Source organism: Streptomyces altiplanensis, assembly GCF_053591575.1.
Map to the genome: position 1 here is coordinate 1 of NZ_JBSFUB010000056.1, position 46,050 is coordinate 46,050.

The 46,050-nt window shown below is 68.9% G+C and carries 40 protein-coding genes; 16 read left to right on the forward strand and 24 right to left on the reverse strand.

Features of this window, described 5'->3' with window-relative positions; translation table 11 throughout:
• The first annotated feature begins 188 nt into the window (after positions 1 to 188).
• From ACWD0Y_RS22915 to ACWD0Y_RS22925, 3 genes are all read left to right on the forward strand, one after another.
• Positions 189 to 2,429 (forward strand): SUKH-4 family immunity protein, encoded by a 2,241-nt coding sequence (locus ACWD0Y_RS22915; protein WP_450262176.1) that lies wholly within the window; start codon positions 189 to 191, stop codon positions 2,427 to 2,429.
• 81 nt (positions 2,430 to 2,510) lie between these two features.
• On the forward strand, positions 2,511 to 4,424 hold the full coding sequence (locus tag ACWD0Y_RS22920) for an ATP-binding protein (protein WP_450262177.1): 1,914 nt from the start codon (positions 2,511 to 2,513) through the stop codon (positions 4,422 to 4,424).
• Positions 4,425 to 4,476: 52 nt separating this feature from the next.
• A complete protein-coding gene (locus tag ACWD0Y_RS22925) occupies positions 4,477 to 5,796 on the forward strand; it encodes an SUKH-4 family immunity protein (protein WP_450262178.1) in 1,320 nt (439 codons plus the stop codon).
• A 297-nt stretch (positions 5,797 to 6,093) separates the two neighbouring features.
• Here the strand turns inward: ACWD0Y_RS22925 and ACWD0Y_RS22930 are convergent, their stop codons facing one another.
• A complete protein-coding gene (locus ACWD0Y_RS22930) occupies positions 6,094 to 7,551 on the reverse strand; it encodes a purine-cytosine permease family protein (RefSeq protein WP_450262179.1) in 1,458 nt (485 codons plus the stop codon).
• 124 nt (positions 7,552 to 7,675) lie between these two features.
• Between ACWD0Y_RS22930 and ACWD0Y_RS22935 the strand changes: the two genes are divergently transcribed.
• Positions 7,676 to 8,320: a TetR/AcrR family transcriptional regulator gene (locus tag ACWD0Y_RS22935; RefSeq protein ID WP_450262180.1), complete on the forward strand. Its 645-nt coding sequence runs from the start codon at positions 7,676 to 7,678 to the stop codon at positions 8,318 to 8,320.
• A 108-nt stretch (positions 8,321 to 8,428) separates the two neighbouring features.
• Positions 8,429 to 10,054 carry an amidohydrolase gene (locus tag ACWD0Y_RS22940; RefSeq protein WP_450262181.1) on the forward strand — a complete coding sequence of 542 codons (1,626 nt, stop codon included), beginning with the start codon at positions 8,429 to 8,431 and terminating at the stop codon, positions 10,052 to 10,054.
• A 368-nt stretch (positions 10,055 to 10,422) separates the two neighbouring features.
• Here ACWD0Y_RS22940 and ACWD0Y_RS22945 read toward each other — a convergent pair whose 3' ends face one another.
• The 4 genes from ACWD0Y_RS22945 to ACWD0Y_RS22960 form a co-directional block, all read right to left on the reverse strand.
• Positions 10,423 to 10,854: a hypothetical protein gene (locus ACWD0Y_RS22945; RefSeq protein WP_450262182.1), complete on the reverse strand. Its 432-nt coding sequence runs from the start codon at positions 10,852 to 10,854 to the stop codon at positions 10,423 to 10,425.
• A gap of 542 nt (positions 10,855 to 11,396) precedes the next feature.
• The gene (locus ACWD0Y_RS22950) at positions 11,397 to 11,753 is read right to left on the reverse strand and encodes a hypothetical protein (protein WP_450262183.1); all 357 of its coding nucleotides are present in this window, start codon (positions 11,751 to 11,753) and stop codon (positions 11,397 to 11,399) included.
• Positions 11,754 to 12,307: 554 nt separating this feature from the next.
• The gene (locus ACWD0Y_RS22955) at positions 12,308 to 13,438 is read right to left on the reverse strand and encodes a S8 family peptidase (protein WP_450262184.1); all 1,131 of its coding nucleotides are present in this window, start codon (positions 13,436 to 13,438) and stop codon (positions 12,308 to 12,310) included.
• A gap of 50 nt (positions 13,439 to 13,488) precedes the next feature.
• On the reverse strand, positions 13,489 to 14,211 hold the full coding sequence (locus tag ACWD0Y_RS22960; RefSeq protein ID WP_450262185.1) for a hypothetical protein: 723 nt from the start codon (positions 14,209 to 14,211) through the stop codon (positions 13,489 to 13,491).
• An 855-nt stretch (positions 14,212 to 15,066) separates the two neighbouring features.
• On the opposite strand from ACWD0Y_RS22960, the gene ACWD0Y_RS22965 reads away from it, so the two are divergent.
• On the forward strand, positions 15,067 to 15,501 hold the full coding sequence (locus tag ACWD0Y_RS22965) for a VOC family protein (protein ID WP_450262186.1): 435 nt from the start codon (positions 15,067 to 15,069) through the stop codon (positions 15,499 to 15,501).
• 70 nt (positions 15,502 to 15,571) lie between these two features.
• On the opposite strand, the gene ACWD0Y_RS22970 is transcribed toward ACWD0Y_RS22965, so the two are convergent.
• The 6 genes from ACWD0Y_RS22970 to ACWD0Y_RS22995 all read right to left on the reverse strand — a co-directional run bounded on the left by ACWD0Y_RS22970 (position 15,572) and on the right by ACWD0Y_RS22995 (position 20,053).
• Positions 15,572 to 16,342: a transposase gene (locus tag ACWD0Y_RS22970; RefSeq protein WP_450262187.1), complete on the reverse strand. Its 771-nt coding sequence runs from the start codon at positions 16,340 to 16,342 to the stop codon at positions 15,572 to 15,574.
• A gap of 42 nt (positions 16,343 to 16,384) precedes the next feature.
• Positions 16,385 to 16,993 (reverse strand): hypothetical protein, encoded by a 609-nt coding sequence (locus tag ACWD0Y_RS22975; RefSeq protein ID WP_450262188.1) that lies wholly within the window; start codon positions 16,991 to 16,993, stop codon positions 16,385 to 16,387.
• A 123-nt stretch (positions 16,994 to 17,116) separates the two neighbouring features.
• On the reverse strand, positions 17,117 to 17,746 hold the full coding sequence (locus tag ACWD0Y_RS22980) for a hypothetical protein (RefSeq protein WP_450262189.1): 630 nt from the start codon (positions 17,744 to 17,746) through the stop codon (positions 17,117 to 17,119).
• The gene (locus ACWD0Y_RS22985) at positions 17,743 to 18,450 is read right to left on the reverse strand and encodes a hypothetical protein (protein WP_450262190.1); all 708 of its coding nucleotides are present in this window, start codon (positions 18,448 to 18,450) and stop codon (positions 17,743 to 17,745) included. Before ACWD0Y_RS22985 ends, ACWD0Y_RS22980 begins: the two co-directional genes overlap by 4 nt.
• A complete protein-coding gene (locus ACWD0Y_RS22990; protein WP_450262191.1) occupies positions 18,447 to 19,727 on the reverse strand; it encodes a putative T7SS-secreted protein in 1,281 nt (426 codons plus the stop codon). Before ACWD0Y_RS22990 ends, ACWD0Y_RS22985 begins: the two co-directional genes overlap by 4 nt.
• Positions 19,727 to 20,053, reverse strand: a complete 327-nt coding sequence (locus tag ACWD0Y_RS22995) for a hypothetical protein (RefSeq protein WP_450262192.1) — start codon at positions 20,051 to 20,053, stop codon at positions 19,727 to 19,729. Before ACWD0Y_RS22995 ends, ACWD0Y_RS22990 begins: the two co-directional genes overlap by 1 nt.
• Positions 20,054 to 20,533: 480 nt before the next feature.
• Between ACWD0Y_RS22995 and ACWD0Y_RS23000 the strand changes: the two genes are divergently transcribed.
• Entirely contained in the window at positions 20,534 to 21,037 is a 504-nt protein-coding gene (locus ACWD0Y_RS23000; RefSeq protein WP_450262193.1) for a transposase, read from the forward strand.
• A 78-nt stretch (positions 21,038 to 21,115) separates the two neighbouring features.
• On the opposite strand, the gene ACWD0Y_RS23005 is transcribed toward ACWD0Y_RS23000, so the two are convergent.
• From ACWD0Y_RS23005 to eccB, 11 genes are all read right to left on the reverse strand, one after another.
• Positions 21,116 to 21,748, reverse strand: coding sequence for a hypothetical protein (locus tag ACWD0Y_RS23005; RefSeq protein ID WP_450262194.1), 633 nt, complete (start codon positions 21,746 to 21,748; stop codon positions 21,116 to 21,118).
• A gap of 22 nt (positions 21,749 to 21,770) precedes the next feature.
• Positions 21,771 to 22,913: a hypothetical protein gene (locus tag ACWD0Y_RS23010; protein WP_450262195.1), complete on the reverse strand. Its 1,143-nt coding sequence runs from the start codon at positions 22,911 to 22,913 to the stop codon at positions 21,771 to 21,773.
• Between the two features lie 32 nt (positions 22,914 to 22,945).
• Entirely contained in the window at positions 22,946 to 24,157 is a 1,212-nt protein-coding gene (locus tag ACWD0Y_RS23015; protein WP_450262196.1) for a putative T7SS-secreted protein, read from the reverse strand.
• Between the two features lie 26 nt (positions 24,158 to 24,183).
• A complete protein-coding gene (locus ACWD0Y_RS23020) occupies positions 24,184 to 24,474 on the reverse strand; it encodes a hypothetical protein (protein ID WP_450262197.1) in 291 nt (96 codons plus the stop codon).
• A gap of 139 nt (positions 24,475 to 24,613) precedes the next feature.
• Positions 24,614 to 25,909, reverse strand: a complete 1,296-nt coding sequence (gene mycP / locus ACWD0Y_RS23025) for a type VII secretion-associated serine protease mycosin (RefSeq protein WP_450262198.1) — start codon at positions 25,907 to 25,909, stop codon at positions 24,614 to 24,616.
• A gap of 126 nt (positions 25,910 to 26,035) precedes the next feature.
• Positions 26,036 to 27,520 carry a hypothetical protein gene (locus ACWD0Y_RS23030; RefSeq protein ID WP_450262199.1) on the reverse strand — a complete coding sequence of 495 codons (1,485 nt, stop codon included), beginning with the start codon at positions 27,518 to 27,520 and terminating at the stop codon, positions 26,036 to 26,038.
• A gap of 41 nt (positions 27,521 to 27,561) precedes the next feature.
• A complete protein-coding gene (locus ACWD0Y_RS23035) occupies positions 27,562 to 27,909 on the reverse strand; it encodes a hypothetical protein (protein WP_450262200.1) in 348 nt (115 codons plus the stop codon).
• A 76-nt stretch (positions 27,910 to 27,985) separates the two neighbouring features.
• The gene (gene mycP / locus ACWD0Y_RS23040) at positions 27,986 to 29,266 is read right to left on the reverse strand and encodes a type VII secretion-associated serine protease mycosin (protein WP_450262201.1); all 1,281 of its coding nucleotides are present in this window, start codon (positions 29,264 to 29,266) and stop codon (positions 27,986 to 27,988) included.
• A gap of 196 nt (positions 29,267 to 29,462) precedes the next feature.
• Positions 29,463 to 29,747, reverse strand: a complete 285-nt coding sequence (locus ACWD0Y_RS23045; protein WP_093798736.1) for a WXG100 family type VII secretion target — start codon at positions 29,745 to 29,747, stop codon at positions 29,463 to 29,465.
• A gap of 47 nt (positions 29,748 to 29,794) precedes the next feature.
• Complete coding sequence (locus ACWD0Y_RS23050) at positions 29,795 to 30,106, reverse strand: WXG100 family type VII secretion target (protein ID WP_093798737.1); 312 nt, start codon at positions 30,104 to 30,106, stop codon at positions 29,795 to 29,797.
• A 205-nt stretch (positions 30,107 to 30,311) separates the two neighbouring features.
• Positions 30,312 to 31,904, reverse strand: a complete 1,593-nt coding sequence (gene eccB / locus ACWD0Y_RS23055; RefSeq protein ID WP_450262202.1) for a type VII secretion protein EccB — start codon at positions 31,902 to 31,904, stop codon at positions 30,312 to 30,314.
• Positions 31,905 to 32,215: 311 nt separating this feature from the next.
• Between eccB and eccE the strand changes: the two genes are divergently transcribed.
• The 4 genes from eccE to ACWD0Y_RS23075 all read left to right on the forward strand — a co-directional run bounded on the left by eccE (position 32,216) and on the right by ACWD0Y_RS23075 (position 37,711).
• Positions 32,216 to 33,541 carry a type VII secretion protein EccE gene (gene eccE, locus ACWD0Y_RS23060; protein WP_450262203.1) on the forward strand — a complete coding sequence of 442 codons (1,326 nt, stop codon included), beginning with the start codon at positions 32,216 to 32,218 and terminating at the stop codon, positions 33,539 to 33,541.
• Positions 33,541 to 34,380, forward strand: a complete 840-nt coding sequence (locus ACWD0Y_RS23065; protein ID WP_450262204.1) for a hypothetical protein — start codon at positions 33,541 to 33,543, stop codon at positions 34,378 to 34,380. The genes eccE and ACWD0Y_RS23065 overlap by 1 nt, the downstream gene beginning before the upstream one ends.
• A 205-nt stretch (positions 34,381 to 34,585) precedes the next feature.
• On the forward strand, positions 34,586 to 37,357 hold the full coding sequence (locus ACWD0Y_RS23070) for an SCO5717 family growth-regulating ATPase (RefSeq protein WP_450262205.1): 2,772 nt from the start codon (positions 34,586 to 34,588) through the stop codon (positions 37,355 to 37,357).
• Positions 37,358 to 37,477: 120 nt separating this feature from the next.
• Positions 37,478 to 37,711, forward strand: coding sequence for a DUF397 domain-containing protein (locus ACWD0Y_RS23075; RefSeq protein ID WP_093798743.1), 234 nt, complete (start codon positions 37,478 to 37,480; stop codon positions 37,709 to 37,711).
• 70 nt (positions 37,712 to 37,781) lie between these two features.
• Here ACWD0Y_RS23075 and ACWD0Y_RS23080 read toward each other — a convergent pair whose 3' ends face one another.
• A complete protein-coding gene (locus tag ACWD0Y_RS23080; protein ID WP_450262206.1) occupies positions 37,782 to 38,408 on the reverse strand; it encodes a hypothetical protein in 627 nt (208 codons plus the stop codon).
• Positions 38,409 to 38,762: 354 nt separating this feature from the next.
• Between ACWD0Y_RS23080 and ACWD0Y_RS23085 the strand changes: the two genes are divergently transcribed.
• The 5 genes from ACWD0Y_RS23085 to ACWD0Y_RS23105 all read left to right on the forward strand — a co-directional run bounded on the left by ACWD0Y_RS23085 (position 38,763) and on the right by ACWD0Y_RS23105 (position 44,763).
• A complete protein-coding gene (locus ACWD0Y_RS23085) occupies positions 38,763 to 40,616 on the forward strand; it encodes an ABC transporter substrate-binding protein (RefSeq protein WP_450262207.1) in 1,854 nt (617 codons plus the stop codon).
• Between the two features lie 3 nt (positions 40,617 to 40,619).
• Positions 40,620 to 41,690, forward strand: a complete 1,071-nt coding sequence (locus ACWD0Y_RS23090) for an ABC transporter permease (RefSeq protein ID WP_450262208.1) — start codon at positions 40,620 to 40,622, stop codon at positions 41,688 to 41,690.
• A complete protein-coding gene (locus tag ACWD0Y_RS23095; RefSeq protein WP_450262209.1) occupies positions 41,687 to 42,601 on the forward strand; it encodes an ABC transporter permease in 915 nt (304 codons plus the stop codon). Before ACWD0Y_RS23090 ends, ACWD0Y_RS23095 begins: the two co-directional genes overlap by 4 nt.
• Positions 42,598 to 43,590: an ABC transporter ATP-binding protein gene (locus tag ACWD0Y_RS23100; RefSeq protein ID WP_450262210.1), complete on the forward strand. Its 993-nt coding sequence runs from the start codon at positions 42,598 to 42,600 to the stop codon at positions 43,588 to 43,590. Before ACWD0Y_RS23095 ends, ACWD0Y_RS23100 begins: the two co-directional genes overlap by 4 nt.
• A 159-nt stretch (positions 43,591 to 43,749) precedes the next feature.
• Complete coding sequence (locus tag ACWD0Y_RS23105) at positions 43,750 to 44,763, forward strand: ABC transporter ATP-binding protein (protein WP_450262211.1); 1,014 nt, start codon at positions 43,750 to 43,752, stop codon at positions 44,761 to 44,763.
• Between the two features lie 18 nt (positions 44,764 to 44,781).
• Here ACWD0Y_RS23105 and ACWD0Y_RS23110 read toward each other — a convergent pair whose 3' ends face one another.
• Entirely contained in the window at positions 44,782 to 45,735 is a 954-nt protein-coding gene (locus ACWD0Y_RS23110) for a bifunctional riboflavin kinase/FAD synthetase (RefSeq protein ID WP_450262212.1), read from the reverse strand.
• Positions 45,736 to 46,050: the final 315 nt, after the last annotated feature.

Genomic DNA, 46,050 nt, shown 5'->3' on the forward strand with positions numbered 1-46,050 from the left:
CCGCAGCGACCTCATAGACGGCTGCCTCACCGAGACCGGCCTGGCCATCAGACCCACCTGAGCAACCCAACGACATCACGAGTTCAACCTCAGTATGTGAACCGGCTGAAGACCATCTGGGAAGGCAATGCCGTCTCCGGTCAGTAACGCCGCTGCACGCATCACCGCTCAGGGAAGGAATCGATCCAGTGCCCGAGATCAACGATGAGGACTGGATGCGCATCGAGGCCTGGCGGGAGCTGCCCGCTCGGGAGCGACGGGTGTTCTCGGTCGTCGGTCCAGCGCTGAGCGGCAAGACCGCTTATCTGCGAGCAGTGCACGACCGCTGGCCGAGCGCCGTCTTGATCGACTGCCGGGGCATGAGCGCCGACGCTGTGGCGACACGCATGCGAGACGAGTGCCGGGCCGCCCCTGCGGGCCGCCCCTGCGGCTTCCTCCTCGCCAATGTGCAGTACGCGGGCGAGGTACTGACGTCGACCGAGCCGGCTCGTGTGGCGGAGGTCCTGGCACCAGGATTCCGGCGGTTCGAAGGCCGTGAGGTATGGGTCATGGCGGAGTACGACTCCGAACGTGTGGCACCGCTTCCGTCGGGCGAGTACCAAGTGGTCCTGCCCGCGCCCCCTCCGGCCGAAGCAGCAGCCGAGGAACCCGAAGCGGCCCGCCGACTCGGAGCGCTGGCCGCCGCGGAACTCCGGCAGGTGCCACTGTCCGTCTGGAAGCTGCTCTGCGAGTCGAGTGGTACGCGGGAAACCGTGTCGGCCCTCCTCGCCTTCGCCGAGCAGCAGGCTGATGTTCTGGCCGTCGACGAGGTCCGGTCATCGGTCGCTTTCCGTTCCGACGCTCTGCTCCACGCATGGCGACGAAGGCAGCCCTGGGATTCCGCCGACCAGTCCCGGGTTGTCGGGGCACTGGTGTCCGCCGTGGAGGACGGTGGGCCAGGGCTCTGGGGTCGCAGTGGCCCAGTGGGGCAGTACGCCGCACATGCTCTCCCGCTTCATGCGGCGCTCGCCGGCGGTCTGCCCCGACTCCTGGAGGACGGCCGGATGTTGGCCCAGTGCACAGCTTCCGCCGTGCGCGAGGCCATCGCCGTCGCCTACCCCGATGGTGTGCCCTACGCGAGTGTGGCAGCCATGCTCCACTACCTGGAAGCACAGGGCATCACCCCCTCGTCGCAAGGCGAGTGGGTGGCTTGGCTTCATCACGCGGCACTCAGCTCGGGACGCCGGGAGCTGGCCGAACAGCTACTGGCTTCGGGGGTTCCGCTGCCGTGGCGGACAACATGGACCCACTGGCGTCCCATGGGAATCTTCGGCCAGGTTCCGGACCAGGCCGGTCGTGTCGACGAACTCGGCGTGACATCCGGTGAGTCGGGCCTGCGTGTCGTCACGGCCCGGGACATGACGACAGGCAAGAACGCTCACCCCAAGCACCGGTATGTCCGCCAGGAGTGGAATCCGGCAACCGGTGAGCCTGCCATCGCGCCGGTACATGTGCGGGCCTCCTTGGCCGAAGGCGGTCTTCCTTGGTACAACGCACGCCGGCTGCCGGGTTCCGATGCACCTGCCGCTGCCTTCGCTCGGCACACCGACAGTGGCTGGCAGCTGGATACGGACACGATCGCTCTTCCTCCCCGCTGCCCGTCCGCAGTGACACAGGGAGTGCATGTCGACGGCAGCTGGGTGCTTGCCGGCACCGCGGGCCTTTTCGCCGTGTCCGTGCAGGCGGCGGAGGGCTCCGGTCAAGCCGCGTACCGCAAGCAGCCCCTCGTCGCCGCGCACACCCGGTCCGCCCCATGGCCCCTGCCGCGGTCCGCGTCCGCTGCTCTGCGCGGCCGCGGGATGCGGGACTGGCTCGAGGAGACGTTCGGTCCTGACACCTGCCACCGGCTGACTGAGAATCAGCTTCCCCCGGGTCTCGGCGACCGTGACGCGCGCAGTTTCCTCCTCGAGACGGGCCTGCCCGAGATCAGCGACTTCCTGAACCTCGCCATCACCCCGCGGGACGACCGCCCGTTGCCCGAAGTGGCCTGGCCCGGCCGGGGGCGGGACGTACCCCGCCAGCGCCGTGCCAGGAGCGAGGCACCCAGCAACGGTCCGTTCTACGAGCTCGGTACCTGGATGTACTCCGGGCTGCTGCTCGACGGCAGCACCGGCCGCCTCTTCCGGGACACCACGGGTGGCTCGCCCGACCCCGTCGCCGGCAGCAGCCTCACGCAGTTCTTCGCCATGGTCCGGCTCTACGACGAGTTCCGCAGGACGCACTTCCCGTACGCCCCCGACCACAAGGACGCGCAGAGCAGCCTCACGGCGTGGTGCCGACAGATCGACGGCGTCGCCGCCCGGGCCGAGACCTGGACGCTCATTCTCGAAGGGTACGACTTCGAGGACAGCACGTGGGACTTGGCTTCCTACGGGGACGAGTGGGTCTGACACCCGAGCCGGGGCTCACCGGCCGGAAACATAGGATCACTGACGTATGCAGACGTGTCCGCACAGCGGAGGACGGGACCGATGACCGGCACTACCGACACCTACGCACCTCACCCCCACATAGGCGGCCGCACCGCAGCACTCCGTGCCCTCGCCGCCTGGCGGATGGAGTGGCCCGGTGCCCCGCGCGTCATCGTGGTAACCGGTGACTCCGGCAGCGGACGGTCACGGCTGCTCACTGGTTTCCTGATGTTGTGCGACCCGCAGTTCCGCAAGCGGCTGCCCCTGGACGAACTCGATCCATCGACCATTCCGCCCGATCTGTCAGCCCCGGCGGTGACCAGCACGCCTGGGCTCACGTCGGCTCAGATCCTGTGGCTGATCGCCGATCACTTCGACCTCGGCGCGAGCAGCACAGGAGATGTTTTCACCAGGCTGGCCGCCCTGGACGACGCCGTCACCGTCGTCGTCCCCGACGTCGACCGCGCCGGCCCGGTCCGGTCCGGCCGGGAGCCCGCCCGTGTAGTGCGGGACGTGCTCAAGCCATTGGCCACGACACCGACCGTGCGCCTTCTCACCGACGTGCCGCGTGGACTCGCCGCCGAGCTCGCGGAGGGCTTGCCGGCCGGAGTCGCGCAGATCATCGACCTCGACGCCCCTCAGTGGGCCGACCCCGAGGGTCTGGTGCTGCACGCCGATGCGGCCCTGAATCCTCAGTCCGGCGCCCCCGAGCTGCCGTTCACCGTCGACCCCGGGCAGCGTCGCCGGCTGGCCGAGGCCATCGGTCGGCGGGCCGGGACGAACCACCTCGTCGTCCAGCTGGCTGTGCACAGCATCCTGACGGCGCCCGACGGCTTCGACCCCACCGACGACCAGTACCTGCCGGCGTCCGTCGGCCAGGCCCTGGACCTGCACTCCCGCCGTCTCGGCAGTGACCCGCAGACGCTGCGGCTGATGCTCACCCCGCTGGCACTGGCCGAGGGCGCCGGGGTCCCGGTGGGGCTGTGGAGGCGACTCGCGGTCGCGGTCGCCGGGCCGGACCTGGCCGAGGCGATCGGGAACGGCATGACCCTCGTGGCGCCGTTCGTCGAACCTGTCGAAGAAGAGGACGGCCGTACGCTGCTGCGTCTGCTCCACCCGGCCATCGGGGACGAGATCCGCGCCGGGCTGGCAGGCGTCCGCACCGCCCAGTCCCAGATAGCCGTGGCACTGCTCGAGGCCGTACCGAACCAGGACTGGAGCCGAGCCGATCCCTACGTACGCGACCACATAGCGGGGCACACCCTCGAAGCCGGCATCCTTCCCCAACTCCTGACCGATCCAGGGCTCTTCGTCCACGCGGACCCGGTACGGCTGCGCGCGGCCATCGAGGCAGTCCCGACGGAAGAGCTCGGGCCCCCGGCCCTCACCTATCTCCGCACCGCTCCCCTGCTGACGCGTACCGAGGCCCCGGCCCAGTTGCGTGCCGCCCTGCTGGAGACCGCGTTCGTCGAGGACGGCCTGCCCGAATACGCCGCCGCGGTCCACCGGCTCGGCATCGACCTCCCGTGGCAGACCCTCTGGAACCTGCCGGTCCCGGGCATCCACGCGGTGACCATCGGGAGCATCCCGGCGTCCGGCGACGAACCGGCGGTCCCCGTCGCGGCACTCGCCGTCCCGGAGGGCACACCGGACGCGTACCCGGTCGGTGCGCGGGGCGGGTCCGCACTGCTCGTCCACAGCCTCGTCCAGCGGACACCCCTCGGCGACACGTCCCCCGAGCGGATACTGCGGCCTTCCGAGGAGGAGCGCGCCTCTGCTCCGCTCGCGCTCAGCGTGGGCGGGGACTACCTGCGGGTGTGGAGCCGCGCCGACGAGGAGGTCGTGGCCGCGCTGATCTCCGACGTCCCCTTCACCGGCGCCGACCTCTCCCCGGACGGCATCCTCCTCGTCGCCACCGAGCGTGGTGCGAAGGCCCTGCGGATCCTGGCGCAGACCCCACCGATAGCCTCGTAGAACCGACCCCACCCAGGCAGAACCGTTCCCGCCGACCCCGAAGGAGCCCCGCGTGACCACCCAGGAGCAGGCGCTCGCCACCGCCGACCGTTGGCTCAACCCCGACGGCGGCGAGGCGCCCCGCCGCGAGGTCAGGATGCGGGAGTTCGACCTGGGCTGGGTCGTGTGGGCCGCGCCCGCGCCGATGGAGCGGGACCCGCAGACCGGGGAGCGGCGGCCGCCGGCCGAGATCGGGGACGCGTGCGGGGTCGTGGACCGGCGTACCGGTGAGCTGACGGTCTGGCCTTCGGTGCCGGTCGACGAGGTCGTTCGGATGTACCGGCAGAAGCACGGCGGCGGTGCGGCCCCGGCGGAGGGCGCCCGTCCGGTGACCGGCCCGGGCAACACCGCCGTCTTCACCTACACCGACCCGGCCACCGGCGAGGAGACGACCCTCTTCCGCAACTCCGGCCCCGGGCTCCCGCCGTCCGAGTACCAGGCGGCGGGCGAGCTGCGGCGGATGGGCGTGCCCGACGAAAACGTCCTCGCGATCCACACCGACCTGCGCCCCAGCCTGCTGCCCGGCGGCTACACCGCCGAGCTCCTCAGCACCTTCCGCAACGCCAAGCTCTCCTGCACCCAGACGTACGGCGCCCGTCCCGAGGACCGCGCCGAGGGCATCGCCGGACTGGTCCAGCACGTCGAGATGATGCACCAGGTCGCCGGCCAACAGCCACCGCCCCGCCCGCACCGCGTCCCGGTCCCCGCACACGTGACGCCCGCCGGGCCGATGCGCGACGCGGCGCTCGGCCGGTACCTCGTCGAGGTCTTCGGCCAGGACGGGGTACTCCGCTACGACGCCGACGACGTCACCGGCAGCCCCCTGCCCGAGGCCGCCCGGGCGACGCTCACCTGGGCCGGTCTCCCCGCCGACCTGCCCCTCTTCTTCACCGCCGACCGGCCCGACAGCCCGCCCGCGGGCGGGCTGTTCACCGACATCGCCACCAACCTGCGCGAGCGCCGCAGCCCCGCCGACCCGGAGAAGGTCAACGCGCTGGCGCATCTCGCCCGTATCGGCTGGGACGGGGTGGCGGTCATCGCCGTGCAGTGCCGACCCGGCACGACGGAGCCCGACGGGCTCGGCGCCCTGTGGGCGATCGACCCCGTCAACGCGGCCGCCCGTTACGTCAACATCTCCGCCGCCGCCTTCGCCCGCTCCCTCGCACTCCTCGCCACCACCCGCCGCCGGATGCAGGGCATGGACCCGGTCGCGGCCGGCGCGGCGGTCGCGGCGTTCCAGGAACAGCTGGCCGCCATCGACGCCTCGGCGCCGGCGCACCGGAACACGTGGTGGTCCCTGATCGTCGAGCAGATGTGGCACGGGCTGTTCTGACCGGGCCCTGTACGCCGTCCCCGGGCTGAGGGCGGCGTACAGCATCGTGCGTGGGGCAGGCACTCCGCCCCACGCCCCACCGGACGCCCGGGCGGGTAACCGGGCTTCGGCAGCCCCTCCTGCCCGACGGCACGCTCGCACCCCTGCGGGCCGAGGAATTCGATCTCGGTTACGTCGTGTACGCCGTCCGTGTCGTGACCGCGCTCCCCCGGCTGCCCCCTCGGTCCGGAGGACCGTGCGGCCGCTCGCGCCTGCGCCCGTACGGCCGCTCATGCCTGCGCCCGTACGGGAGGCCGCTCATGCCTGCGCCCGTACGGCGCGCAGGGTGCCGGAGCTCCGCATCATGACCGCGTAGACGCCCGCGGCGACGACCATGCCGACGGGCAGGGAGAGGTCCACACCGCCCAGGGCGCCGGCGATCGGGCCCGAGTAGAGAGTGTTGACGCAGAGGGCTGCCGCGATCACACCCGCCGAGACGCCGGAGGCACCGGCCAGGTTGACGCCGCCCGTGTACCAGAACGGGCTCCGGGGTGTCTCGTCCGAAAGCGCGAGGCCGTCGTAGCGGCCCCGGCGCAGCAGGATGTCGGTCGCGTAGACGGCCGTCAGGGGGCCGATCAGGACGACGATCAGCTGCAGGGCGTTGCTGACGGTGTCGAGGAAGTGGGAGACGAGCAGGCCGTAGAGGGTCAGGGCGACGGCGACGGTTCCGTCGACGATCACGCTGAGGGAGCGGCGGATGCGGATGCCGACGGCCTGGAGGGCAAGGCCGGCGCTGTAGGCGGTCAGGGCGTTGACGGAGATCGTGCCGAGGACCAGGGCGAGCAGGAAGACCGGGGAGAGCCAGCCGGGCAGGATCTCCTCCAGCGCGGTCTGCGGGTCGGTCATGTCGACCGCGGTCGCGGCGAACGCGCCGAGGGAGCAGACGATGACGCTGGGCAGGAAGGCACCGAAGGCGGTCCAGCCGACGATCGCCTTCGGGGAGGTCGTACGGGGCAGGTAGCGGGAGAAGTCGGCGCTGGTGGTGTAGGACAGCGGGCCCGAGGCGACCATGGTGGTGCCGGCGATGAGGACCGCCCACAGGCCGGTGCCGGTCAGTGGCTCGGCGGGCCGGTACGAGAAGTCGGTGTGCCCGACCACGGGGAAGGCCACGACGGCGAAGGCGGCGGTCAGGGCCAGGGCGATCGGGAGGTAGAGCTTCATGATCATCGCGTGGCCGTAGACGCTGATGGCCAGGGTGAGCGCGGCGATGACCACGATGACGGCGACCTTGACGCCGGTGGTCGCGGTGATGCCGGTCTTCTCGACGAGGGCGAAGGCGGCGGTCGCGGCGGCGGCCAGGTTCAGGGCGAAGTAACAGACGGAGACCAGCCAGCCGCCGACCGCGTTGTTCACGCGGTTGCCGATGACGCCGTACAGAGCCCGGGTGATCACTTCGCTGGGGGCGCCCGCGACCGGGCCCGAGGTGGCGAGGACTCCGGTGAGCAGCCAGAACAGGTTGCCGGCCACGATCACGGCGACGGCCTGCCACAGGCTCAGGCCCATGAGTATCAGGCCGCCTCCGATCACCAGGCTGAGGTAGTTGACGTTGGCCGCCGCCCATACGGAGAAGAGTTCCCGGGGGTGGCCGTGGCGTTCCGTTTCGGGAATGCGGTCGATGCCGTGGACCTCGACGCGGCCCGCGCGGTCCGAGGCCGGCTGCGCCGTCTCGGCCGGGTGGTGCGTACCGGGGTGCGGTTCGGGAGTCGCGGACGCCATGGGGCCCTCCGGGTGCTGATCGTGCCCACGTGTCCTGCGGGCGGAGCGCTGCGGGCAGAGCACTGCGAGCAGGCGCTGCCCGCAGGTCTTGCTTATTGGTCGCACACTCAATAGCTTGTGGGGTATGCCGTCAAGCGTCCAGCGCAAAAGAATCCGAAAAGATCCGGCCGACCGGCGTGCGGAAATCGTCGCCGCGGCCGCCGGAATCGCCCTGACCGAGGGGCTGGAGTGCATCACCCTGCGGCGGATCGGCGAGGAACTCGACGTCCGCCCGGGGCTGATCAGCCACTACTTCCCCGCCGTGGAGGACCTGGTGGCCGAGGCGTTCGGCCACGCCGCGAGCGCCGAACTGGACGCCCTGATCCCGGCCGAGCGGACCGACGGCACCCCGACCCGGCACCTCGCCCGCTTCTTCGCGCACGCCACCGGGCAGGCGTACGACGACATCAGCCGGCTGTGGCTCAACGCCCGGCACCTCAGCCGCTACCGCCCGGCCCTGTCCGACCGGGTCGTCGTGCAGGAGGCCGCCTGGCGCGAACGCCTCGAAGAGCTCATCCGCGACGGTGTCGGGCGAGGCGAGTTCCGCACCGACGACCCCCTGGTCGCCGCCATCAGGATCCTGGTCGTCCTCGACGGCCTCGGCGCCCACGCCAACACCGACACCGGCAACCGCCCGCCGGCCATCCGGCGGATGGCCGTCAGTACCGCGGAACGTGAACTCGGCCTGCCGGACGGCACGCTCACCGCAGACGCCGCGGTCAGCGGCTAGCGGTCAGCGGCTAGCGGTCAGCGGCTAGCGGTCCACAGCCAGAACGACTCACACGGGCAGCACGCCGCCCCGCACCCACCGACGCCCGTCTCCAGCAAGGAGCCACCCATGCCGGCCCGCCTCGCCCTGCTCTCCGCCCGTCTGCTCGACCCGGCCACCGGTACGGTCCTGCCGCAGACCGGCCTGGCCGTGACCGACGGGCGGATCACCGCCCTGGGGGACGACCGGGAGATCCGCGCGCTCGCCGACGCCTCGACCACGGTGATCGACCTGAAGGGCGCCGTGGTGACCCCCGGCCTGACCGACGGCCACCTTCACCCCGTCTCGGGCGCCGAACTGACCCACGGCCTCGACCTGTCCGGCTGCACCGGCCTGGACGAGGTGCGCGAGGCGCTGGCCCGTGAGGTGCGCGCCCTCGCACCCGGCGCGTGGCTGCACGGCTGGGGCCTGGACCCGAACGTCTTCGGGAAGCGGCCCGTCGAGACCGCCCCCTTCGATGCTGTACTCGAGGGCGTCCCGGCCCTCCTCCTGCTCTTCGACGCGCACTCGATGCTGGCCAGCCGACGCGCCCTGGAACTCGCGGGCGTGGACGGGCCGCGGACCTTCGACCAGGCTTCGGCCGAGGTGGTCTGCGACGCTGCGGGCCGCCCGACCGGTCTGCTCCTGGAGGACGCGGCCTGCGAGCTCGTGGAGCGTGCCGCCCCACAGCCCACCCGTGAGGAACGCCGCGCCCGGCTCGTCGCCGCTCTGCGCGCCATGGCCGCGGCGGGCCTGACCGGCGGGCACGTCATGGATGCCAACGGCGACAGCCTCGCCTTCTTCTCCGAGCTGGACGCGGCCGGTGAACTGCCGTTGCGCCTGCGGGTCGCGCCCTGGTGCCAGCCGGGCACCGACTCCCAGGGGCTGCGCGCGCTGATCGAACAGCAGGGCACGGGCGGTGTGCTGTGGCGCGTCGACGGCGTCAAGATCTTCATGGACGGCACCGTCGACAACGGCACCGCCTGGCTGGAACGGCCCGACTGCCACGACGAGTCCACACACGCCTTCTGGCCCGACCCCCACGTCTACACGCGGATCATCGGCGAGCTGCACCGGGCCGGGGTGCCGACCGCCACCCACGCCATCGGTGACGCGGCCGTCCGCCACGTCCTCGACTCGGTCGAGAAGGCGCAGGCCGGCGGCGAGCGCGCGGTGCGGCACCGGATCGAGCACATCGAGACCGTGCCCGACGACACGGTCCGCCGCTTCGCCGGGCTCGGTGTGATCGCCTCCATGCAGCCCACCCACTGCTGCGACTTCACCCGCGCCGATCACACCGACAACTGGTCCCGCCGCCTCGGTGAGGAGCGTGCCTCCCGCGCCTGGCGCTGCCGCGACCTGTGGGACTCGGGTGCCACCGTCGTCCTCGGCTCCGACTGGCCCATCGCCCCCTACCCGCCGCTGGGCGTCATGGCCGGGGCCCGCCACCGCCGTCCGGCCCGCGACCTGACCCAGCCCCCGCACGGCCCGGAGCAGGCGCTCACCGCCCTGGAGGCCCTCCAGGCCATGACCGTCAACGCCGCCCACGCGGCCGGTGAGGAGCACGAGGCCGGCCGCCTCGCCGTCGGGTACCGCGCCGACCTCACGGTCTTCGCCGACAACCCCCTCACCACCCCCGCTCTCGACCTGCCCGACCTGCCGGTTCTCCTCACCGTCCTCGACGGCAACCCGACCCACCGCGACGCGAACCTGTAACGCACCGGGCCGGGCGGCCGGCAGGTCCGGGAGCAGCCTTGAACCGGACACGAGGTTGCCTCCGGCACGTCAGCCGCTCTCACCGGCGCATGCCCCATGCCCACACCCGGCCACGTCACCGGCCGCGTCCCTGGTCACGTCCCCGGCCGCAGGACATGGGCGGATCCGGATCCGGAGCCATCCCTTTCCGGCATCCGCCCACTGCCGGCCCGGCGGGCCACGATCAGGCGAGCGGGCTGCCTCCGTCGCAGGGCCCCGGACTCTCACGGAGGGGTGGCGCAGCGCGTGCTTGAGGTTGCGCCGCAGCATCGTCGTACACACCGGCGTGAGACGGGGAAGAGTGAAGAGCCCAGCGCGCGTAAGTGTGCTCAGTACAGCGAGAAGCCACCGCTGTGCCGCCCCTGGCTCTTCTTCCGGGGCTGCGAAGGCTCCCCCTCCGGGCGCTTCGGCCCGTTCGGATCCGAAGGAGAGCCGCCGCTCGCAGGCGCCTCCCCCTGCCTGATCTGCTCGCGCTCCTCGTCCGAGAGCGCCTCCCACTCGCCGCGCAGGGATGCCATGCCGCTGCCCAGGGCGCGCGCCGCCGAGGGGTCGTCCAGGGCGTTGCGCAGGGTGACGCGGCCCGAAAGCATCTTCTTCGCCGTGTCCTGCAGTTCCTTGCTTGCGCCACTGCTGTCGTCGGCCAGCTTGCGCAGTGCGGAGTTCAGAGAGCGGACCTGCTCCGGTTCGAGCGCTTCGTCCCACACGCCGCGGTCCGGGGAAGACCCTTGGGGATTACGGGAGTTCTGGGGGTTCTGGACCATCTCGCTTCTCCTCACTTCTCGTCACCCCAAGTATCTCCCGTCACCCGAAATCGCTACGGATACGGTCTGCTGCCGGCAACTGCCCGGCCGACGCCCCACCCAGCGGCACACAGGACAGGAGCAGGAGCAGTCACGGTGGAGGACACGGGTCAAGAGCCTCGGGCTGTCGGAGTACGACTGCCGGGCGCTGCCACCGACCCCGGTCCGGATGCGGCCCCGAGCCGTCCTTCCCTCCGCCCGCGTCCGCTGCCCGTCCGTCTCCGGCCGCAGCGGGAGCGTCCCCGACACCGCGCCGGGCACGCCACAGCGGCCGCGACTGGCATCCCGCACCCGGGGGAACGCGGCGGTGTCCGCCGGAATGCTCAGCGCGATGGTGGCCCGGGACGGCCTCGCAGCGACTTCCTCACCTGCGTCCTGGGAAGCAGCGCGGTACAGGCCGTACTCCGCAGCATGGCCTGAGCCTCCGCCGCTCCCACCGCCCGGGCCCCGCGTTCTCTATGACGTCCCCCTGCTCCACGTCGGGCAACCGGCCCGCTGGGACGCTACTGGCTCCGCACCAGTGTCAGCCCGTGCCCGCCGGGGAGAGCGAGGACGCCACCACGGGCAAGGCCGCCCGCGAACCAGGCCCCGCCCTCCGTCTCCCCCGACCAGCGCCGCCACCGGAACGGGGCGCGCGCCACCATCACCGGCGTCCAGTCGCCATCACCGTCTCCTGTCCTGACCTGCACAGGGATTCCCCCGCTCACCTTGCCCCGCCGAGCCCTGCGGACCGAGGTCTCGTACTCCCACGAACGGGTCCGCAGCACCGTGTCAATCGTGCGCAGGCACCGCAGCGACAGGGCGGAGAGCGCCGGCGGGCGCAGGCTGACAAGCATCAGGAGCAGGGCGACAGCGGCCACAGCATCCGTGGAACCACCCTTGGACACCCCCACCGCGACAAGCAACAGCGCCCACACGGCGGTCCAGGCAACACACCGGACGCGGGCTCGCCGCCATGCCTCCTGCAAGGCCGTTCGGGTTCCCGGATCGTCGAAGGCGCAGGCCGTTACGGGAACATGGGTTTGCTGCCTCGTGCGAGTCACTCCTTGGAAGGCACGTGGTGTCCCGGGGCGAGGGCAGGCAGCCAAGCCCTCGCGCCGGCCGCAGAACCGACGGCGAAGTAACTCGCCGCTCTTCACGCCACGCCATGTGGAGAAACTTTCGGGAATCGACCCTGAGCAGGAACGCCTGGAACACCTACCGAGACGGAAGGCAGCCACTATGGAGGCGGAGATCCCGCCCCACCAGACGGGAACCCTGCACATGAGCTTCTTCTGGGGGCCGTTCACGTCACTCGGCGACGGTCCCTTGCACCGGATGTGTCGGCCCGTGGGGCTTTGGGTGGCGGTGATCTCATCGACCACCGCCACCAAAGGCCCCACCGTGTACGTACCAGCGGGGATGCGGCGTCGGATCAGCTGGGAAAGGGGCCAGGGGGCGGTGGTGTCATGGCCGTCCCGGCATCAGACGTACGCCGGCCCAGCAACGCCAGCAGCAGACCGCCGATCGTCATGAGCAGGCCGACTCCCGCCACCCCGAGACCAAGCATCCACGGCCCCTGTTCCAGGTCGGGATGGGTGGTCTTCGGAGTGCCTACAGGGGTGGCGAAGTGCTGCTTGCCCTTGTGCTTCACCGGCAGGGTCCTGTCGACGGGCGGCGAGCCCGCGGCCTTCACCGCGGCGGCGGCGTCGATCTGCCCGAAGCCGAGCAGCGCGTTCGGCCCGCCGCCCGGGTGCCGGGCCGTGCTGGTGAGAATCGCCCGGACCTGCGCAGGTGTCAGTTCGCGGTGGTGGGAGAGCATCAGTGCCACGACACCGGACGCGAGAGCGGTCGCAGGCGAGGTGCCGTCGACCGGCCAGAAACCACCGGTGTTCTTCGCGCTGGTGATGTCCACGCCCGGGGCGGCCACCTCGTTGTACTCGTGCACGGTGGAGAAGTCTGCGCGGCCGCCACCCTGTTCCGTGGCCGCGACAGCGATGACGTTGGCGTAACCGGCCGGCGCGGAAGGCTGGTTGAGTTCGTCCCCGCTGTTGCCTGCCCCGGCGAGGAGCGGCACCCCATGGCTGACCGCGTAGCCGATCGCCGCGACTTCGTCCTCGTTCTTGAAATCGCCGACCTCACCGGTCCCCAGGGACAGCGAGATCACATCGGCGCCGTGGTCCACTGCGTACCGGATGCCTTTCGCGACCGGACTCACACCGCGTTGCAGGTCCTCGTAGCCGTCGCCCTCGTCCTTGTCGGAGTTCACCCGTACGGAGAGGATCTTGGCCTTGGGAGCGACCTTGAGGACGTCCGAAGCCATGGCAGTGCCGTGGTCTCCCCAGTCCGGGCTTGACGGTTCCATGCCGTCCTCGCGGAAGTCCGGGCCGGTGGTCACCCGCCCCTTGACCGCGGGGTGGTCGGCGACCACTCCGGTGTCCAGGACCGCCACGGTGATGCCTTCGCCCTGGCTGAGCTGATGTGCCGCCGGGAGGCTGAGCGCGTTGCTTTCCCAGCTCGCCGGCGTGCCGGCGGCGTGAGCGGGAGTCGCCGGCCATGCGCACACGAGCCCGCTCAACACGACGCCGGCAACGGCCGTCCTCGTACCGTGTCGCCTCACTTCGCGCCTCCCAGTTGCAGGTCGCCCATGTGCAGCTGGAACATTTTGACGAGGGCTTCGGCCTCTGCGGAGGCAGCTGTGCGGTCGCCGCGACCGTCGTAGTCGTCCTCGCCCCACTCCCCCGGAAGGTTTCCCGCGATCCGCCCGTCGGCCGACCCCGTGGTGACAGCGACGGCATACGGCATGTGCTCGCCCGGCGTTTGCGCCAGCGCGGCTCCGTTACGTCCGTCCTTCCAGCCCGCGGCAGGAGTCCCCGGAACGGCCAGCGGGACCACCGCTCCCTGCGTTCCCCTCAGGTCTTCGAAGTCCTGAGCCATCTCGGCCTTCTTCAGCTCTTCCCCGGGAAGCACGATCAGGGCGACTGTTGCCACCATGTCGCCCGTGAGGTCGACATAGGTGGAGCGCAACACCGCCTCGCAGCCCAGCCGTTTCGCCGTCTTCAGGGTCTTCCCGTCCAGACCCTTGCTGCACGAGGTTTCCGGGGAGATCGCGAGGCGGCGCCAGCTCGCGTACTTGGGGTTGGTGAGAACACCCATCCGGCCGTCACGCCCCCCGATCGTGTCAGGAAAGACATGGTCGGAGGGTTCGTCCCTCCAGATGACCTCGCCGTACTCACGATTGGCGATCGACTGCCGGCTGTTGCTGTGTATGTGCGCGGCCAGAGCGCCGCCGCCCACCAGGCCGAGCAGTCCGAAGACAGTGAGAAACGAGCCGGTCACTTTGCGGGCCGTACGACCGCCTCCGCCTGGAGAGCGGGGAGGAACCGGGGACATTCCAGGTGGCGCGACCGGTACGGGCGGCGGCTGGACCGCTCCTTGCCACTGCTGTTGCTGCCAGCCGCCCTGCTGGGGAGGCGGCCCGTAGTGGTTGGCGCTGCCCGGGCTTCCAGGCGGCGTCGGGTAGGACATGGGTTCCCTCTCACGTGTTTCTTACGGTGAGGGATACGGTGCGCGGCCCGGCCTCACGCAACAGAGTCGGCATTCCGGTCGGCCTGCAACGGAGTCATGCGCGCGAACTCACACGTAGGGACACACCCGCAACTTCCGGATGCACCCTCCCCGTTAGTCACACAACACCCTATGACCTCCCCTCAGGCGAGGCACACTCACCGCGTGCATCTTCCGTGCAGGCATGGTGATCGGGCCGCCCAGCCTTCCCCCGCCTCGCACTGGCATGTGCGGAATCCCGGAGCAGCCCCGCGCGAGGCCGAAACCACATCAGATCAAGCCGGGCGAGGAGCGGGGGCGGACGATGCCCGTCTCAGGACACGTCACGTGCACCGAAGACAGCGCGGAAACGCCCGCTTCCTCACGCCCTGTTCAACAACCGGTGATCCGAAGGAACGCCCCAGCCGCCCTACGGGTTGTCCCGCAACTGATCTTGGATGAAGGTGGTTGGTCAGGACTGGATCCTGGGGACCACCGAGGCGCCCCGCCGCCACGGTCGCGTCGTTCTCGTGGACTGTCCGGTTTGAGACCTGGTGTCCAAGGTGACCCAGGGCGCGACGGGTGGCGGGCGGATCCGCCTGGGGAAATGAGCGGCAGGGTCCCCCTGGTGCGCGGTACGGTGCGCCGATGTCAGCGATCAAGAAGTTCCAAGTCACCTTTGACTGCGCAGAACCTGAGCGTCTCGCTCGTTTCTGGTGCGAGGTGTTGGGGTACGTCGTACCGCCGCCACCGGAGGGGTTCACCACCTGGGACGATTTCAACCACACCCTGCCTCCTGAGAAGCAAGGTTCCTGGTTCGCCTGCAGTGATCCCTCAGGCGTGGGCCCCAGCCTGTACTTCCAGCGCGTCCCCGAAGGCAAGATCGTTAAGAATCGGGTGCATCTCGACGTCCGGGCCGGCACCGGGCTCGTGGGGGACGAGCGCCTCGCCGCGCTCGAAGCCGAGTGTGCACGACTGGTCGCGCTCGGCGCCACCCACGTGCAAACGCTGTATGCCGATGAGGAAAATGAGTCGTGCATCCCAATGCTGGACATCGAGGGCAACGAATTCTGTATCGACTGAGCACTCTCCGGGCCCGGGGATGTGAGGAGCCGCCTCCCTTGGGCCTCTCTGGTCTCGTATGGGGCGGGAGTTACCCCGTGAGGGCGAGGTTGTGCAGCCGGGCGATGCCGAGCATGGCGGTGTGAACGCCGTCGCCTTTCAGACGGGAGTCACGAAGGATCTTCCATGCCTTCATCCGCGCGAAGACGTGCTCGACGCGGACCCGGACCTGGCGGTGGGAGGTGTTGCGCTCCTCTTTCCAAGCTGGCAGTTCGGTCTGGCCGCGTTCACGGCGGTGCGGGATGAGCAGGCCGGTGCCCCGATAGCCGCCGTCCGCGATGACCGCGGCCCGGCCGACGGCGGCCTTCGCACCGGAAAGTTCCCACGCCTTGCAATCGTTGCGGTTGCCCGTGACCGGTCGGCCGACGGCGACGACGAGTCGGGAGTCGGTATCGATGACGACCTGGTGGTTGGTCGAGTACCGGTAGTTCTTCGACTGCTCGGCAACCGTATGATCCCGCGTGGGCACTAGGGTGCCGTCGACGATCAGCACGGCGTCCTTACGGAACCGCTGACGGGGCTGAAGCGCAAGCGACGGCCCGAGGTGGCCGATAATGCGGTTAGCGGCCGACTTCGACACCCCGAAAAGCGGGGCGAGCTGCCGCAGCGTCAAGTTCGTACGCCAGTAAGCCGCTACCAGCAGGATCCGGTCCTCCAGAGTCAGGCTCCACGGTCGACCCTTGTGCACCTGGTCCGTACCTTCGCTCCGCATCGCAGTGACCAGCTTGCCGAACTGCCGCGGGTTCAGCCCGGTGACCGGGGCTATCCAGGATGGCTCCAACGCCGTGATCAGACCAGGCACGGCAAGATCATGACACCAAGATCAGCCGTTACGGGACAGTCCTCAGCGTTTGCCGATACGGGCGCTTCGAGCCCGGCCCATGCGCTCGGCGTCCCGTCCGATTTCGCGGAACTCGTCGATGCTCATCCGTGAACGGCGTTCGAAGGTCATGAGCCCACTGCCTCCAGGCAGTGCGACGACTCCGCCGAAAGCCGGGTCGCCGGCAAACCAAGCGCCGCTCTCCATCGCCGTATCCCAGCGGTTCCACCGGAGCGGGTTACGCGACAGCATCGCGGGGGACCAGTCGTCGTCACCGTTGCCGGTCTTGACTTGAGCAGCAACTCCGTAGGATTCGCTGACATGCGGGTGCTTGCGGGCCGCTGCTCGAAGTTCCCAGGGATACGACCGCAGAACCCTGCGTATCCGCCGCAGGCGAAGCAGGGATCCGATGTACACGTACAGCATGCAGGGGACGACAAGACCGAGGAAAAGCGCGATCCCCAAGCCCGCCAGACCGCCCTTCTTGGTATCCGTGGCGTACAAACTCAAAAGGACGAGCAGCGCCAGCGAGACAATCAGGCAGGCAATGAACCGGCCCACGACTCGGCGGCGCGCCCGACGCCAAGCCGTCCGCGTCCCCGGATCGTCGAAAGCGCACTTGATCAGGGGCACTTGGTGTGCATGGGGGGCCTGAGGGTCATGTGTCATTGGCGTTGCTCCAAATACGTTCACTGGGTGCTGCGGGGCGTGGGGGCGGGGGCCGGCGTCCGGTGGCCGATGGCCGGTGTTCGCCGGTCACCCGACGGGCGCGCGACGCCTGAGGCCGGCTCGCCTCGCCCGCCCGATGCGGTCGGCGTCGGCTTGCTTCCGGCTCTCGGAGAGCTCCTTCCATGCCCTGGGCTGCATGAACAGCAGCTCACCGGTGCCCGGCACAATTGCCGCGCCCCCGAACAGGTCGTCCCCCGCGAACCAAACGCCGTCCGCGATTCCTCCGGGCCAGCCGCTGCGCGACAGGGGATCCATGGCCGACAGCACGAGCGAGCCGTCGGTCCCTTCCTCGCCGAGGCGGAGAACGAGCTTTCCGCCGCTCCTCGAATCCAGTTTCTCCACCGGGCCTCGGAACGACAGAGGATACGTACGGAAGACCCGCGAGCACCTCCAGGTCCATGACACAGCCGAGAAGAAGAGGACCACCGTGATCAGAAGTCCGGTGAACCCCACCACAGCCAGTGGCGCCAGGTAGTCGATCCCCGTGACGAACAGCAAGACGATCATGGGAACGAAAATGACGAAACACTTCGCGAAGCGCTTCAGCGCGAAGACGTAGTGATGCTTCAACGCCCCCCGGAAGTCCGTTCCATCGGTTGCGTAGGACGCTCTGGCGGCTTCTGACCGGAGGTTGTCTTTCAGCTCTCTCCCGTTCATCCGAAGTCGCTCCTCATCACCGCTGCGGCAGAACCGGGGGCCGCTGCTTCGGGGGCCCGCTCCGCTCCAGCCGGATCCGGGTCGGTGAACGTCACCGTACGTGCGGTGCCGAGCAGTACACCTCGATAGTCATCGGCGAGCTCCAATGACGCGGTCACCATCTGCACGACGACGACCGATGAGGACCGGGCGTCGGGAATCGCCACCATTCCCTGCCAGGTCTTCTCCTGCCTGGGCTCCTCCTGCCCCTCGGGCGGCGCGCCCGGGGCCACCGCCGTCCGCACCGTCTCGGACAGGAAGCCCACCCCGACGGGCAGTTCGACGGGCCGAAGACCATCGTCGGGACCGTTCCCCGGGCTGTCGGCGAGCAGCTTGGTGAGGACGAGTTTGGGGCTCACTCCCGGCATGGGAACACTGGAGACCGTGAGCACGGACAGCGCGGAACCGCCGCTGTTGTCGGGGTGCATACCCAGCGCGCATCCCTGGACCTGCTGTTTCTGCAGCGCCATCACCACAAAGGCGTACAGCCGGAACACCTGGTCGGCGCGGTCACGGGCCTCGCCGGGGAGTTCCCTGATCTGCCGCGCGACCTCCGCGAGTCCTTCGCGTGACGGGTGGAGATCCACTTGGCGGTAGCCGTGCGGGATTCCGTACCAGAACGCCGGCTTCGGCTCGGCCACTGTCATGTCGAGAAGGTCGTTCACAGCCGGATACCCCTTGCGAATTCACCCAGGTCAGTGACGATCTCCACGGTTGTGCCCCACGCCCCGGACCCGGCAGCGATCGCCTTCGTGGCTTCGGCGGTGTCATGCCCGTAGCCGTCGTCCGGCAGTACGTCGTGGCTTTCCAGGGACGACGCCGTGTTCGCCACGACGTTGATGCCATTGATGGCGTAGTCGCGGATCCCGGAACTGGTGGCGACGTCGAGCGCTTTGTACGAAAGGGCCGGCACGACTTCGCTGGTGAAAGCGCCGGCCTTCGCCCCCAGTGACAGGGCTTCGCCGCCTTCTCTGGCAACCGCCACCGCGAGCCCCGCCTCGCTGCCCGCTCTGGCAAGGACACCGACGCCCGGCACCATGCCAAGGGCATCGCCGCCGACGGCAGCCCAGGCGGTCAGCCCTTCCTTCCACCCGTACTCGCCCATCAACGAGTCTCTGAAGTCTTCGCTCGCGAGGTTCTTACTCATGGCCGCCGCACTGGCGACGATCGCGATGCCCGCGAAGACGGGTGCCAGAGGGGTCGGGAAGAGCGCCAGCAGGCCTGCGACGGCTCCGATGGTCCCGGCGTGCTCCAGCAGGAACTCGCCGGCCTTCTTGATCCCCTCACCGATGGCGGAAAGCGTCTTGCTGAACCAGCCCGGCTCCTTCGGAGCCAGCTTGTCGTCGGCTTCGTCGAGCTTGCCCGCGATGACACCGGCCCGGTCGCTGTGGTCGCCCTCCAGCGCCCGCGCCTTGGTGATGACGTCGTTGTACGCCGTGGTGGCGTTGGCGAGGTGAGTCGCCGCCTCGTTGAGTGAACGCTCGGCCGCCCGCAGGCGTGCCGTCGCGGCGTCGGCCTCCTCCTGGCTGGGGTACTGCCGCCCGCCAAGTCGGAGATCCGGGTTCTTGCCGGCCTCGTCGTGGCGCTGCTTGGCCTTGTCGGCTGCCGTCTTCTTCTCGCGCGCGACTTCGTCGTACTGCTTCGCCAGGTCGCGGTGGGAGGAGAGGTCACCATCCCATTTGTCCAGCCAGGCAGCTGCCTTCTCGAGGGAGTCCGCGGCGTTCTTCATGTACTGCGGAAGTTCGCCGTCCAGCGCGGACCGGAACGCGTCCGCCGCATCACCCTCCCAACTGCTGCTCATACCCAGCAGCTTCGTGATCTGGCCGTGCGAGGTGCTGAGCGCCGACGCCGCAGCCTTGACCTTCCGCTGCAGTTCCGAGACTTCGCCGGGGACACCCGGGACCGGATTCCAACCAAGGTTCGGATAAGGATTTGCCGCCATCAGCCCTGGGCCCCCCGACCGGACGTCGACGCGTCAGCCATCTGCTTAAGGGCCTGCGCCAGCTCCTTCTCAAGCTTCTCGTAGCTGAGCTTGTTCTCTTTGACGCCCTCGCTGATCGCGCCAATCATTTCACTCAGCTGCTCGGACCCGTATTTCCATTTTTCCTGGAACGTGTCACACGCCTCGTCCAGCCGCGCCGTCCCAATCTGGTCGGCACGGACGTGCGACAACGCCTTGCGGGCTTCATCCAGTTCTTTGATGGACTGCTGCAGCGATTTAACAAATTCACCAAGCTGATCCGTATCAGCCTTGAAATGATCACCCACGAACGAACCCATCCTCAGCGAAAGTGAAGCGCGCACACGATACACGGAAGCGGTGGGAAGCTTCCGCGCACAGTCCACCGGCATCAAGCCAGTACAATTACGGACCTAGACGGCAATAGAGGACGTAGTGTTCTTGCATTCCTGCCCTGGCCCGACGCGGCCGGTGGGACGATTCAGCCGTTCGGGTGGTGCGATCACTCGGCCCTGGGTCGTGAACCACAACTTGTGGGCTCCGACCGGGCCGTTGCCGCCAGCCCGGCCGAAGAAGAGACCAGGGCCACGCCCGGCGCCGGACCGGCTGTGTCAGCGGGGCATCCGATACGCGCTGCACAAAGTCCTCCCCTGGAGCTGGGATTTCGGCTCCGGACAGACCTGCTGACGGCGCCTGGAGCGGTGGCAGCCGGCCGGGGTCTTCGATCGGTTGCACCGGATCCCGCTCACCGAGTTGCGCGCGGCCGACGAACTCGACTGGCCCAGGGCGTGCGTGAACGGTTCCCCCTCCGCCCGAAAAAAAGGGGCGTCGTCACAGACCCGTCGCCGGTCGGCCGACGGAAGGCGGGCAGCAAACACCACCTGATCTGCCACGGGCCCGGCACCCCGCTCAAGGCCATCACCACCGCGGCCAGCGTCAACGACGGCACCCAGCCCCTCGCCCTGGTCGACGGCATCCCGCCCATCGCCATCGCGGACCGCTCCGGCTCGCCCCCGCCGACACCCCGAAGCCTTGCTCGGCGACTAGAGCACCGACACCGACCGGGAGGAACTCCGCAAGGGCCGCATCCTCTCTGTCATCTCCGGAAAGGAGCGCCCAACATCCAGCGCATGGGCAAGCTCCGCTGCGTCGTGGAGCAGACCTTCGCCCCGCCCCACGAGTTCAAGCGCCTCGCCGTCCGCCGGGAACGCCAAACCGCACTCCACGCCGCATTGATCTTATTGACCTGCAGCCTCATCCGCCGGAGACGTCACAAGAAAGGTCGCCCATGATCCCGTCACGAGCTCGTAGCAGCCATGACGGCCGACGGATGGAGCTAAGTTCCATCCGCCCGCCTGACCGCCGCGATGTCAGAGCGGGGCCGGGGCGTTCGCCGGGAGGATCCCTGGAAAACGGTTTCTGAAGTGCTCGTGCTCCGTGATGTTCAGCGTCAGCCAGGAGCCGTCCAAGAAGCCGAACTCGAAGTGAGATTCACTCTTGTGCTGCCGTACCCACACAAGATCCTCACGGGCGACCCGCCAGCCCGCCACCGCACCGTCCCCGATTTCGAAGGCGCTCGATTGGTGAGCGGGAGCGTAGAAAACCTGGAGCGTGTTGGGTGTGACCGCCAGGAAGCTCCACACTCGCCACCATCGAGAGCACGGCTGAACAGCCGCCTGGAACTGTCCGGCCAGGCTTCGCCAACCGCCGTAGTACGGCTTTCCCTTCCGTTTCCACTCAGCACGTTGCTGCTCGTCCGCACACATCTCCGGCGATCCCGAGAGTGACTCGCTCCAGAAGATCTGCATGCCCGCGGACCAGACCTTATAAGGAAAGGAGCCGCTCATCCTGAGGTCGCTGAACACCTCAGGGCGAATATCCTTGGGCGCCACGGGCTCCTTCTCTTTCCAGAGCGCAAGACGCTCAACAGGAAATAGCCCCATGAGCTCCACACCATCAGGGAGGAGTGGCACTACGCGTTGCTTCATTACTTCGGTGTCCATTGCAGCACCCGTCTGTAGTGGGTCACCCGAAGTCCGAGGTGACGGCCGTGTGGACTTGCCGCCTGCAACCGAACGACACCTCAACAGTGAGAGAACCGGCCGTCGAGTCAACGCTCGCACTGATGTCACACGCCGGCGTAGCTCGACCAACTACTTGCGGCTCAGAAACCACCACGTACCCTCGCTGCCGGCCGTCCTCCACCTGCCAGCCTTGACCACCGAAGTGATTCAAGACGCCGCTGAGGGCGTTCGACAACTGATCCGGCGTCAAACTGTCCATGCGCCAGTTGTGTTGAGCTGTACAAGCAGATTGAAGTCCCTTGCCCCAGCAATCGGTACAGGCAGTGACAGAAAGACGGTCGTGGCTCTGCAAGAAACGGCCGCGAACAGCAGCTGACTCGAGGACCCGACTTGAGTGCCAGCGAAGACGCTGCCGCGTTTCATCATCCATGCCGTCATGGGGAACAGGTTTTCCCTGCGTCGTGAGCGCGGCACGTGCGGCTACCTCTGCGTCGGACGCCCAGTCGATGGTTCGGAGAATCTCCGCGAAGACCTCTGAGTGGAGATCCCAGCCGTCAGGCGTGAACGCACTGAGCTCGAAAAGCAGCATCTCCGCAGTATTCGGCAGCGGCACATACGTCTGAATGATGTTCCTGTCGACGGACCGGGTCACTCCCGTACGAGTTTCCTGAACACTGAAAGCGGACGCGCCAATCCGCGAGACAGCAGGTCCACACGGCAGATCGCTCTGGAATACCTCGTCACGAGGATACCCGCGCATGAGCGTATTCAAAAGGGTGGAAATCTCATCCTCCCCTTCCCCATCTGCCTCTATGTTCATGGGCAGCTGAGTCATGACTACTGTCGACGCAGTCGCATGCCCCTCGTGCTCCAGGAAGCAGAGCCCAGCGTATTGGACGCCAGCCTCCACCATCTCAACAACCTGGGAGCCCAGCAGTGAGGCGAAGATGAACTGGTCTTCGACGGAGTGATCGGGGAGTACAGCAAGGGCAAGGTCATGCAACCGCGAAGCGGCCTCTTCGTCATTCTGCGCGTCAAGCGGGAGTTCATGAAAGAAGGGCGGCATGATCCAGCCGATTCGCAGCTCAGTGGGCCCCTCATGCGCACTGTTGACCGACTGTCCCGCATGAGCATATTCCAGCATTCTCATATCCTCGACTGAACTTGGCTATGCGATTACGCAGCGAGAGTGTGCCGGAATGTGGAACTCTGCGGCGCACTGGGCGCCTGGGTGCTGCTGCCGGAGTCTCCGCCATTCAGCAGGCCGTTGATGGTGGACGCCCCCTTGATTACGATTTGCGTGGGCAGTGCCGGCAATTCCGTATTGAAGGATTTTTTCAACGCCCAGTTGATACCCTTCATGCTCAATGGATTTTCGAGGCCTTCATAGACCCCTCTTGCGGTGGCTCCACTCGCAAGCCCCTTCGCGGCAGAACCGACCTTGGAAATCACCCCGGCCCCCGCGGCAGCCTTCCAGGCGGCGGTTGCGCCCTTGGCAAGGCCACCCACGCCAGGTAGTACACCCAGAGCGTCAAGCCCGATCTTCCAGCCGGGTGTGCCGTTTCCTCGAGCGTTACCCATCCAGTGCCCAGCCATGGCGCCAGCTGCACATACTGCAGCTGCTGAGGCCAGCACCACCGAGGCGACCTGCCCGACGACTGGAATCGCGTTCACAGCCAGTGCGGCAACACCAAGTCCGGCTGACCACGTTGAGAGATCATCGGCGTGCTCGACAAGCCAGTCCTTGAAGTCACGCCAACTCTTCTTGAGGCCATCCGTGATCTTCCCCCACATCGAAAGATCTGGCGGATGGTTTTCTGATGCCTTGAGAATGGCCCGCTCAGCATCGCCTGCCCGATCTTTCCACTGAGCGTGGATCCGTTCGGCTTCCCTGATCAAGCCGCTCAACTTTTCGTTGGCTTGGTCTGCATCGCTGCGGGCACTATCAAGTGCCTCATTGATCTGCTTGAGCTGTTCCTCAGGGAAAATTTGCCCCTGGTACTTCGCCACGAGTTGATTGTACTGACCTGTGTACAACTCTGCCGATTTCCGGGCAGTAACAGCTTCCGCTTCAATGCGCTCGGCATTGGTCTGAAATCCCTCGAGCTGGCCGTGCCATGTTTTCAGGGCCTTGGCACACGCCTGCATCGAATCGGTGCCCTGCTTGAGGTATTTAGGGAGCTCGCCGAGCTTCTTCGAGAAACGGTCTGCGGCATCCCCCGTCCAAAAACTGCCCGCATCGCCAACGGTCTTCAGGAGATGATCCAGCTCGTCCAGCTCCTTGCCAACGGCATCGACATCCTTAGCCAGGAGCTGAATCGCCTCTAAGTCACCCTTAGCAGGGTTGAATTGCACACCGGGCCACGCACTGTCGTCCTCGATGAACATGCTTCGCCAGCTCACGTTTGCCCCTTCTACTTGGCGCCGAAGCCCTCAGCGTTCGCCTTGTCGCCGGCCTTGTAAGCGTCGATCGTCGCGCCAAGACGGTCCTTGATGTCCTGGGAAGCCTTCTCGATCTGTTTGATGCCGTCGCTCCACTCTTCTTGGAAGGTGTCGCAAGCTGCATCAAGCCCCTCAGAGCCAAGAGCCTTAGGCCCAACCTTCTTCAACCGCTCTCTCGCATGTTGCATTCGGTCGGGAGCGTCACTCAGCTTGCGGAGTGCGCCTTCGGCACGTTCAACGTCGATCTGGAAGCCAGAGCTCATCGTTTGGTCCCCTGCTCATGACCTGGTCAGGTGGTCTGAGGTTTTCGGTATGGACTGCGAAACCGTAGTAACGGCTCACAAAGTTCCGCTTTGCAGCTGAGGTCATACCGGGACAGCACCTTGGTCCAGCAGCGCCGCTTTATTGACCTTGATGCGGAGGCTGCGGGGCGTAAGGGTTGGGATGCTGGGCCTGTCCCGGTGCCGCGGTGGGGTGCGGCGTCCATGCATGTGACTGCTGGGGCGGGTAGCCCATGCTCGGGGCAGGGGTTCCACCGCTGGGTCCGCCGGGACCGGGGCCGCCGTTGCCACGGTTTCCGCGGCTGCGCACTACGGCGAAAATGATGCCGCCGATGACTACGACGGCTGCGATGCCGCCGATGACGAGGAGCTGGCTGCTCGAAGACGACTTCTTCTTGGCCTTGGTTGAACTGTCATCGTTGCCTGCCGAAGCGCTGCCTGCCTTCGAAGAGGCCTGCGGCAACTTCCCCAGGGGACCTTCCTTCGGCCCCTTGGGGATGTCCATTGTGACTGCCTTGTTGGGGCGGATGATCCCGTAGCCGTAACCTTCGTCGGGCGCCTTCAGACCCTTGTGGCCGAGGAAAGAGGCCGACTTGATGAGGCGGTTAATTACCTGGCCAGCGGTGAGGTCGGGGTATTTTGCGCGGACCAGGGCGGCGGTGGCAGAAACGTAGGCTGTGGCATCCGAGGTACCGTCGGACAAACTGTATCCTTGCGCTCGATTCTTGTTCGCAGTGAGAATTTCCACACCGGGAGCCACAAGCGTAACCTGCTTTCCGGTATTAGACTTTTCCCACAGGTTAGCATTTTTATCTACGGCACCGACAGCTACAACGCCAGGCAACGCCGCTGGATAGCCGACATCTCCGCCAATGTTTCCTACACCCGCAACAACAACTACGTCATGGGCTTGCGCGTACGCAATTGCCTCACGGCCGGTAATCCCAGTCTTGCTGCCCTCATCCGCAAAGGACAGGTTGATGACACTAGCCCCCTGGTCCACTGCATAACGAACCGCTGCGGCCCAAGTTTCTTCCGGGAAATTGTCTTCTTTCTCCTGAAGGACACGCAGCGGAAGAATCTTCGCCTTTGGAGCGAACCCGATCATTCCGGAGGCACCTCCGGGGCCATGGCCATGCGCCGCGATGATGCTCGCCATTCCGGTCCCATGCCCTTGCTTGTCCTCCTGAGCACTCCCACCACCGGTGAAGTCTTTGCCCTCAAGGACCTGACCAGTTAGGTCAGGATGACTGGCGTCCACTCCAGTATCGACGACAGCAACAGTCACACCTTCGCCCTGAGACTCAGCCCAGGTCTCTTTCATTGAGAAGACGTCCAGAACCCACTGCTGGTCCCTGACGTAATCAGCCGAGGCAGTCGGGGCTGAAGTGAGGAGCAAGGCTCCTGTCAGCGCCACGACTCCCGCCGTGGACCAGACTCGTTTGGCACCCAATTCCTTGCTCCTCACTTAACTACGACTGATTACGTCAGTCTTCATACACGCGAGCCGCACGGACATTCCGTGCGGCTCGTTCGTGTGTGCCTACTCGATGTTGCGCGGCACGTTCCGGTTGCGGTCCTCTTCCGAGATCCAGGTCTCTTCGTCCTCGACCAGGTAGTCGGGACGCTCGCCCCGCTCATTCTCGTCTCCGGAGCGACGGCCGTTGCGACCGCCCATGCCTCCAGCCATGCCGCCCATCATGCCGCCGCGCTGCGTTCCACCACGGCTACCGTGCAGGCCGCCACCGCCTCCGGCTCCCTTGCCAGTGATTCCCTGAGCCGCGCCGACCACTCCGCCGCGAGCCTTAGCGAGGGCTCCACGGCCACCAGCACCGACGCCACCACGACCTGCGGCGCCTGCGCCAGCGCCGCCACCCATGCCGCCCATGCCAGGTCGGGCACCGGTACTGCGGCCTGCTGCTGCTCCAGTACCGCGGCCTGCTGCCGCGCCGGCACCACCAGGACCCCCAAGTCGACCGCCACGGCTGCCAGCGGTGCTGATTCCACCACGGGCACCGCCCGCACCGAGATTTCCAGCGCCACCGGGAACCATCACGCCAGAGCCCGTGCCTCCACCGACACCGCTGCCCCCGCCACCGCCGATCCCGCCGGAACCCGAACTAATGCCCGGTCCTGTCAAACCGGGCTTGATGCTGTCCACGTTCGTGCCGATCGAGGGGGGCGACAACGGAGCGCCTCCCGTGATGCCCTTGGGGCGGGGGACCTGTGGAGCCGTACCAATGTTCTTTGTCGGTCCAGCGCTCCACGGCTTATTACGTGAGGCCGAGACTCCTGGCCGAGATGCACTGCCGTCGCCCACGGCGACAGGCGGCGGGTACTCCACCTCTCGGTTGGGCTCCTTAATGTTGCCCTCACGGTCTTGGATGGGCTTGTTGTTTTTCAGGTTCCGCTCGACCCGCATGTACTGAGCGCCGAGATTCTCCATGACGGCAACACCATTGAGGTGCGCTTCTCGGCTTGCGCCGATCTTGCCCTCGTTGATTTCCGCCACTTCCTTGGCGGTCAGCTTGCGGTCGCCGAGATCCTCAGCCGTTGATTCGCCGTTGTCCCAGGACCAGTCACTGAGAGCGTCACCGACCTTTGCCCAGCCACTGGGTTCCTCAATGGCGTCCAGTTGCGTCTTGTAGGTACGCAACTGCCCTGCGGCATCAGCCATCTGGGAGCTATTGAGATCGGCGTGCCACGCCGCATTCCTCACGCTCTGCGCGATGCCGCGGGCCTTCTTCTCAAAGGCCCTGGCAGCTTCTCCGCCCCAGTGCTCCAGCACATTGTCGACCGCCTTGTCGAGCAGGCCGGCAATTCCCCCTCCCTCACCTCCGGCGAGGATCTCGCTGACCGTGCCCCAGTGGCGGCCGGTCTCCTCAATCGCGCCCGGGTTGGTGCCTTCAAGCATCTGCTTGAGCTCTTTGAGCGGGTAATTGATGAACTCAGTCTTGGTTTGAGGCCGCCCTGCGATGCAGGTCTCACCCTCAAGTGCTGGCTTGGGCAGCTCTTTGTCGCCGGCCATTTCGAACCCTTCCCCTCAGTAGGTGATTCTCGATCGGACCGCTAGTCCCACTTGCCGCTCGAGCCCCCGGAGTCACCACCCATTTGACTCTTGTTCGCATACTCTTGCTCGGTGTACTTGTCCTTGACCTTGGAGGTGCTCTTGCCGAACTGGTCGATCAGTCCGTGCAGCCCCTTGATCGCAGCCTCGAGGTCACCCTTCGTCTCTTTATGAGCATTGAAGAGATCGCTCGCCTCCAGGAAGACGCCTGGCTTCCCGAACGCGGTCATCGGGATGTCCGTCCGGTACCGCGACGTCTCCCCCGCCTTGTCCATGTCGTCCAGCAGCGTCCAGAGCTTCTTGATCACTTCATCGAGTGCACTCAGATCCACCCGCATTCCGTCGCTCATACCCCGTGTCCTCTCCCCTGTTTTCCAAAGTTTTCAGCGCCAACACCCGTTTGCACAACGTAAATACGTCGTCGCACTACCCCGACTGCCTGGCCCGCTTGTTCCGCCAGTCCCGTACCGCTACGCCGCTGCCGCTCGCCACGAGCACCAGCAACAGGCCCGTTCCCACGACGTACATGGCGACCCGGCGCTCCTGCTCCGCCTCCGTCTCGCCCATCGTCACTGCCATGGGGATGACCTCGCCCGCGCCCGCCTTGACCGGTGGGTCCGGTTGCGGGCGGGTGCCCGGGGTGGAGTCTTCCGAGAGGGCGGCTACCGGGTCCACTACGCCCCAGCCCAGGTAGCGGTTCGGGCCGCGGCCCGGGCGTTGTGCTGTTTCCTGGATGCGGGCGGCGAGTTGGGCCGCGGACCACCTCGGGTGCTTTTCCTTCAGCAGTGCCGCCACGCCCGCGACGTACGGGGCCGCGAAGCTCGTGCCGTCCGCCGTGCACTGGCCGCCCTTCGGGACGGTCGAGACCATGCTGACGCCGGGGGCCGCGATGTCCACGAAGTCGCCCGCCTGCGAGAAGAAGGCGCGTTCGTCGTTGCGGTCCGAGGCCGCCACCGCCAGGACGCCCGGGTACGACGCCGGGTACGTGTTGGCGGACTTGCCGTCGGCGCCGTCGTTGCCGGAGGCCGCGACGATCAGGGCGTCGGCCTCCACGGCCGCCGCCACGGCGTTCCGCAGCTCCGTGTTGTCCCGCTTGTTCGCGGTGTCCGAGGAGATGTTGATGATCTCCGCGCCCTTGGCGACCGCGTCGCGGATCGCGGCGGACATCGTCCTCGAATTGCCCTGTTTCTCCTCCGCACCGGTGTAGCGCAGCGACAGGATCTTGGCTTCCGGTGCGATGCCCGCGAAACCGGTGCCCGGGATCTCTCGGGCCGCGATGATGCCCGCGACCCGGGTGCCGTGGCCCTCGATGTCCTCGGCGCCGTCGCCCGACTTGCCGACGTAGTCCTTGCCGCCGGCCGCCATCGCACCGCGCAGCTGGGGGTTCTTGTCGTCGACGCCGGTGTCGATCACGGCGACCGTCACGCCCTTGCCCGTCGCCTGCTCGCGCAACTGGTCCAGGAGTACGCGCTGGAGCGACCACGGCGTGGACTTGATGATGTCGCCGCCGAAGACGCACTCGGAGCTGGAGGACAGCCCGAATGTCGGGTTGTCGGCGTCTGCGAGGCGGGTGGGGGCCGGGCCGGTGGCGAGTGCCGGCGGGGCGGAGACCAGACAGGCCCCGGTGACCGCCAGTACGCCAAAGACCCGCTGCAGTGCGCGGGTTCCACTCGTGCGCGTACGCGGACGGGGTGTCAGGACCCCCATGATCAGGCTCCCCAGGCTTTTTGCTTCCACCGGAGCTGTAGTCGCGGCCGCGGCTGCGGTTCTGGCGGAAGTTTTCGTTGTGTTGACAGTGGTGCTTCCGGAGCCTTCTTCAGCGGCACCGGAAAGTGGGTCGGCCCAGCGGACACCATGGCGGCATCGGCCGGGCCGGCCCATCTCGTCTCACCTCGAGCGTGGATCAGCTCCAGGTGTTGGCGTTGCTCTTCTCCGTGGCCTGGTAGTTCTCGGCCGAGCTCTGCAGCGCCGCGGAGATCTTCATCAGGGTCGAGTGAAGGGCCGCAGCGGTCTGGTCCCACTCGCGCTGCTTGCGCTGGTAACCCTCCTGCGCCTCACCTTCCCAGGTGGTGGCGACGCGCTTGACCGCAGCCTCTACGTCGTCGAGCTGCTGCTTGATGCGGTTCGCGGTGTTGCGCACGTCCGTGGACGCGTTGGTGATGGTGGCGTAATTGACGAGAATCGACATCGTCGCTCCCTTTCAGGAAGAAGTTTCAGGAAGTCGGAGAGAGTTGATCAGCCGAAGTCGGACATGATCTTGCTCACTTCGGCGTTCTGCTGCTCTTCCGAAGCGGTGTAGTTGCTCCGCGTGGAGTCCACGGCTTCCTTGATGCCCTCGAGGATGGCGCTCATGTTCTTGGCCTCCTCGTTCCACCGGTTCTGGAGCTCGTGGTAGGACTTGGCCGCCTGGCCCTGCCAGCCACCCGCAACCTGGTCGATTACTCCGCCAAGACGGCGGATCTCGCCCTGGATCTGACCATTCACCGTGGTGATCTGGCTCGAGAGCCTGGTCAGCTCATCTTCTGTTACCCGAAACTGCCCGGCCATGGTGAACCTTCCCCCATGTCGTTGATGGTCCGGGAAGCCTGTACCACTCCCCGGATAAGCGTCATATCAGTGAGCGCTGCAAGCACTCTATCGTCCGTCTGTCGCACATCCATATGCGGCGACCATCAGTTACAGACTTCACACATGCGTGCGGCAACTCTGTGATCAGGACGACCAAGTCGGGCCGCAGGCCTGCTCGTTGGCCTCACTGGCTCTGCGGCTGCGCGGCGCTGCCGGTGTCCAGCGTGGGGCCCTTCGGAATGAACTTCGCCCACGCCTGCGGGACGACCGCGGGGTTGGACACCTTCTCGTATCCCAGGCGTGTTCGCGCCTTGTCCGTCTCGCTCGCTTCGCCCTGCGCCGACGAGGACGAGGAGGCCTCGCCGCTCTTGTCCGCCGCGCTGTCGTTGTTCGCCGGCAGCGAGTAGCGCAGGCCCGTGTCGGTCAGCAGGTACGTCGCGCCGCCGCCCTGCACCGAGCCCGTGACCTCCTGGAAGAGCAGTCCCGAACCGGAGGAGACGTAGGCGTTCAGCGAATCGGCGATGACCTTCTTGGGGTACGTCGTCCCGGCCCAGGCCGCGAGCTTCGGCTTCTTGTCCGCGCCGACGGTGCCGCTGTAGACGCTGCAGGAGGTGGTGTTGGCCACGCCGGTCGCCGTCGTCGCGGAAACGGAGTTGGCCTGCTGCGGGACGGTCTGCGGCCAGCCCCTGCCCGCGTAGAAGTTGTCCGCCGGGCCGCCGTTGGCGTCGATGATGTCGGGGGTGTCGGCCTTGATGTCGGCGATCTCGTCGGTTCCGTACGCCTGCTTCGCGGACGGTGAGCGCTTGAGCAGGTCGGCGACGAACGGCGTGATCGCGGCGACCCGGTCCTTCAGCACGACGTAGTACTGATCGCCCTGGGCGTCCTGCGCCTTGAGCACCCGGCCCACCGTCCCCGCCTCGGCGGAAAGCCCTTCGACCGCGGTCGGCGTTCCGAGGGACGGCACCGTCGGGAACGTGATGACGCCGCCCGGGTTGAGGGTCTGCAGCCACTCCGTGCTCACCGGCTGCGGTTCGGCCGTCGTACCGATGACGGCGGCGCGCAGCTGCTCCATCGTGGTGTCGTCGAGGCGCGGTGTGCCGCCCAGCTGGAAGGCGTTGCCCTGGCTGTCGACCAGGTACTCGACCTTGGTCCTGGCGTCGACGACGTACAGCGCCTCGCGCGCGTCGACCTTCCCCGTGTTCTTGACCGACTTCGCGTCGTCGCCGTCGAGGACGAAGACGGCGCGGTCGATGGAGGTGTTCGAGCCGGGGGCGGGGCGCTCGCAGACCGCCCAGGTCTTCGCCTTCTCGGCGTCGTCCTTGGTGGGCAGCCGGTCGGGGGCGTACGGGATGCCGAGCGTCGCGCCGTGCGGGATACCGCTCTTGTCGATGTCCTTGCCGGGCACCTCGATGACGCTGCCCTTGCCCTTGTCGAGAAGGAGCTTGGCGGAGGCGTAGTTGAGGACGGGGTGCAGCGTCGGCACTTCCTTGCCGTTCGGCCCCTTGTCCTTGATCACGACGTAACGCGTCGTGGAGTCGCTGTCGACGATGATGTGTTCGCCGGCGGTGTCCCAGCCTTTGGGTGCCGAGGGCTTGAGCACTCCCCAGGCGATGAAGCCCACCACCAGCACCACGCCCACCGCCAGGCTGGGCATCACGGTACGGACCGGACGCGGTGCGCCTTCGTCCGATCCCCCGGGCGATGGTGCCAGGAACGCTGCGACGGTGCGCTTGCGAGCGAACGTATAGGCGGCGAGCTCATCCCGACGCGTTGCCATGGTCCTGGCTCTCCCGTGTGGTCGTGCGTGAAGAAGGATCGTGCGTAAGGCTGCTTCAGCTGGGCAGGGGAACCACTATGCACTGCGCCCCGCGACCGTGATCCACCAGGTGCGGGGTCCCCGCCGCATCTTCACAGCCCCGTGTCGTGTTCGTAGCCCGGCACCTGTGTCGCCCCGTGTTCATCAGCGGGTACCGTGACCACTCGCACAACTGACGTGGGCAATTGTGGCCCCTGGCCCCGTCGCTGAGATCTCCACCGGCGATCTCCACCGACGAGGGCCACCACTTCGCGAAAGGGATCTCCCGGGGGATGACCAGCGCTACGAGCACTCGGCGCGGACGCCGCGCACAGCAGCAACCGGGCCGTGGCCGCAGAGCCGCGCCGTCCCCGGCTCCCTCCACCGCCTCCACCACCGCGGCGCCGCGTACGCTGCCCCACCCCGGCGGCATGGGTCCGCTGCGGCTGCAGCAGCTCATCCTGGTGGAGCTCGCGGCGGCCGTCATGCTGGTCGCCTGGGTCACGTCCGAGCGCTGGCTGCTCGCCCCGGCCGGCGCCGTGGCCGCGCTGCTGCTGCTTCTGGCGATCGTGCGCCGGCACCACCGGCCGCTGCCCGAGTGGTACGAGACGACACGCGCCCTCAAACGCCGCCGGCGCGAGGCCAAACTGCCCGTGCCGCCCGGTACGGATCCGCTGCTGGCCCCCACCGTGGAGTGCGACTCCGCCCTGCGGACGTACACCTTCGTCTCCCGTGACGACCGCTCGATCGGCATGATCGGCGACGGTTCGTTCCTGACCGCGGTGCTCTTCGTGCAGCCGGGCGACGAGCCGCTGCGCCCCGGTTTCGCCGGGCGGCAACTGCCGCTCCAGCTGATCCAGGACGCCCTGGAGGTCGACGGCATCCGGCTCGCCTCCGCGCAGGTGGTCCAGCACACCCAGCCGGCGCCCGCGCCGCACCTGCCCCCGCAGTCCATCGCCGCACGGTCGTACGGGCCCCTCCAGGCCCATGCCGGGTCCCCCGCGCTCCGGCTCACCTGGGTCGCCCTCAAGCTCGACCCCGAACTGTGCCCCGAGGCGGTGGAGGCGCGCGGAGACGGCGTTGCCGGTGCCCAGCGCACGCTGCTGCGGGTGGCGGACCAGCTGGCGAGCCGGCTGGCCGGGGCGGGCTTCGAGGCGACCATCCTCGACGAGAACGAACTCGTGCAGGCGCTCGCGACCTCCAGCTGCCTCAACCCGCGGGCCAACGCGCAGCACGGCCAGGACGGCCGGCCCGCTCAGCGGCGTACGGTCGAGTCGGTGCGGAGCTGGCGGGTCGACGACCGGTGGCACTCGACGTACTGGATCTCCCGCTGGCCGCAGTTGGGGGACGGCGGTGTCGCGCTGCCGCAGCTGATCACGCAGTTCACCTCGCTGCCCGTGCTCGCGACGACGTTCAGCATGACGCTGAGCAAGGCCGGCAACCGGGGCGTCTCCGTCACCGGCCATGTGCGCATCACCGGCCGCGGCGAGAACGAACTGGGCCAGGTCCGGCGGGATCTGGAGCGTGCCGCGAGCGCGTCCAAGGTCGGCCTGGTGCGCCTGGACCGGGAACAGGTCCCCGGAGCTCTCGCCACCCTGCCTCTCGGAGGTACCTCCTGATGTCCTACCCCACACCGACCATGAACCCGGGGCAGCGGGGCCAGGAACCCGCCCGCACCCCCGCGCACGTGGCCTCGCCCACCGACACGGGTCTGATCCCGATCGTCCGTCCGGACGCGCCCCAGCAGCAACGGCGCATCTTCAGCCCGGGATTCGGGCTGCGCGGACCGCGCCGCAACCGTCATGTCGTCACCGCCGAGGAGATCGCGGCGATCAGCGTGCCGATCGGCGACGACGGCGTGATCATCGGCACCGACCCGGAGTCCCAGCCGGCGGTGCTCGGCCTGGCCCGCCCCAACCCCTTCGACGTCGTCGTGGTGGGCGGCCTGTGGCTGGCCCAGGTGCTGGCGCTGCGCGCCGCCGCGACGGGCGCGCGCGTGGGCGTCGAAACCGGCCGCCCGCAGGCCTGGCAGCAGCTGGCCCAGGCGGCGGGCGGCGGTCAGCAGTGCATGACGGTCTACCCGGTGGGACGGGTTCCCGCACAGGGGCCGTCGGTCTCCAGCCCGGTGGTGCTGATCCGCGACTGCGGCGTACGTCCGCCGCGTGGGCGGGTGACGTCCCTGCCGTGGCAGGCCGTGGTGACCGTGCTGCCCTTCGTCGGCGAGCACGCGCCGCGCTGGCTGATGCAGGCGCAGCTGGTCGGGATCCAGCGCATCTCGCCCCAGGAGACCGAGGTCGTACGGGAGACCCTGGGCGTCCCGGCCGAGCATCTGGAGATGCTGCCGACCCTCTCCGACAACGTCACCCTGTGGTGCACGCGCAAGCACCGCAAGTACGTCATGACCGAGCCCACGGACGCGGAGACGGGTCTGCTCGGCATGGCCCGCCGCCTGGACTGAGTGCCGCCGCCTGGGCGTCGGCCGGGCGCGGTCGCCGGAGGAGCAGCGGAGCCGGTCCGCACGCAAGGGCGCTTTTCCGTACCGTGGGGCGAAAGATTAGTGTTCTGGTGATGCGGTGAACGTCGCAGCGGCGTAGGACGCGCCACCCCATCCGCCCGACCGCGACGACGCATTCAGCAGCAGTGGCTGACCAGGAGGCAAAGCAGTGAACAGGGATCGGTCCGAGTACGACGGCGGCGGCCAGTCCTCGGACGGGGACGACCGCGAGCTGGATCTCACCGGCGAGTTCGAAATCGTCTACGAGCCTCCTGCCTGGTACGACCAGAGCGCGCGGGGTGGCTCCGCGCAGGGCGGGCAGGGGGGCGCCGGACAGGTGTCTCCGCCGCCGCCGACCGGGCCGCCGCTGGGGCCGACGGGTGGTCCCGCGCAGCAGGGGCTGCCCGCGCCCCAGGCCCCCGCGCCGGCACCGCCGTACACGCAGGGTGGCTACGGGTTTCCGCAGCAGCCGGGGCCGGGCGCGCCCCAGCAGGCGGCGCCTCAGCAGCCCGCTGGATACGGATACCCGCAGCAGCCCGCACCCGGTGGGTACGGGTATCCGCAGCAGCCCGCACCGGCCGCGCCGCAGCAGGCCGCGCCCGGCGTGCCCCAGCCGGGCCAGGACCCCTCGGGCGGCTACGGGTATCCGCAGCAGCCGGCGCAGGCCCGGCCGGCCGGGGCCGGCGCGCCCCCGCCCGCGGCGCCCGCGCCCGGTTTCCCCGTACTGCGTCCGGTCGCCGAGGACGCGCAGGTGAACCCGTCACAGGCCGCCCCGGCGGCGAACGTCCCCGAGCAGCCCGCTCCCGAGCAGCCCGCCCCCGAGCAGCCCGCCCCCGCCCAGCAGATCCCCGAGCCGGACTACGCCGCTGCCGACGCGGAGGCGGCAGCGCTGTTCGGCGGCGCCGACGACGCCGAGGAGCCGGCGGAGGAGCACGGCGGCGAGGCGGAGCCGGACGGCTCCGAGGCCGCGTCCGGTGCCGAAGGAGGCGCCGGCACCGACTCGGCACCGGACCTTCAGCCCGGTCCGGAGACGGACACGGACACGGAGAGCGAAGCCGTGCCCGGTGCCGACGAGCAGACCGGGTCCGCGGCAGCAGCGCCCGCCGCGGCCGAACCCCAGCCGGTGGCACAGGCCCAGCCGCAGAGCGAGCCCGCTCCGCAGGCCGCCGCGCCTCACGCCGGTACGGCTCCGCAGGACCCCCAGGGCCTCCCACCGCTGCCGCAGGGGTACCAGCCCGCACAGCCCGTTCAGGGCGCACCGCAGCAGCCGGTCCAGCCCGACCAGCAGGCCGCGGCCGCGCAGGCCGCCGGGTACGGCTACCCCCAGCCGTTCGCCCAGCCGCAGCCGCAGCCCCAGCACCAGCCCTTCCCGCAGGGCACCTTCGGCGCGGCCCAGCCGTTGCCTCCGGTGCAGCAGCAGCCCGCCCCCCAGCAGCACCCGGGGTACCCGGCGCAGAGCGGGCAGGCCGGGCAGGCCGGGCAGGCCGCTCCCGGTTACCCGCAGCCCCAGCAGCAGACGCCGCAGGCCGCGCAGCCTCAGCCGGCCCAGCCGCAGCCCGCACACCCGCAGCAGCCGCAGGCCGGTTACAACTACCCGCCCCAGCAGGCCGGTTACGGTTACCCGCAGGCCGCGCAGCCCGCGCCCCCGCAGCAGGCCGTACAGCCGCAGCCGCAGCCGCAGATGCCGCAGGCCCAGCAGCCTGCGTACCAGCAGACGCCGCCGCAGCAGCACCCCACGGCCCCGCCCGCCTACGGCTCCCAGGGCTGGACCGCCCCGGCGGGTCCTCAGGCCGGTACCCCCCAGCAGCAGGCGGCGCCCGGCACCCCGCTCGGTTACAACGCCGCCGTCGAGCTCTCCTCCGACCGGCTGCTGCGCAACCAGCCCAAGGCCCGTAAGAACAACTCCGGTCCGTCCCGCTTCAAGCTCGGCGCCAAGAAGGAAGAGGAAGAGCGGCAGCGCAAGCTGGCGCTGATCCGCACGCCGGTGATGTCCTGTTACCGGATCGCGGTGATCAGCCTCAAGGGCGGTGTCGGCAAGACCACGACGACCATCTCGCTCGGCGCCACGCTGGCCTCCGAGCGCCAGGACAAGATCCTGGCGATCGACGCCAACCCCGACGCCGGCACCCTCGGCCGACGGGTGCGGCGCGAGACCGGTGCCACCATCCGCGACCTGGTGCAGGCGATCCCGCAGCTCAACAGCTACATGGACATCCGCCGCTTCACCTCGCAGGCGCCGTCGGGGCTCGAAATCATCGCCAACGACGTGGACCCGGCGGTCTCCACGACCTTCAACGACCAGGACTACCGCAGTGCGCTCGAAGTCCTGGGCCGGCAGTACCCGATCATCCTCACCGACTCGGGCACCGGTCTGCTCTACAGCGCGATGCGCGGCGTCCTCGACCTCGCCGACCAGCTGATCATCATCTCCACCCCGTCCGTGGACGGTGCGAGCAGCGCCTCGACGACGCTCGACTGGCTCTCCGCGAACGGGTTCGCCGACCTCGTCCAGCGGTCCCTCACCGTGATCTCCGGGGTCCGCGAGACGGGCAAGATGATCAAGGTGGACGACATCGTCGCGCACTTCGAGACCCGCTGCCGCGGTGTCGTCGTCGTGCCCTTCGACGAACACCTCGCGGCCGGCGCCGAGGTCGACCTCAACATGATGCGGCCCAAGACCCGTGAGGCGTACTTCCACCTCTCGGCCCTCGTCGCCGAGGACATCGCCCGCACGCAGCAGGGCCAGGGCTTCGCCGCCCAGCAGCAGGTCCCCCAGCACCCGCAGGGGTACCCGCCTCAGCAGCAGCCGCCCGGCGCCGCCCCCCAGCCGGGGCAGGGCTGGCAGCAGATGCAGCAGCCCCCGCAGGGCCAGGGCTGGCAGCAGCAGCCTCCGGCCCAGCCGCAGCACCAGCAGCAGCCCGGTCCCGGCTGGACCCAGTAGTACGCGGGGTCCGTCCCCCGTGCGGGTGAGTTACTACAAGGTGCTTATGCGCAAGGCACGTCGGGTCGGCCTAAGATGCCCGAAACGACGTGCCGCCGTTGCCGAAAGGGAGTTTGACTGATGGGGAGCGCACAGGAGAAGGAAGAGCTGTACGCCCTCGACATCTCTGGCGTCGAGTGGCACAGCGCTCCCGGCACGAGTGAGGACGAGGAGCGCGTCGAGATCGCGTACCTGCCCGAGGGGGCCGTCGCGATGAGGTCGTCCGTGGACCCGGAGACCGTCCTGCGGTACACCGAAGCCGAGTGGCGGGCGTTCGTGCTCGGTGCGCGCGACGGTGAGTTCGACCTGACCTGAGCACCGCACAGCACTGCGCCCCGCCGGATCCCATCCGGCGGGGCGCAGTGCTGTGGCGTCGTGCGTTTCGTCAGCGGCGCCGCCGGCCGATGAGGAAGGCCATCCCCCAGGCCACCGCTCCGGCGGCCAGCAGGCCGAACAGAGAGACCAGCTCGGGGTCGTTCGGGTTGCCCCACCATGCCTTGGCCGGAGTGAAGGGGTCGTCCTCCATCATGTTCGAGAACCCGGGCATTCCACCCATGTCGATGAAGATGAGCGCCACGCCGTTGGTGTAGCCGAAGAAGGCGCCGAGCATGGCCACGACGGCCCCGCCGATGTGGGCGCCGACGCGGCCACGGGCCACGAGGCCGACCACGACACCGACGGCAGCCGCGTTGAGAAGGGCGTGGGCCACATAGAGGACGCGCGCCACGTCCTGCGACATGTCCTCGTACGAGGCATAGATGACCAGGCTGTAGAGCGAGGCCAGGGCGACCGAGAAGAGCAGCCCGAGGAAGAAGGCGGCGACCGGCTTCCCGCTGTTCGGCTGCTGCCCGTACGGCGCGTACGGCGCGGCCTGGTACGGGTACCCGGGCTGCACCGGGAACTGCCCGGGGGCGGGCGGCGGGCCGCCGAACCCCGGAGGCGGCCCCGGGGGCTGCTGGGGCATGAGGGGCTGATTGCTCGGGTTGTACTGGGGCTGCCAGGACTGGCTCAAGACGGGGTCCCCCGGGGAGGCAGAGAGGTGGATCCGCTCAAAGTACCAAACGGACCACGCGCGGCGTCACTTCGAGCGTCCGCGTCCCGGACGGCGGCCAGGCGCCCCTCCCCCGCCGGTCCGAGGGCTCCGCCAGCCCCTCAGCAGGAAGGCGACAAGGGTCTGGACCAATAAGGGGCCACACCGCCTCCGCCGTGCGGCCCCGCGTCGATCAGCCCGGTATTCCCGCAGTCCACGCGGGGTTTGGCGCATCGTTGACGCAGCCGGACAGCGCTGATAAACCTCGCTTCACCAGCTGGAGCTCACTGATCAACACGCGCTCCCCGTGCGAGTCATGACGCGAGGTCACGTCCCATGGACACAGAGATTCCGCGCAGTACCCGGCAACGCCCCCGCACCCGAACCCTTCTGGCCGCCGGAGCCACCGCCCTGGCCCTGGCCGCCGCAGCCGCGACCCCGCTCCATCCCGCGCCGCAGCAGGCGAAGGCGGCGCAGGCCGATGCCAAGCGGACGCTGACCGTCGCGGTCTCGCAGAGCATCGACTCCCTCAGCCCGTTCCTGGCTCAGCGCCTGGTCTCCACCAGCGTCCACCGGCTGATCTACGAGAACCTGACGAACTACGACGTCAAGGACAACCACGCGGTCCCGGGCCTCGCCACCAAGTGGGAGCCGTCGCCGGACAAGCTGACGTGGACGTACACCATCCGTGAGAACTCCAGCTGGTCCGACGGCGAACAGGCCACCGCCGAGGACGCCGCCTGGACGTTCAACACGATGATGAAGGACGAGGGCGCGGCCACCGCCAACGGCAGCTTCGTCGCCAACTTCAAGAAGGTCACCGCCCCCAGCCCCACCCAGCTGGTCATCGAGCTGAAGAAGCCGCAGGCCACCATGGCCGCGCTCGACGTGCCGATCCTCCCCAGGCACGAGTGGGAGAAGGTCGGCGACTTCTCGAAGTTCAACAACGACAAGAAGTTCCCCGTCGTCGGCAACGGCCCCTTCGTCCTCACCGACTACAAGGTGGACCAGTACGTCAAGCTCAAGCCGAACGAGAAGTTCTGGCGCGGCGCACCGAAGTTCGACGAGCTGGTCCTGAAGTACTACAAGGACGGTGACGCGGCCGTCGCCGCGCTCCAGAAGGGCGAGGTGTCCTTCGCGGCCAACCTCACCCCCGCCCAGGCCGCGTCCCTCTCCAAGGCCGAGAACATCAAGGTCAACGACGCCCCCGGCCGGCGCTTCTACGCGCTCGCCACCAACCCGGGCGCCAGGTCGAAGGACGGCAAGAAGTTCGGCAACGGCCACCCCGCGCTGCTCGACCGGAAGGTGCGCCAGGCCCTCTTCGCCGCCACCGACCGCAAGACGATCATCGACAAGGTCTTCCAGGGCCACGCCGTCGAGGGCGAGGGCTACATCCCGCCGCGCTTCCCGGCGTACCACTGGAAGCCGTCCGCCGACCAGAAGATCGCGTACGACCCGGCGAAGGCGGCCGCGCTCCTCGACGAGGCGGGCTACAAGAAGAACAGCGCGGGCAAGCGCGTCGGCAAGGACGGCAAGCCGCTCGACTTCCGCATCCTGTGCCACGCCACCGACCCGAACGACAAGGCCATCGGCAAGTACATGCAGGAGTGGTGGGGCGAGCTGGGCATCGGCCTCAAGGTCGAATGCCTCGACAACGTCTCCGACCCCTGGCTGGCCGGCGAGTACGACCTGGCCTTCGACGGCTGGTCCGTCAACCCCGATCCCGACTTCGTCCTCTCCATCCACACGTGCGCCGCGCTGCCGGCCACGCCCAAGGACACCGGCGCGACGGACAACTTCATCTGCGACAAGAAGTTCGACGAGCTCTACGCGCAGCAGACCGCGGAGTACGACGAGGCCAAGCGCGCCGAGATCGTCAAGCGGATGCAGTCGCGGCTGTACGACACCGGCTACATGAATGTCATGGCGTATCCGAACGCGGTCGAGGCGTACCGTACCGATCAGATCAAGTCGATCACGACGATGCCCGAGTCCGGCGGCAATCTCTGGGGCCAGGACGGCTACTGGAGCTGGTGGTCGGCCGTGCCCGCCGACGTCGACGACACGTCCGGGGAGGGCGGCTCCTCCACGGGTCTCGTCGTCGGCATCGGCGCGGCCGCCGTCCTCGCCGTGGGTCTCGGGATCTTCGTCGCCATGCGCCGCCGCTCCACCGCGGAAGACCGTGAGTAGTCCATGAGCACTGCAAGCACCGCCCCCCTCGCGGAGGGTACGGCCGACGGCCCGGCCTTGGTGAAGTCCGGGCCGTCCGGCCCCCGCGCCCGCTCCGCCCGCGCCTACCTGCTGTACGTCGCGGGGAAGCTGGGCGGTGCGGCCGTCTCGCTCTTCGCCGTCCTCGTCACCAGCTTCTTCCTCTTCCGGATCATCCCCGGCGACCCAGTGCGCACCATGACGCACGGCCGTCAGGTGTCCGCCGAGCAACTCGCCTCGCTCCGCCGCCAGTTCGGGCTGGACCTGCCGGTGTGGCAGCAGTTCACGGACTACTGCGCGAAGGCGCTGAGCGGCGACTTCGGCACCTCGTACCAGTTCCACGCGCCGGTCGGCGACCTGATCGCCGAGAAGGTGCCCGCGACCCTGCTGCTGACCGGCGTCGCCGTCGTCCTCTACTCCGCCCTCGGCCTGTGGCTCGGCACCCGCTCCGCGTGGCACCACGGCGGGCTGGGCGACAAGGTCAACACCGGGGTGGCCCTCACTCTGTGGTCCGTGCCGTCGTTCTGGCTCGGCCTGCTGCTGATCATCACCTTCTCGGTGGGCATCGGTCCGGTCCCCGGCATGTTCCCGACGGGCGGCATGGAGTCGGGCGACGCGTCCGGCTTCGCGTACGTCGCCGATGTCGCGCACCACATGGTGCTGCCCGTGATCACCCTGGTCGCGGTCGGGTACGCGCAGACGCTGCTGGTCATGCGGTCCTCGCTGCTCGACGAGATGGGCAGCGACTACCTGACGACGGCGCGCGCGAAGGGGCTGCGCGACGACCTGGTGCGGCGCCGCCACGCCGTGCCGAACGCCCTGCTGCCGACCGTCACCATGGTCTTCATCAACCTGGGCCATGTGGCGGCCGGTTCGATCCTCGTCGAGACGGTCTTCTCCTGGCCCGGGCTCGGCGGTCTCTTCTACCAGGCGCTGAGCGTGCCCGACCTGCCGCTGGTGCAGGGACTCTTCGTCGTCTTCGCCGGAGCGATGATCGTGATGAACCTCCTCGCCGACCTGCTGTATCCGCTGCTCGATCCCCGGGTGGGCCGATGACTTCCACGGCTGACGCGCAGAGCGCGTCGTCCCTCGCGTGGGCGCGACGCCGCGGCTCCGTGGCCCGGTTCTGGCGTTCGTACCGTACGCACCGGACGGGGCTCTTCGGACTCGGCGCCCTGGCCGTGATCGCGCTGGTCGCGCTCGCCGCGCCGCTGCTCGTCGGTGGCGACGTACAGAGCGTGACGAATGCCCCCGGGTCGGCGCTGGAGTCGCCGAGCGGTGAATTCCCGCTCGGAACCGACCAGTTCGGGCGCTCGCTGCTCGGGCTGCTGGTCTGGGGCGCCCGCATCTCGCTGACCGTCGGGCTGCTGGCGGCCGCGCTGTCCGTGGCCATCGGTACGCTCGTGGGCATCGTCGCCGGGCACTTCGGCGGCTGGTTCTCGACCGTGGTCATGCGGATCACCGACTGGTTCCTGGTGATGCCGACGCTGGTGCTGGCGATCGTGCTGGCGACGGTGATGTCGCGCAGCGTGTGGACGGTGATCCTGGCGATCGGCGTCACGAGCTGGCCGACGACGGCCCGCCTGGTGCGGGCGCAGACCCTCGCCGTCGAGTCGCGTCCGTACATCGAGCGGGCAACGGCGCTCGGCGGCGGCCACGGGCACATCATGACCCGCCACGTCCTGCCCAACGTCATGCCGCTCGTGCTCGCCCAGACCACGCTCGGCATCTCCAACGCCATCCTGACCGAGGCGACGCTCGCCTTCCTCGGCCTCGGCGACCCGGACGTCGTCTCGTGGGGCGGCATGCTCCAGGACGCGCGGGAGGCGGGCGCGGTGTCGTCCGGGCACTGGTGGTACCTGGCGCCGCCCGGCATCGCCATCGCACTCGTCGCGCTGGCGTTCACCCTGTGCGGGCGCACGGTCGAGTCCGTGCTCAACCCGAAGCTGGGGGTGTCCGCCCGATGAGCGTGCTGCTCGAAGTGAGGGACCTGCACGTCACGTACGGCGCCGGGACCCGCGCCGTACGCGGTGTGGACCTGACGCTGTCCGCCGGCCAGAAGCTCGGCATCGCGGGCGAGTCCGGCTGCGGCAAGTCGACGCTGGCGCTGGCACTGCTGCGGCTGCTGCCCGCGTCGGCCCGGCTCAGCGGTGAGATCCTGCTCGACGGCGAGGACGTCCTCACCATGAAGTGGGGCAGGCTGCGGGCCGTGCGGTGGGCGGGGGCCTCGATCGTCTTCCAGGGCGCCATGCATTCGCTGAACGCCGTGCACCGCGTCGGGGAGCAGATCGCCGAGCCGGTCATGCTGCACCTCAAGTCCACTCCGGCGGCCGCGCGCAGGCGGGCCGTCGAGCTCCTGGAGCAGGTGGGGCTGCCGGCCGCGCGCGCCGAGGCGTATCCGCACGAGCTGTCGGGCGGGCAGCGGCAGCGCGTGATGATCGCGATGGCGCTGGCCTGCGATCCGCGGCTGATCGTCGCGGACGAGCCGACGACGGCGCTGGACGTGATGGTCCAGGCGCAGATCCTGCGGCTGATCGAGCAGCTGGTCGCCGACCAGGACATCAGCCTGCTGATGATCAGCCACGACCTGTCGGTGCTGGCCGACACCTGCGACCGGCTCGCGGTGATGTACGCCGGGAGGGTCGTCGAGGAGGGCCCGGCGGACCAGGTCTTCACCGATGCGCGGCATCCGTACGGCCTGGCCCTGTCGGCGGCGTTCCCCCGCATCGGCGACCCGGCCTCCCGCCGGGCCCCGCGCGGCCTGCCGGGCGACCCGCCGGATCCGTCCGCGCTGCCCGCCGGCTGTACGTTCCACCCGCGCTGCCCGGTCGCGCTGGACCTGTGCGCCACGCAGGACCAGGCGCTGCGGGAGTCGGGGGCGGGGCGGCGGGCGGCGTGCGTGCGGGTGGGGGCGGTGCCGGCGCAGGTGGCGGTACCGGAACCGCCGCCGACGTGAGCGGGGCTGCCCCCGGGGCCGGCGCCGCCTGCCGCTGCGCGGGGCTTTCCCCTGCCCGCCCCTTCCCGAAACCGGGGTCCGGGGCGGAGCCCCGTGCAGCGGCACCGCGTCCCGCGCCCTCCGTCCCCACCCCGCCCCACCACCACCCCGGAGCCAGACATGAGCACCGAGCCCCTCCTCTCCGCCGCCGGACTGCACGTCGCCTTCCCCGGGCGGCGTGGCGCGGCGACCGCCCGCGCCGTCGACGGCGTCGACCTCGACATCCGCCCCGGCGAGATCGTCGCGCTCGTCGGCGAGTCCGGGTGCGGCAAGACCACACTCGCCCGCTCGCTGCTCGGTCTGGTCCCGCCCACCTCGGGCCACGTCACCTTCGGCGGCGAGCCCCTCGACTACGCCTCGCGCTCCCTGAAGGCGTACCGCAAGCGCGTCCAGCTGGTGCTCCAGGACCCCAGCGGCTCGCTCAACCCGCGGCACACGGTGTACGACGCCGTGGCGGAAGGCCTGCGCATCCACGGTTACGCGGGAGACGAGCGCGAAGCCGTCGCCGGGGCCCTCTCGCGCGCCGGGCTGCGGCCGCCCGAGCGGTTCTTCCTGCGCTACCCGCACGACCTCTCCGGCGGCCAGCGCCAGCGCGTCGTCATCGCGGGCGCGCTCGTCCTCGAACCCGAACTCATCGTCGCCGACGAGCCGGTGGCCTCCCTCGACGCGTCCGTACGGGGGGAGATCCTGGCCCTCCTGCTGTCGCTGCGCGACGACCTGGGGCTCTCCGCACTCGTCGTGACCCACGACCTCGGTCTCGCCTGGAACATCGCGGACCGGGTGGCGGTGATGTACCTGGGCCGGATCGTGGAGACGGGACCCGCCGAAAAGGTGCTGACGGACCCTCAGCACCCGTACACCCGGGCCCTGTTGTCCGTACTCCCGGAGTCCGGTGAGGAACCGGTCGTGCTCACCGGCGAGCCCCCGGACCCGTCCCGCGTCCCCGGCGGCTGCCGCTTCCACGTCCGCTGCCAGGTACTCGCCTCGGGCGAGGCCGAGCGCACGGGCGTCGCCGCCGACTGCCGTACGACGCTCCTGCCCGTCCTGACCGGCGGCGAGGAGGCCCAGGTCGCGTGCCACTGGGCGGCCGCCCGCGCCGGGGAGGCGGCGGAGGCGGAGGCCGCCGGTGCCTGAGGCCGCGAGGCCCCGGGGCTACTGGGCGGCGTACGCCTCGATGAGCTCGCGCGAGCGCTTCACGTCGGCCCCGATGGCTTCCAGCAGCGCCTCGATCGAGTCGAACTTCTCCTGGCCGCGTACGTACGCGAGGAAGTCGACGGCGACGTGCAGCCCGTACAGATCGAGGCCCACGCGGTCGATGGCGTACGCCTCCACCGTCCGCTCCGTGCCGTCGAACTGCGGGTTCGTGCCGACCGAGATCGCGGCGGGCATCTTCTCGCCCTCCGCGGTCAGCCAGCCCGCGTACACGCCGTCGGCGGGGATCGCGGTGTGCGGAAGCGTCTCGACGTTCGCCGTCGGGTAGCCGAGTTCACGGCCGCGCTGCGCCCCGCGCACCACGACGCCCTCGACGCGGTGCGGCCGGCCCAGGATCTCCGCGGCGCCTTCGACCTCGCCCTCGGCGACCAGCCGCCGGGTCAGCGTGGAGGAGAACGGCTCGCCGCCGCCCGCCCGGCCGGTCACGTACAGGTCGACGACCTCGACCTCGTAGTCGTACGTCCGGCCCAGCTCGGCCAGGAAGGTCACGTTCCCGGCCGCCCGGTGGCCGAAGCGGAAGTTGGGGCCCTCGATGACCGCACGCGCGTGCAACTTGTCGACCAGCACCTTCACGATGAAGTCGGCCGGCGAGAGCTTCGAGAACTCCTGGGTGAAGGGCAGGATCAGCACCGCGTCCACGCCCAGCTCCGCGATCAGCTCGGCCCGGCGGTGGTGCGGGGCGAGCAGCGGGGGGTGGCTGCCGGGGCGCACGACCTCGCTCGGGTGCGGATCGAAGGTGACGACGACCGAAGGCACGCCCAGCTCACGGGCGCGCTCCACCGCGCGGCCGATGATCAGCTGGTGTCCGCGGTGCACTCCGTCGTAGGAGCCGATGGTGACGACGCTGCGTCCCCAGTCCTGGGGGATGTCCTCCAAGCCACGCCAGCGCTGCACTGTGACCGCTCTCCTCGTCCGAACTCGAACCCGAACCTGTGTACGTGGGACTGCCGATTACGCAGGTCTAAGACTGCCATGCCCACAGCGTGCGGCTCGCATCGGCATAGGAGTCCCCGGGCTCCCCGCTGTCCGGCGGACATCGAACGCGCCCCCTTGCGCGCCCGTCAGTCACTCCGAGCGCCCGTCCAAGTGGGTGAATCGGCGGGGTGAAATGGACAGAGATCTTCCAAGGGGGATCGTGGAGCGGCCCGCCCCCGCACCGCCAAGCACCGAGGGGAACGCTGATGGCACCCACCACCCCGACACCCGCCG

Coding starts and splice junctions, on each gene's coding strand:
- ACWD0Y_RS22920 (WP_450262177.1), top strand. CDS start 2,511: ATGACCGGCACTACCGACACCTACGCACCTCACCCCCACATAGGCGGC.
- ACWD0Y_RS22930 (WP_450262179.1), bottom strand. CDS start 7,551: ATGGCGTCCGCGACTCCCGAACCGCACCCCGGTACGCACCACCCGGCC.
- ACWD0Y_RS22935 (WP_450262180.1), top strand. CDS start 7,676: ATGCCGTCAAGCGTCCAGCGCAAAAGAATCCGAAAAGATCCGGCCGAC.
- ACWD0Y_RS22940 (WP_450262181.1), top strand. CDS start 8,429: ATGCCGGCCCGCCTCGCCCTGCTCTCCGCCCGTCTGCTCGACCCGGCC.
- ACWD0Y_RS22945 (WP_450262182.1), bottom strand. CDS start 10,854: ATGGTCCAGAACCCCCAGAACTCCCGTAATCCCCAAGGGTCTTCCCCG.
- ACWD0Y_RS22965 (WP_450262186.1), top strand. CDS start 15,067: ATGTCAGCGATCAAGAAGTTCCAAGTCACCTTTGACTGCGCAGAACCT.
- ACWD0Y_RS22980 (WP_450262189.1), bottom strand. CDS start 17,746: ATGAACGGGAGAGAGCTGAAAGACAACCTCCGGTCAGAAGCCGCCAGA.
- ACWD0Y_RS22990 (WP_450262191.1), bottom strand. CDS start 19,727: ATGGCGGCAAATCCTTATCCGAACCTTGGTTGGAATCCGGTCCCGGGT.
- ACWD0Y_RS23005 (WP_450262194.1), bottom strand. CDS start 21,748: ATGGACACCGAAGTAATGAAGCAACGCGTAGTGCCACTCCTCCCTGAT.
- ACWD0Y_RS23010 (WP_450262195.1), bottom strand. CDS start 22,913: ATGCTGGAATATGCTCATGCGGGACAGTCGGTCAACAGTGCGCATGAG.
- ACWD0Y_RS23015 (WP_450262196.1), bottom strand. CDS start 24,157: ATGTTCATCGAGGACGACAGTGCGTGGCCCGGTGTGCAATTCAACCCT.
- ACWD0Y_RS23020 (WP_450262197.1), bottom strand. CDS start 24,474: ATGAGCTCTGGCTTCCAGATCGACGTTGAACGTGCCGAAGGCGCACTC.
- ACWD0Y_RS23030 (WP_450262199.1), bottom strand. CDS start 27,520: ATGGCCGGCGACAAAGAGCTGCCCAAGCCAGCACTTGAGGGTGAGACC.
- ACWD0Y_RS23035 (WP_450262200.1), bottom strand. CDS start 27,909: ATGAGCGACGGAATGCGGGTGGATCTGAGTGCACTCGATGAAGTGATC.
- mycP (WP_450262201.1), bottom strand. CDS start 29,266: ATGGGGGTCCTGACACCCCGTCCGCGTACGCGCACGAGTGGAACCCGC.
- ACWD0Y_RS23045 (WP_093798736.1), bottom strand. CDS start 29,747: ATGTCGATTCTCGTCAATTACGCCACCATCACCAACGCGTCCACGGAC.
- ACWD0Y_RS23050 (WP_093798737.1), bottom strand. CDS start 30,106: ATGGCCGGGCAGTTTCGGGTAACAGAAGATGAGCTGACCAGGCTCTCG.
- eccB (WP_450262202.1), bottom strand. CDS start 31,904: ATGGCAACGCGTCGGGATGAGCTCGCCGCCTATACGTTCGCTCGCAAG.
- eccE (WP_450262203.1), top strand. CDS start 32,216: ATGACCAGCGCTACGAGCACTCGGCGCGGACGCCGCGCACAGCAGCAA.
- ACWD0Y_RS23065 (WP_450262204.1), top strand. CDS start 33,541: ATGTCCTACCCCACACCGACCATGAACCCGGGGCAGCGGGGCCAGGAA.
- ACWD0Y_RS23075 (WP_093798743.1), top strand. CDS start 37,478: ATGGGGAGCGCACAGGAGAAGGAAGAGCTGTACGCCCTCGACATCTCT.
- ACWD0Y_RS23085 (WP_450262207.1), top strand. CDS start 38,763: ATGGACACAGAGATTCCGCGCAGTACCCGGCAACGCCCCCGCACCCGA.
- ACWD0Y_RS23090 (WP_450262208.1), top strand. CDS start 40,620: ATGAGCACTGCAAGCACCGCCCCCCTCGCGGAGGGTACGGCCGACGGC.
- ACWD0Y_RS23095 (WP_450262209.1), top strand. CDS start 41,687: ATGACTTCCACGGCTGACGCGCAGAGCGCGTCGTCCCTCGCGTGGGCG.
- ACWD0Y_RS23100 (WP_450262210.1), top strand. CDS start 42,598: ATGAGCGTGCTGCTCGAAGTGAGGGACCTGCACGTCACGTACGGCGCC.
- ACWD0Y_RS23105 (WP_450262211.1), top strand. CDS start 43,750: ATGAGCACCGAGCCCCTCCTCTCCGCCGCCGGACTGCACGTCGCCTTC.